This is a genomic window from Nonomuraea sp. NPDC049646 (assembly GCF_044465525.1).
Lineage (GTDB): Bacteria > Actinomycetota > Actinomycetes > Streptosporangiales > Streptosporangiaceae > Nonomuraea.
In genome coordinates this window covers 555321-610638 of sequence record NZ_JBITLU010000005.1, presented here as the reverse complement: position 1 = coordinate 610638, position 55318 = coordinate 555321, and the positions used below count along the sequence as shown (strand labels likewise).

At 72.0% G+C, this 55318-nt stretch carries 53 protein-coding genes and 1 riboswitch (2 of these 54 only partly in view); of the genes, 33 read left to right on the top strand and 20 right to left on the bottom strand.

From position 1 onward, the window contains the following. From ACIBQ8_RS18475 to ACIBQ8_RS18455, 5 genes are all read left to right on the top strand, one after another. A protein-coding gene (locus ACIBQ8_RS18475; RefSeq protein WP_397192507.1) for an ABC transporter substrate-binding protein crosses the window boundary here: on the top strand, positions 1-985 show its 3' portion. It extends 650 nt beyond the left edge of the window; 985 of the gene's 1635 nt are visible here — the last part of the coding sequence; the start codon falls outside the window, past its left edge; the stop codon is at positions 983-985. Between the two features lie 130 nt (positions 986-1115). Continuing rightward, entirely contained in the window at positions 1116-2060 is a 945-nt protein-coding gene (locus ACIBQ8_RS18470; protein WP_397179431.1) for an ABC transporter permease, read from the top strand. Further along, positions 2053-3033, top strand: coding sequence for an ABC transporter permease (locus tag ACIBQ8_RS18465; RefSeq protein WP_397179432.1), 981 nt, complete (start codon positions 2053-2055; stop codon positions 3031-3033). The genes ACIBQ8_RS18470 and ACIBQ8_RS18465 overlap by 8 nt, the downstream gene beginning before the upstream one ends. Positions 3034-3046: 13 nt before the next feature. Continuing rightward, positions 3047-4084, top strand: coding sequence for an ABC transporter ATP-binding protein (locus ACIBQ8_RS18460; protein ID WP_352361745.1), 1038 nt, complete (start codon positions 3047-3049; stop codon positions 4082-4084). Further along, positions 4068-5084 carry an ABC transporter ATP-binding protein gene (locus ACIBQ8_RS18455; RefSeq protein WP_397179433.1) on the top strand — a complete coding sequence of 339 codons (1017 nt, stop codon included), beginning with the start codon at positions 4068-4070 and terminating at the stop codon, positions 5082-5084. The genes ACIBQ8_RS18460 and ACIBQ8_RS18455 overlap by 17 nt, the downstream gene beginning before the upstream one ends. A gap of 91 nt (positions 5085-5175) precedes the next feature. On the opposite strand, the gene ACIBQ8_RS18450 is transcribed toward ACIBQ8_RS18455, so the two are convergent. From ACIBQ8_RS18450 to ACIBQ8_RS18430, 5 genes are all read right to left on the bottom strand, one after another. Then, positions 5176-6333: a lipid-transfer protein gene (locus ACIBQ8_RS18450; protein WP_397192520.1), complete on the bottom strand. Its 1158-nt coding sequence runs from the start codon at positions 6331-6333 to the stop codon at positions 5176-5178. A 26-nt stretch (positions 6334-6359) separates the two neighbouring features. After that, a complete protein-coding gene (locus tag ACIBQ8_RS18445; RefSeq protein ID WP_397192506.1) occupies positions 6360-6767 on the bottom strand; it encodes a Zn-ribbon domain-containing OB-fold protein in 408 nt (135 codons plus the stop codon). Positions 6768-6793: 26 nt separating this feature from the next. After that, complete coding sequence (locus ACIBQ8_RS18440; RefSeq protein ID WP_397179435.1) at positions 6794-7978, bottom strand: S8 family serine peptidase; 1185 nt, start codon at positions 7976-7978, stop codon at positions 6794-6796. Further along, positions 7975-8538, bottom strand: coding sequence for a hypothetical protein (locus ACIBQ8_RS18435; protein WP_397179436.1), 564 nt, complete (start codon positions 8536-8538; stop codon positions 7975-7977). Before ACIBQ8_RS18435 ends, ACIBQ8_RS18440 begins: the two co-directional genes overlap by 4 nt. A gap of 129 nt (positions 8539-8667) precedes the next feature. Then, positions 8668-9474, bottom strand: coding sequence for an S-adenosyl-l-methionine hydroxide adenosyltransferase family protein (locus tag ACIBQ8_RS18430; protein WP_397179437.1), 807 nt, complete (start codon positions 9472-9474; stop codon positions 8668-8670). 120 nt (positions 9475-9594) lie between these two features. Between ACIBQ8_RS18430 and ACIBQ8_RS18425 the strand changes: the two genes are divergently transcribed. The 3 genes from ACIBQ8_RS18425 (at position 9595) to ACIBQ8_RS18415 (ending at position 11481) form a co-directional block, all read left to right on the top strand. Next, entirely contained in the window at positions 9595-9894 is a 300-nt protein-coding gene (locus ACIBQ8_RS18425) for a DUF3263 domain-containing protein (RefSeq protein WP_364339926.1), read from the top strand. Positions 9895-9933: 39 nt separating this feature from the next. After that, the gene (gene otsB / locus ACIBQ8_RS18420) at positions 9934-10704 is read left to right on the top strand and encodes a trehalose-phosphatase (protein ID WP_397179438.1); all 771 of its coding nucleotides are present in this window, start codon (positions 9934-9936) and stop codon (positions 10702-10704) included. Between the two features lie 186 nt (positions 10705-10890). After that, positions 10891-11481: a hypothetical protein gene (locus ACIBQ8_RS18415; protein WP_397179439.1), complete on the top strand. Its 591-nt coding sequence runs from the start codon at positions 10891-10893 to the stop codon at positions 11479-11481. Here ACIBQ8_RS18415 and ACIBQ8_RS18410 read toward each other — a convergent pair. Both ACIBQ8_RS18410 and ACIBQ8_RS18405 read right to left on the bottom strand, forming a co-directional pair. Then, positions 11459-12643 carry an MFS transporter gene (locus ACIBQ8_RS18410; protein ID WP_397192505.1) on the bottom strand — a complete coding sequence of 395 codons (1185 nt, stop codon included), beginning with the start codon at positions 12641-12643 and terminating at the stop codon, positions 11459-11461. The two genes, ACIBQ8_RS18415 and ACIBQ8_RS18410, sit on opposite strands and share 23 nt — an antisense overlap. Positions 12644-12684: 41 nt before the next feature. Beyond that, entirely contained in the window at positions 12685-14109 is a 1425-nt protein-coding gene (locus ACIBQ8_RS18405) for a trehalose-6-phosphate synthase (protein WP_397192504.1), read from the bottom strand. Positions 14110-14140: 31 nt separating this feature from the next. Between ACIBQ8_RS18405 and ACIBQ8_RS18400 the strand changes: the two genes are divergently transcribed. The 6 genes from ACIBQ8_RS18400 to ACIBQ8_RS18375 all read left to right on the top strand — a co-directional run bounded on the left by ACIBQ8_RS18400 (position 14141) and on the right by ACIBQ8_RS18375 (position 19592). Further along, entirely contained in the window at positions 14141-14695 is a 555-nt protein-coding gene (locus ACIBQ8_RS18400) for an RNA polymerase sigma factor (protein ID WP_189654051.1), read from the top strand. A gap of 80 nt (positions 14696-14775) precedes the next feature. Continuing rightward, positions 14776-14916, top strand: a riboswitch (SAM riboswitch). 13 nt (positions 14917-14929) lie between these two features. After that, positions 14930-16162 (top strand): threonine synthase, encoded by a 1233-nt coding sequence (gene thrC / locus ACIBQ8_RS18395; RefSeq protein ID WP_397179442.1) that lies wholly within the window; start codon positions 14930-14932, stop codon positions 16160-16162. A 25-nt stretch (positions 16163-16187) separates the two neighbouring features. Further along, complete coding sequence (locus ACIBQ8_RS18390) at positions 16188-16463, top strand: MoaD/ThiS family protein (RefSeq protein WP_352361720.1); 276 nt, start codon at positions 16188-16190, stop codon at positions 16461-16463. Between the two features lie 243 nt (positions 16464-16706). After that, positions 16707-16907 (top strand): cold-shock protein, encoded by a 201-nt coding sequence (locus ACIBQ8_RS18385; protein WP_106250594.1) that lies wholly within the window; start codon positions 16707-16709, stop codon positions 16905-16907. 344 nt (positions 16908-17251) lie between these two features. Continuing rightward, the gene (groL, locus tag ACIBQ8_RS18380; protein WP_352320884.1) at positions 17252-18880 is read left to right on the top strand and encodes a chaperonin GroEL; all 1629 of its coding nucleotides are present in this window, start codon (positions 17252-17254) and stop codon (positions 18878-18880) included. 154 nt (positions 18881-19034) lie between these two features. Then, entirely contained in the window at positions 19035-19592 is a 558-nt protein-coding gene (locus ACIBQ8_RS18375) for a hypothetical protein (RefSeq protein ID WP_397192503.1), read from the top strand. A gap of 102 nt (positions 19593-19694) precedes the next feature. Here ACIBQ8_RS18375 and ACIBQ8_RS18370 read toward each other — a convergent pair whose 3' ends face one another. Then, on the bottom strand, positions 19695-20225 hold the full coding sequence (locus ACIBQ8_RS18370) for a YbhB/YbcL family Raf kinase inhibitor-like protein (protein ID WP_397179444.1): 531 nt from the start codon (positions 20223-20225) through the stop codon (positions 19695-19697). 62 nt (positions 20226-20287) lie between these two features. Beyond that, on the bottom strand, positions 20288-22288 hold the full coding sequence (locus ACIBQ8_RS18365; RefSeq protein WP_397192502.1) for a HelD family protein: 2001 nt from the start codon (positions 22286-22288) through the stop codon (positions 20288-20290). A 121-nt stretch (positions 22289-22409) separates the two neighbouring features. On the opposite strand from ACIBQ8_RS18365, the gene ACIBQ8_RS18360 reads away from it, so the two are divergent. After that, positions 22410-22745, top strand: coding sequence for a hypothetical protein (locus ACIBQ8_RS18360; RefSeq protein ID WP_397179446.1), 336 nt, complete (start codon positions 22410-22412; stop codon positions 22743-22745). 231 nt (positions 22746-22976) lie between these two features. Here ACIBQ8_RS18360 and ACIBQ8_RS18355 read toward each other — a convergent pair whose 3' ends face one another. The 3 genes from ACIBQ8_RS18355 to ACIBQ8_RS18345 form a co-directional block, all read right to left on the bottom strand. Continuing rightward, entirely contained in the window at positions 22977-24629 is a 1653-nt protein-coding gene (locus tag ACIBQ8_RS18355; protein ID WP_397179447.1) for a DNA repair helicase XPB, read from the bottom strand. A 67-nt stretch (positions 24630-24696) separates the two neighbouring features. Then, complete coding sequence (locus tag ACIBQ8_RS18350; protein ID WP_397179448.1) at positions 24697-25050, bottom strand: hypothetical protein; 354 nt, start codon at positions 25048-25050, stop codon at positions 24697-24699. 68 nt (positions 25051-25118) lie between these two features. After that, a complete protein-coding gene (locus ACIBQ8_RS18345; RefSeq protein ID WP_397179449.1) occupies positions 25119-26594 on the bottom strand; it encodes an AMP-binding protein in 1476 nt (491 codons plus the stop codon). 422 nt (positions 26595-27016) lie between these two features. On the opposite strand from ACIBQ8_RS18345, the gene ACIBQ8_RS18340 reads away from it, so the two are divergent. Next, positions 27017-28369 carry a hypothetical protein gene (locus ACIBQ8_RS18340; protein ID WP_397179450.1) on the top strand — a complete coding sequence of 451 codons (1353 nt, stop codon included), beginning with the start codon at positions 27017-27019 and terminating at the stop codon, positions 28367-28369. 17 nt (positions 28370-28386) lie between these two features. Here the strand turns inward: ACIBQ8_RS18340 and ACIBQ8_RS18335 are convergent, their stop codons facing one another. Next, a complete protein-coding gene (locus ACIBQ8_RS18335; RefSeq protein WP_397179451.1) occupies positions 28387-30717 on the bottom strand; it encodes a helicase-associated domain-containing protein in 2331 nt (776 codons plus the stop codon). A 66-nt stretch (positions 30718-30783) separates the two neighbouring features. On the opposite strand from ACIBQ8_RS18335, the gene ACIBQ8_RS18330 reads away from it, so the two are divergent. Beyond that, positions 30784-31515 (top strand): hypothetical protein, encoded by a 732-nt coding sequence (locus tag ACIBQ8_RS18330; protein ID WP_397192501.1) that lies wholly within the window; start codon positions 30784-30786, stop codon positions 31513-31515. Here ACIBQ8_RS18330 and ACIBQ8_RS18325 read toward each other — a convergent pair. Together ACIBQ8_RS18325 and ACIBQ8_RS18320 are read right to left on the bottom strand one after the other, a co-directional pair. Further along, positions 31508-32125: a TetR/AcrR family transcriptional regulator gene (locus tag ACIBQ8_RS18325; RefSeq protein WP_397179453.1), complete on the bottom strand. Its 618-nt coding sequence runs from the start codon at positions 32123-32125 to the stop codon at positions 31508-31510. The two genes, ACIBQ8_RS18330 and ACIBQ8_RS18325, sit on opposite strands and share 8 nt — an antisense overlap. A gap of 34 nt (positions 32126-32159) precedes the next feature. Next, positions 32160-32552, bottom strand: a complete 393-nt coding sequence (locus ACIBQ8_RS18320; protein ID WP_397179454.1) for a hypothetical protein — start codon at positions 32550-32552, stop codon at positions 32160-32162. Positions 32553-32664: 112 nt separating this feature from the next. Here ACIBQ8_RS18320 and ACIBQ8_RS18315 point away from each other — a divergent pair, with 112 nt between their 5' ends. Beyond that, a complete protein-coding gene (locus ACIBQ8_RS18315) occupies positions 32665-33273 on the top strand; it encodes an HAD family hydrolase (RefSeq protein WP_397161672.1) in 609 nt (202 codons plus the stop codon). A gap of 90 nt (positions 33274-33363) precedes the next feature. Further along, positions 33364-33759: a cold-shock protein gene (locus ACIBQ8_RS18310; RefSeq protein ID WP_352320910.1), complete on the top strand. Its 396-nt coding sequence runs from the start codon at positions 33364-33366 to the stop codon at positions 33757-33759. Here ACIBQ8_RS18310 and ACIBQ8_RS18305 read toward each other — a convergent pair. After that, on the bottom strand, positions 33756-35267 hold the full coding sequence (locus tag ACIBQ8_RS18305; protein ID WP_397179455.1) for an MFS transporter: 1512 nt from the start codon (positions 35265-35267) through the stop codon (positions 33756-33758). The two genes, ACIBQ8_RS18310 and ACIBQ8_RS18305, sit on opposite strands and share 4 nt — an antisense overlap. A gap of 125 nt (positions 35268-35392) precedes the next feature. Between ACIBQ8_RS18305 and ACIBQ8_RS18300 the strand changes: the two genes are divergently transcribed. Both ACIBQ8_RS18300 and ACIBQ8_RS18295 read left to right on the top strand, forming a co-directional pair. After that, the gene (locus ACIBQ8_RS18300; RefSeq protein ID WP_397179456.1) at positions 35393-36193 is read left to right on the top strand and encodes a DUF3027 domain-containing protein; all 801 of its coding nucleotides are present in this window, start codon (positions 35393-35395) and stop codon (positions 36191-36193) included. A 114-nt stretch (positions 36194-36307) separates the two neighbouring features. Further along, the gene (locus ACIBQ8_RS18295) at positions 36308-39340 is read left to right on the top strand and encodes a sacsin N-terminal ATP-binding-like domain-containing protein (RefSeq protein ID WP_397179457.1); all 3033 of its coding nucleotides are present in this window, start codon (positions 36308-36310) and stop codon (positions 39338-39340) included. An 85-nt stretch (positions 39341-39425) separates the two neighbouring features. On the opposite strand, the gene ACIBQ8_RS18290 is transcribed toward ACIBQ8_RS18295, so the two are convergent. Both ACIBQ8_RS18290 and ACIBQ8_RS18285 read right to left on the bottom strand, forming a co-directional pair. Then, positions 39426-40886 (bottom strand): alpha/beta hydrolase, encoded by a 1461-nt coding sequence (locus ACIBQ8_RS18290; RefSeq protein WP_397192500.1) that lies wholly within the window; start codon positions 40884-40886, stop codon positions 39426-39428. A 92-nt stretch (positions 40887-40978) separates the two neighbouring features. Beyond that, entirely contained in the window at positions 40979-41191 is a 213-nt protein-coding gene (locus ACIBQ8_RS18285; protein ID WP_357976197.1) for a DUF2530 domain-containing protein, read from the bottom strand. Between the two features lie 91 nt (positions 41192-41282). Between ACIBQ8_RS18285 and ACIBQ8_RS18280 the strand changes: the two genes are divergently transcribed. The 4 genes from ACIBQ8_RS18280 to thpR all read left to right on the top strand — a co-directional run bounded on the left by ACIBQ8_RS18280 (position 41283) and on the right by thpR (position 45143). Then, on the top strand, positions 41283-42719 hold the full coding sequence (locus ACIBQ8_RS18280; protein ID WP_397192499.1) for an NCS2 family permease: 1437 nt from the start codon (positions 41283-41285) through the stop codon (positions 42717-42719). Between the two features lie 124 nt (positions 42720-42843). Further along, a complete protein-coding gene (locus ACIBQ8_RS18275) occupies positions 42844-43290 on the top strand; it encodes a MarR family transcriptional regulator (RefSeq protein WP_352320922.1) in 447 nt (148 codons plus the stop codon). Between the two features lie 56 nt (positions 43291-43346). Beyond that, a complete protein-coding gene (locus ACIBQ8_RS18270) occupies positions 43347-44555 on the top strand; it encodes an MFS transporter (protein ID WP_397192498.1) in 1209 nt (402 codons plus the stop codon). 30 nt (positions 44556-44585) lie between these two features. Further along, entirely contained in the window at positions 44586-45143 is a 558-nt protein-coding gene (gene thpR, locus ACIBQ8_RS18265; RefSeq protein WP_397192497.1) for an RNA 2',3'-cyclic phosphodiesterase, read from the top strand. Positions 45144-45290: 147 nt separating this feature from the next. Here the strand turns inward: thpR and ACIBQ8_RS18260 are convergent, their stop codons facing one another. After that, a complete protein-coding gene (locus ACIBQ8_RS18260) occupies positions 45291-46259 on the bottom strand; it encodes an aldo/keto reductase (RefSeq protein WP_397161665.1) in 969 nt (322 codons plus the stop codon). A 70-nt stretch (positions 46260-46329) separates the two neighbouring features. Here ACIBQ8_RS18260 and ACIBQ8_RS18255 point away from each other — a divergent pair, with 70 nt between their 5' ends. Further along, entirely contained in the window at positions 46330-47601 is a 1272-nt protein-coding gene (locus tag ACIBQ8_RS18255) for an MATE family efflux transporter (RefSeq protein WP_397192496.1), read from the top strand. Positions 47602-47636: 35 nt separating this feature from the next. Further along, positions 47637-48635, top strand: a complete 999-nt coding sequence (locus ACIBQ8_RS18250; RefSeq protein WP_397192495.1) for a hypothetical protein — start codon at positions 47637-47639, stop codon at positions 48633-48635. 4 nt (positions 48636-48639) lie between these two features. On the opposite strand, the gene ACIBQ8_RS18245 is transcribed toward ACIBQ8_RS18250, so the two are convergent. Then, positions 48640-49011, bottom strand: coding sequence for a hypothetical protein (locus ACIBQ8_RS18245; protein ID WP_397179464.1), 372 nt, complete (start codon positions 49009-49011; stop codon positions 48640-48642). Positions 49012-49084: 73 nt separating this feature from the next. Between ACIBQ8_RS18245 and lhgO the strand changes: the two genes are divergently transcribed. From lhgO to ACIBQ8_RS18215, 6 genes are all read left to right on the top strand, one after another. Next, entirely contained in the window at positions 49085-50275 is a 1191-nt protein-coding gene (gene lhgO, locus ACIBQ8_RS18240; protein ID WP_397192494.1) for an L-2-hydroxyglutarate oxidase, read from the top strand. 17 nt (positions 50276-50292) lie between these two features. Beyond that, entirely contained in the window at positions 50293-50985 is a 693-nt protein-coding gene (locus tag ACIBQ8_RS18235) for a response regulator transcription factor (RefSeq protein WP_397179466.1), read from the top strand. After that, complete coding sequence (locus ACIBQ8_RS18230) at positions 50985-52397, top strand: HAMP domain-containing sensor histidine kinase (RefSeq protein WP_358298788.1); 1413 nt, start codon at positions 50985-50987, stop codon at positions 52395-52397. The genes ACIBQ8_RS18235 and ACIBQ8_RS18230 overlap by 1 nt, the downstream gene beginning before the upstream one ends. 83 nt (positions 52398-52480) lie before the next feature. Then, positions 52481-53140 (top strand): response regulator transcription factor, encoded by a 660-nt coding sequence (locus tag ACIBQ8_RS18225; RefSeq protein ID WP_352361783.1) that lies wholly within the window; start codon positions 52481-52483, stop codon positions 53138-53140. 109 nt (positions 53141-53249) lie between these two features. After that, complete coding sequence (locus tag ACIBQ8_RS18220) at positions 53250-55034, top strand: ABC transporter (RefSeq protein WP_397179467.1); 1785 nt, start codon at positions 53250-53252, stop codon at positions 55032-55034. Further along, positions 55031-55318, top strand: partial view of a GTPase family protein gene (locus tag ACIBQ8_RS18215; protein WP_397192493.1) — the beginning only. The gene runs 1320 nt beyond the window's last position; 288 of the gene's 1608 nt are visible here — the first part of the coding sequence; its start codon is at positions 55031-55033; its stop codon lies off the right edge, out of view. The genes ACIBQ8_RS18220 and ACIBQ8_RS18215 overlap by 4 nt, the downstream gene beginning before the upstream one ends.

The following is a 55318-nucleotide window of genomic DNA, read 5'->3' as shown; positions in this document are numbered from 1 at the left end:
GGGCCTGTTCAAGGTCGACAAGCCCTACAAGAAGGGCGGCGCGCAGACCATCGACATGACGGTCTACGACAAGTTCCCCGGCCCCAAGCCGAAGAACTGGACCAAGCTGCAGTTCAAGATCTACAGCTCGGCCGAGACCGCCTTCCAGGACCTCCAGGCCGAGAACCTGGACGTGGACGACTCGCTGCCCGCCTCGGCGATCGCGACCGCCAAGTCCGTCCTCGGCGACCGTTACTTCGACGAGCCCGACGCCTCTGTCGGTTACATCGGCGTCCCGCTGAAGTACAACCCCGAGTTCAAGAACCCGGACGTGCGCAAGGCCATCTCCATGGCCATCGACCGCAAGACCATCACCGAGACGGTCTTCGCGGGCACCCGCGCCCCGGCCGACGACTTCATCAACCCGGCCATCCCCGGTTACCGTCAGGGCGCCTGCACGGCCTGCACGTACAACCCGGCCGAGGCGAAGAAGCTCTACGCCGACGCCAAGGGCCCGACCAAGCTGGAGCTCGGCTACAACGGCGACGGCGGCCACAAGGAGTGGATCGAGGCCGTCGCCAACAACCTCCGCGCCAACCTGGGCATCGAGGTCACGCCGAAGCCGTTCGAGAACTTCAAGGCCATCCTGGACGACCTGGACGCCAAGAAGTACAAGGGCCTGTTCCGCATGGGCTGGTCGATCGACTACCCGTCGGCCGAGAACTACCTGACGCCGATCTTCGGCACCCAGGCCATCTCGACCGGCTCGAACTACGGCGGTTACGAGAACAAGGAGTTCGACGACATCGTCGCCAAGGGCGACCAGGCCGCCGACGCCGCCGAGGGCCTCAAGCTCTACCAGCAGGCCGACGACATCCTGATCAAGGACATGCCGTACATCCCGGTCTACTTCTACCGGAGCAACTTCGGACACTCCGCCAAGGTCAAGGGCGTCAAGCTGAACCTGCTCAACCAGGTTCAGTGGGCCGACATCGAGAAGGCCTGACGTCATTCGCCGGGCGGACGGCTCTTGCCGTCCGCCCATCGGAGGACTGAGCTTGGAGGCAGTCACTTTGGGGCCGGGCAAACCGCGGCTACGAGGGTGACTGCCTCCACGCATGTACCGGAGGGCTTGAATGGGCCGTTATGTCATCAGGCGACTGCTGCAGGCGATACCCGTCCTGCTCGGCGCCACGCTACTCATCTTCGCGATCGTCTTCGCCCTGCCCGGCGACCCCATCCAGGCACTGGCGGGCGAGAAGCGCCTGGACCCGGCTGTGGCCGAGGTCCTGCGCGACCAGTACCACCTGAATGATCCGCTGCTGCTGCAGTACTGGTACTACCTCAGCGGCGTGCTGTTCCACGGCGACTTCGGGACCACCTTCTCCAGGATCCCGGTCTCGCAGCTCATGGCCGGCAAGTTCCAGGTCACGCTGAACCTCGCGCTGACCGCGCTCGTCATGGAGGCCATCATCGGCGTCGGCCTCGGCCTGTGGGCGGCGCTGCGCCGCGGCAAGGCCTCCGACACCGCCATCCTCGCCTCGACGCTGCTGCTGATCTCCGTCCCCACGCTGGTGACGGGCTTCGTGCTGCAGCTCGTGCTCGGAGTCAAGCTCAAGCTGTGGACGGGAAGCGACATCTTCCCCGTGGCCGGCATCTCGGCCGGGTTCCGCAGCTACCTGCTGCCCGGTTTCGTGCTCGCCGGCACGTCGATCGCCTATCTCACCAGGTTGACGCGCACCAGCCTGGTGGAGACGCTGCGCGCGGACTACATCCGCACGGCCACCGCCAAGGGCCTGGCCAAACGCCGCGTCATCGGCAGGCACGGGCTACGCAACGCCCTGATCCCGCTGGTCACCTACCTCGGCGCCGACCTCGGGAACCTGATGGGCGGCGCGGTCATCACGGAGACGATCTTCAACCTGCCGGGCATCGGCAACCAGCTGTTCCAATCGATCCTGCTGCGAGAACAACCGGTCGTCGTGGGCATCGTGACGGTGCTGGTGCTGATCTACATCCTGGCCAACCTGGTCGTCGACATGTTGTACGCAGTGCTCGACCCGAGGATCCGCTATGAGTAACGAAGCAAACGTCGGGCCCATGCTGCCGGAAGCGAAGTCGCTGGTCACGGAGGCCCCGGCGCCACCGTCCCCCGACAAGCAGGGCAGGCGCGGCAAGCAGAAGCAGGAGAAGCCCGCCAGCCTGTGGACCGACGCCTGGTACGACCTGCGCCGCCGGCCGATGTTCATCGTCTCCGCGGTGCTGATCGCGATCCTGCTGGTCATGGCGTTCTGGCCGTCGTTGTTCACCTCGATCGACCCGACCAACGCCCAGACCTGCGACCTGTCCACCGCCCGGCAGCTCCCCAGCGTGGGGCACCCGTTCGGCAAGGACAGCCAGGGCTGTGACGTGTTCGCCAGGACGATCTACGGCGCCCGCAACTCGATCGTGATCGGCGTGACCACCACGATCATCACCATGATCGTGGGCGGCCTGCTGGGGCTGTTCGCCGGCTTCCGCAGCGGCCTGATCGACTCGGTCTCCTCCCGGGTCACCGAGATCTTCTTCGCGATCCCGCCGATCCTGGGCGCGCTGCTCATCGCCGCCACCTTCCGCGACAGCGGCATCAACAGCATCATGCTGGTCATCGCGGCTCTGGCGGTGCTCGGCTGGCCGATGGTGTTCCGCATCATGCGGGCCTCGGTGATCACGGCCAAGAGCCAGGACTTCGTGGTCGCCGCGCGCGCGGTGGGCGCGGGCCAGTGGCGCATCATGTTCAAGCACCTGCTGCCGAACTCGCTGGCGCCGGTGATCGTGGTCAGCACGATCAACCTCGGCGGCTACATCGCGGCGGAGGCGGCGCTGTCGTTCCTCGGGGTCGGCGTGCAGTCGCCGGACATCTCGTGGGGCCTCATGATCGCCGACGCCCGGCCGCGGTTCCTCGACGCGTCGCTGCCGCTGTTCTTCCCGGCCCTGTTCCTGAGCATCACGGTGCTCGCGTTCATCATGCTGGGCGACGCCGTGCGTGACGCTCTCGATCCGAAGCTCAGGTAGAAGGGGGGATCAAGTGAAGAAGACGTCGACAGACGTGTTGCCCGCCGAGGGAGGGCTGGGCGACGAACCGCTGCTCGCGGTGGACGATCTGCACGTGGAGTTCCGTACGCGTCAGGGCGTCGTGCGCGCGGTGAACGGCGTGAGCTACACGGTCAACCCCGGTGAGACGCTGGCGGTGCTCGGCGAGTCGGGTTCGGGCAAGTCCGTGACCGCTCAGGCGATCATGGGCATCCTGGACATGCCGCCGGCCGTCATCCCCAAGGGCGAGATCCGCTTCAAGGGCACCGACCTGCTCAAGCTCTCGGAGGACGCGCGCACCCAGGTGCGCGGCCAGCGCATCGCGATGGTCTTCCAGGACGCCCTCTCGGCGCTCAACCCGGTGTTCACCGTGGGCTGGCAGATCAGCGAGATGTTCCGGGTCCACCGCGGCATGTCCAAGCGCGACGGCATGAACAAGGCCGTCGAGCTGATGGACAAGGTCCGCATCCCGGCCGCCCGGCAGCGCGTCAACGACTATCCGCACCAGTTCTCGGGCGGCATGCGGCAGCGCATCATGATCGCGATGTCGATCGCGCTCGACCCCGAGGTGCTGATCGCCGACGAGCCGACCACCGCCCTGGACGTGACCGTCCAGGCGCAGATCATGGAACTGCTGGCCGAGCTGCAGCGCGAGAGCCAGATGGGCATGATCCTGATCACCCACGACCTGGGCGTCGTGGCGGACGTGGCCGACAAGATCTCGGTCATGTACGCCGGCCGGATCGTGGAGAACGCCCCGGTGCACGACATCTACCGGGCGCCGGCGCACCCGTACACGAAGGGCCTGCTGGAGTCCATCCCCCGGGTGGACCTCAAGGGCCAGGAGCTGTACGCGATCAAGGGTCTGCCGCCCAACCTGCTCGACCTGCCGAGCGGGTGCGCGTTCAATCCCCGGTGCCCGTACCGGCAGGACAACTGCGTGACCGCCGCCCCCCAGCTCTACGAGATCAGCGGCACGCGTGGCAGCGCCTGCCACTACTGGAGGGAGGTCCTCGATGGCGAACGGCAGTGAGCGCATCCTTGAGGTTCGCGACCTGGTCAAGCACTTCCCCCTGACCCAGGGCATCGTCTTCAAGAAGCAGATCGGCGCGATCAAGGCCGTGGACGGCGTCTCGTTCGACCTGAACAGGGGCGAGACGCTGGGCATCGTGGGCGAGTCCGGCTGTGGCAAGTCCACGCTGGCCAAGGTGCTGATGGCGCTGGAACGGCCGACCTCGGGCTCGGTGAAGATCAACGGCAAGGACATCGCCAAGGCCAGGGGCGGCGACCTCAAGCGCATGCGCCGCAACATCCAGATGGTGATGCAGGACCCGTACACCTCGCTGAACCCCCGGATGACCGTCGGCGACATCATCGGCGAGCCGTACGAGATCCACACGGAGGTGGCGCCCAAGGGCGACCGCCGCCGCAAGGTGCAGGAGCTGCTGGAGGTCGTCGGGCTCAACCCCGACCACATCAACCGCTACCCGCACCAGTTCTCCGGCGGCCAGCGGCAGCGCATCGGCATCGCCCGCGGCCTGGCGTTGCAGCCGGAGATCATCGTCTGCGACGAGCCCGTCTCGGCGCTGGACGTGTCGATCCAGGCCCAGGTGATCAACCTGCTGGAGCGGCTGCAGAACGAGTTCAACCTGGCCTACATCTTCATCGCCCACGACCTGTCGGTGGTCCGCCACATCTCCGACCGGGTCGGCGTGATGTACCTGGGCAAGTTCGTGGAGCTCGGCAAGGACGTCGAGATCTACGACAAGCCGGCTCATCCGTACACGCAGGCGCTGCTGTCGGCGGTGCCGGTTCCCGACCCCGAGGGCCGGGAGCAGCGCGAGCGGATCATCCTGCAGGGCGACCCGCCCTCGCCCGCCAACCCGCCGTCGGGCTGCCGCTTCCGCACCCGCTGCTGGAAGGCGCAGGAGATCTGCGCGGAGGAGGAGCCGTTGCTGCAGATCCGGACGGGGACCGGGCACGAGAGCGCCTGTCACTTCGCCGAGACGCACGACGTGGTGCACGCGGGCTGACCGCGCTGGACCGTGAGGCCCTCCGGGAGCACTTCCTTCCCGGAGGGCCTTGTCACGTGGTGGCCACGATCGCCGAGCCCTGGCCGAACAGTCACGTGGTGGCCACGATCGCCGAGCCGTGGCCGAAGAGCCCCTGGTTGACCGCCAGGCCGACGCGCGCGCCCGGCACCTGCCGCCCGCCCGCCGCGCCGCGCAGCTGGTACGTCAGCTCGCACAGCTGCGCGATCGCCTGGGCCGGGATCGCCTCGCCGAAGGAGGCCAGGCCGCCCGACGGGTTGACCGGCACCCGGCCGCCGAGCGCGGTCTCGCCCGCCCGCAGCAGCTTGTCCGCCTCGCCCGGCGGGCACAGGCCGACGTCCTCGACCCAGTCCAGCTCCAGAGCGGTGGACAGGTCGTACACCTCGGCGAAGGAGACGTCCTCGGGGCCGAGGCCGGCCTCCTCGTAGGCCGCGTGCGCGATCGCGGCCCTGAAGGGCCTCTCGGGCGCGGGAACGGCGGCGCAGGACTCGGTGGCGAAGTTCGGCAGCTCCAGGATCGTGTTGGGGAAGGTCGGGGTCACCGTGGAGACGGCGGCCAGGCGCACCGGGGCCGTCGCGCCGAGCCGCCTGGCGTACGCCTGCGAGGCCAGCACCACCGCGGCCCCGCCGTCGGAGGTGGCGCAGATGTCCATCAGGCGCAGCGGGTCGGCCACCATGGGTGAGGCGAGCACCTCCTCCGCCGTGACCGCGCGGCGGTAGCGGGCCATGGGGTTGAGCGAGCCGGCGCGCGCGTTCTTGACCTTGACGGCGGCGAAGTCGTCGCCGGTGGAGCCGTACAGGGCCATGCGCCGGCGGGCGTACAGGCCGAAATAGGCGGGGTTGGTCGCGCCGAGCAGGCGGAAGCGCAGCCAGTCGGGGTCGTCGGGCCGGTCGCCGCCGACCGGCTTGAAGAAGCCCTTGGGGGTGGAGTCCGCGCCCACCACGAGCGCGACGTCGCAGAGCCCGGCCAGGATCCTGGTCCGCGCGATGTCCACGGCCTGGGCCCCCGACGCGCAGGCCGCGTAGCAGGAGGCGATCCTGGCGCCCGTCCAGCCCAGGGCCTGGGCGTAGGTGGCGCCGGCGACGAAGCCGGGGTAGCCGTTCCTGATCGTGTCGGCGCCCACCACGTACTGGACGTCCGTCCAGGCCACGCCGGCGTCGCGGAGGGCGGCGCGGGCGGCGGCGACGCCGTACTCGGCGAAGGGACGTCCCCACTTGCCCCACGGGTGCATGCCCGCGCCGAGCACCACCACCGCGCTCACGAGGCCCGCCCCCACATCCACACCAGCGGCCCGTCGGCCAGCGGCCCGTGCACGAGCTCCAGCTCCATGCCCACCTCCAGATCGGCCGCCGTGAGGTCCTTGACCTGGCCGAGCACCACCAGCCCGGCGTCGTCGAGCTCGACGGCGGCCAGCGTGACCGGCCGGTACGGCCGCGCCGCCACGAACGGCTCCGGCGGCGGGTAGTCGGCTTCGGTGTAGGACCAGACCCGCCCGCGCCGCGGCAGCCGGACCTCGGCCGTCTCCTCGCCCGCGCAGCGCGGGTTGCGGCACAGGCCGGGCTGCGGCGGGAAGGCGACGGTCCCGCAGGTCAGGCAGGTGGTGCCGAGGAGGTGGGTGGCGCCGTCCTCGTCGATGGCGAACCAGCCGTCGATCGCTAAGGTCATAGCCAGGAGTATCACACAAGCGCTTGCTAGGGTGAATCCCCGCGCCGCCTCCGCCGGGTCGCGACCACCCGCGCCGACATGGCCGCCGCCAGCGCCACCATCCCGGCCACGACCGGCGCCCTGGAGGCGGGCGGCCGGGCCGGCCCCCGCCCGAAGTACGGGCCGGGCCGGGCGGCCGGTGAGGCCCTTCCGTGGGCCAGCCGCCGGGCCTCCCGCAGGGCGAGCGTCGCGTCGGCCACCCCGTGCCCGTAGGCGGGGCTGTGGCCGCGCGCGGGCCGCCTCCTGGTGCCGCGCTCGATGGCCGTGCGCACCTGGTACGGCGACAGGTCCGGATGGGCCGACCGCACCAGGGCGGCCACGCCCGCGACCATGGCCGCCGCCGAGCTGGTGCCGTCGCCGGCCACGTACCCGTCGCCGCCGTCGGCCGTGACGACGTCCGTGCCCGGCGCGACCACCGACAGGTAGTCCTGGCGGTTGGAGAAGGGGGCCACCCGGAGCCGCCGGTCCACCGCGCCCACGGCGATCACGCCCGGGTAGGCGGCGGGGAAGTTCTTCCTGTTGGCCGTGTCGCCGTCGTTGCCCGCCGAGGCCACCAGGACCGCGCCGCGGGCGAGCGCGTACTGCACGGCCTCCTCCTCGGCCGCCGAGCCCTCCCACGCGCCGCTGCCGCCGCCGAGGGACATGCTGATCACGTCCGCGCCGTGGTCGGCCGCGTACCTGATGCCGGCGGCCAGGGCGTCGCGGCGGCCGGCGCGCTGCTCGGCGCGCAGCGGGTCGGTGTTCTCCAGCGTGACCCTGATCGACAACACCCGCGCCGCGGGGGCCACGCCGACCACGCCCTCCGCGCGCCTCTCGCCGTGCCCGCGGCCGGCGATCAGGCCGGCCATGGCGGTGCCGTGGTGCCCCCACAGCCGCGGCGGCGCGCCGGTCAGGTCGGGGCCCTGGACGACGGCCCCCCGCAGGTCGGGGTGGCGGCCGTTCACGCCGGTGTCCAGGACGGCCACCAGCACGCCCGCGCCCCGGCTCTCCCGCCACGCCTTGGGCGCGCGCAGCGCCGCGAGCTGCCACTGCCGGGCCCGCGCGGCGGCGCCCACGCCGCCGGGGACGCTCGGCGAGGCCGCCGTCCGCACGTCGTCGGTGGCGCTGGACGCCACGCCCGCGACCCCGGCCGCCAGGATCAGAGCCGGCAGCAGGGACGCGAGCGCCCTCATCGGGTCAGCGCCCGGTACAACGTCTCGGCGAGCTGCCGGGCGACCCCGCGCAGCCGCGGCGCGGCCCGGTCGCCCGGCCGGTACGCCCGCCCGTCGGCGTACCCCGCGGCCGTCGCCACGAGGTAGGGGTCGCCCGACCCGGCCAGCGCCCCGGTGACGTACTGCCGCCGGCCGAACCGCTCGGCCGGCCCGCCGGGGAAGGCCACAGGACGCACGGTGGCCGGGCGCGCCCCCCGGTACGTCCCGGGGCCCGGCACGCCGAGCACGGCGATGCCGACGGTCGCCACGTACGTCTGGGTGCTGTCGGCGTACGTGGCCCGCAGGGCGGTCAGGCAGCCGGGCCGCACCGCGGCGGCCTGGAACGCCACCCGGCACGGCGCCTCCGGAGCCACGCCCGCCAGCACGTACGTCACCCTGGCCCCCGACGGGCTGAGGCCCGGCACGACCAGGGGGAAGATCCGCGTCACCGGCCAGGCGTGCCAGCGCTCCGGCACGGGCGCGTCGGCCTGCGGGCAGAACATGGACAGGATGGAGAGCAGCACGACGGACAGTTGGTACACGTCAACCTCGAACGGGAGGGGAGGGACGCCCGATCTGCCGTGCATTCTGGCACGCGGCCGATGATTCGTTCCGACGCTTCGGTAAACAGCCCGATACGCGGAGTAATTGATGTTATGCGGCTATTCGCCCTAGCGTGTAGGCGAAAGTCGGACATGCGCCCCAGGTGGGAGCCCCAGCCGCTGCGCCGCGTCGCCGTAGTTGACCGCGATGGCGATCAGCCCCGCCGAGTCCGTGAACGCCACCAGCTCGCCCGGCGGCACCGCCGCGAACGTCGCCCGGAAGGGCATCGCGAGCTGCCGCCGCCCCAGCCACACCCCCAGCGTGTCGCCCACCTGGACGCCCAGCGCCTGAAGGTCGCCGGCCGCGATCGACAACTGCGTGTTGCCGTAGCGGTCGACCGAGACGACCTCGCCCTCGACCGAGCCCTCCCGCAGCAGCGAGGTCGGCGCGGGCAGCGTGACCAGCCGCTCGACCGGCACCGGGGGGCCCAGCTCGGCCGGGTCCAGGCCGCCGGCCAGCCGCCCGGCGACCGGCGAGAAGACGTCCCGGCCGTGGAAGGTCGGCGACACCGGCCGCAGGAAGTGCTCCTCGTTGCTCAGCGCGTACGCGGCCCGCGCGCCGCCGCTGGCGCGCACCGCCCAGGACAGCAGCCCGTTGTCCGGGCCGACGAACATCCGGCCGCCCGCCTCGACCGCCACCGACCGCCGCGCGCCGCCCACGCCGGGATCGACCGCGCCGATGTGGACGCCTTCCGGGAGGTAGGGGATGGTCTGGGCGAGGATCGCCGCGCCCCGCCGTACGTCGCCGGACGGGACGAGGTGGCACACGTCGATCACCCGCGCCTCGGGCGCGATCCCGGCGATCACTCCGTGGCAGGCGGCCACATAGCCGTCTTCGAGCCCGTAGTCCGTGAGGAGCGTGATGACTGGGGTCACATTTCGTGACTGTACGTCCGGCAATCCGCCGTGAACAGCCGCAGATCGCACATTACGATTGGCCACGGGCCGCGAAGCGTGCGATGTGATCGTCGCACGCCCCTTCCCGAGGAGGACATCATGGGAGCACCGCTCAGCGGTGACAGTGCTGCCCAGGAACCGTCCCAGACATCCCTCAACGACCGTGATCTCGAACTCCTCGCCTTCGAACGCCAATGGTGGCGGCACGCGGGCGCCAAGGAGCAGGCCATCAAGGAGACCTTCGGGTTCTCGGCCACCCGCTACTACCAGTTGCTCGGCGAGTTGATCGACAGACCGGAGGCGCTGGAGCAGGACCCGATGCTGGTCAAACGGCTGCGAAGGTTGCGCTCCACCCGTCAGCGCGACCGTGCGGCGAGACGGCTCGGCATGCGCCCCTGACCGGCTGGGTACGGCAGCCGCGTGAGGAACATCCCTGGTATGGAAGCGATCCTTAAAGATCCGTCCGGCGCCGTGATCGGGCTCGACTTCGACGGAACCCTGTCGCCGATCGTGCCCGATCCCGCCTCCGCCAAGATCCACCCCGAGGCCCCCGCCGTGCTCGCCGAACTCGGCGCCCACGTCGGGGCCGTGGCCATCGTGACCGGCAGGCCGGCGGCCACCGCGCTCGAACTCGGGCCCGGCCTGGCCGACGTGCCCGGCCTCGTGGTGCTCGGCCACTACGGCTTCGAACGGTGGGAGCACGGACGCGTCTCGGCGCCGCCGCCGCCGCCCGGCGTGCCGCGCGTCCGGGCCGAGCTGCCCCTGCTGCTCGACGCGCTCGGCCTGCACGGCGTGGTGATCGAGGACAAGGGCCGGGCGGTGGCCGTGCACACCAGGCGCGCCCCCGACCCCGAGGGCGCGCTCGCCGTGCTGCGCGAGCCGCTGGCCGAGCTGGCCGGGAAGCACGGCCTGGTGATCGAGCCGGGACGCATGGTCCTGGAGCTGCGCCCGCCCGGCATGGACAAGGGCCACGCGCTCGGGCTGTTCCTGGCCGAGCGGGACGCCAGGTCCGTCATGTTCGTCGGCGACGACCTCGGCGACCTGGCCGCCTTCGACGCCGTACGCGCCTCCGGGCTGCCCGGCGTGACCGTGTGCAGCGGCTCGGCCGAGGTGACCGCGCTGGCCGAGCGGGCCGACATCGTGGTCGACGGGCCCGACGGCGTGGTGGCGCTGCTGCGGGAGCTGACGACGGCCTTCACCCGCCCCTGACGCCCCAGCCGTTCGTGAGCCGGCTCGCGGCCCTGCGCCGTTCGGGCCGGCTCGCGGCTTTCCGCCGTTCGTGATCGGGCCCGCTTCGGGGTGGTTCGCGGCTTTCAGCCGTTCGTGGTGGGGGTGGTTCGCGGCTTTCAGCCGTTCGTGATTGGGCTGCAAGTGGCGGGTCCTACGTTGGTGCGCATGTCACGACGATCTCTCGCTCTCGCCGCCGCCTCGGCCGCGACCCTGGCGACCCTGGCGGCCGCGCTCGCCGTCCCCGGCGCCGCCTCCGCCGCTCCCGCGCAGCAGCTCAAGCTGCGTGGCGGCCTGACGCTCTACATCCCGATCGAGTGGGTGGTCCACCGCACGGGCGGCGACGTCGTCCAGGTGGTCACCGGCCGGTGCGCCAAGCCGCAGGGCTGGGGCTCGCCCGAGTGCGACGCGTTCTACGTCCTCGGGCCCGGCGCGATCAAGCGGGGCGCCGAGGGGTTCGGGCCCTACACGGGCAAGAACCCGTACTATCCGGCCAGCGACGTGCAGCCCTGCCCGATCAACCGCAAGTGGGGCGAGGTCGTCGGCCCCAAGGTCACCAGGGGCTACCGGCAGGTGGGGGCGGGGCACAAGGCCGCCTACAACGCCTGGCAGGCCACCTGCGTCAGCTACTCGGGCGGCGGCGTCAAGGCCCGTTTCACCCAGCGCGAGTGGTACCTGCCGAAGAGCCGGATCCTCGTCGTCGACCAGTGGGACACCCCCGGCCTGGCCGACACGCTCAAGTACGCCGACTGGAGATGAGCACCCCGGCGACCGCCAGGCCGATGACCACGGGCACCAGCAGGAACGCGTTCCCGGTGCCGTAGCCGTCGGCCACCGCGCCGAGCAGCAGCGGGCCGATCGCCATGGCGGCGCCCGCCCACACGGGCGAGGCGGCCGCCGCCCGGTCCGCCCGGTCGCCGGAGGCGGCGATCAGCGTGCTCAGCGCGAGCGGGAACTGCAGCGACGCGCCCAGCCCGCTCAGCGCCAGCCCCACGTACGACAGGATCGGCGCGGTGCTCGCCCAGAACAGCGCCCAGCCGAAGGCCATCAGCCCCAGCGCGCCGGCCAGCAGCGGCGTGGCCGGCAGCCGCAGCGCGAGCTGCGCGCCGGCGAACCTGCCCGCCGCCATGCCGCTGACGAACGCCGTCAGCCCGGTCGCCGCGACGGCCGCCGGCACGCCCGTCCTGAGGGCGAACAGGTCGGCGGCCCACAGGTTGAACGAGAACTCCAGCGCCACGCAGCAGAACAGCACGCCCCCGGCCAGATGGAAGCGCCACCCGCCGCCCGCCCGCACCGGGACGGCCTCCCCGGCGAGCATGCCGCCCTGCCCGCCGGCGGCCCGCCGGGGCGCGGGCCAGGAGCGGCCCAGCGACAAGGCCAGCAGGACGCTGACGGCCGGGGTGACCAGCAGGGCGGCCCGCCAGCCGAGCGCGCTCTGCGCCACCTGGCTGAGCACGAACGTCGCCACCATCCCCACCAGCACGCCCACGGCGTTGGCCTCGCTGAGCGCGGCCGGCCCGGCGGCCCCGTGATGGTCGCTGAGCTCGGCCATCGCCGCGTAGAGCATGACCGAGCCGAAGCCGCCGGCCACGCCGTAGCCGAGCAGCGTCAGGGGCAGCGCGGAGGCGGCCATGACCAGCAGCACGCCGGCGTTCATCCCGGCCAGGCCGAGCCAGCACGTCGAGCGCCGGCCGAGCAGCCTGGTGAGCAGGGGGAGCGCGAGCCCGGCGGCGATCGTCCCGACCGCCATGGCGGTGCCGTGCAGCCCGGCGACGGTGGCCGTGGTGCGCTGGTCGGCGCGCAGGAGCGGGAGGGCGGCGCTCAGGCCGTACACGAACGTGGCGAACGTGCCGAGCAGGAAGTAGATGAGCCAGGTAGGACGGTCCCGGACGAGTCTGATGGGCACTGAGACCGTCGACACGCGGCAGCCTCCGTCATTGGCAGTGAACCCGACTTCTCATGTTAAAGCAGGGCGTCGAGTTGGGACTCCAGCCACTTGTGCGGCGGCAGCGCGGTGGCCGCCTCGTGCAGCCGGTCGCGGCGCCGCCGGCGTTCGTCCTCGGGCATCACCAGGGCCTGGTGCAGCGCGTCCGCCGTGCCGCTCACGTCGTAGGGGTTGACCACCAGCGCGTACGGCCCCAGCTCGGCCGCCGCCCCCGCCTCGCGCGAGAGCACCAGGGCGCAGCGCGGCGACAGGACCGGCCCCTCCTTGGCGACCAGGTTCATGCCGTCACGGATGGGGTTGACCAGCAGCACGTCCGCCAGCCGGTAGGCGGCCAGCGAGCGCGGGTAGTCGTCGTTGACGTTGAGGATGACCGGGTCCCAGTCCTCGGTGGCGTACTCGTCCTCGATCTCGCGCGCGCAGCGCTGCACCGACGCGGTGTACTCGCGGTATTCGGGCAGGTCGTGCCGGCTGGGATAGGCGAAGGCCAGGTGGACCACCTTGCCGTGCCACTCCGGATGGGCGGCCAGGAACTCCCGGTAGGCCAGCAGGCCGCGCACGATGTTCTTGGACAGCTCGGTGCGGTCGATGCGGACGATCAGCCGGCGTCCGACCACCTGTTCGGCCAGCGCTGCCATGTGCGACTCGACGTCGGGCTCGCAGGCCCGCGCCCACAGCGCCGCGCCGTCCACGCCCAGGCTGTGCACGCCGACGCGGGTCGTCCTGCCCTCGTGGGCGACCGTGCCGGCCGCGCGGTCCACCCGCGCGCCCAGCAGCGCCTCGCAGCAGTCCATGAACGCCGCCGCCCACCGGGCGGTGAGGAAGCCCGCGTGGTCGGCCCCAAGGATGCCGTCGAGCACCTCCCTGGTGACCGCGTCGGGCAGCAGGGAGAAGTACTCGGGAGGCGCCCACGGCGTGTGGCTGAAGTGGGCGATGCGCAGGTCGGGCCGCTCGGCGCGGAGCATCGCCGGGGTGAGCGTCAGGTGGTAGTCCTGGACCATCACCCGCGCGCCGTGCCCCGCCTCCTCGGCCAGCGCCAGCGCGAACGCGCCGTTGTAGTCGCGGTAGGACTCCCATTCGCGCCGGAACTTGGTGCCGAAACTGGGGGAGTTGGGGATGTCGTACAGCAGGTGGTTGACGAACCACAGGGTCGAGTTGGCCACGGCGTTGTAGGCGCGGTGGAAGGTGGCCGCGGGGATGTCGAGCATCCGCAGGGCGCCCGTGTCGTAGCCGCCGCGGTCGAGCCGGCCCCCCGGGGCCAGGCGCACGGCGCTGCGGTCGCCGTCGGACAGCGCGGCGCACACCCACAGCACGCCGTGCTCCTTGGCCACCCCCGACAGGCCCGACACGAGGCCGCCACCACCGCGTTTCATGGTCAGCTCACCGTCGTCGTCGACGGTGAAGGAGACCGGCCCGCGGTTGGACGCCACGAGAACGCTGTTCATTTGGGCTCCCTTCGCCCATAGGATCCCAGCTATGGCGCTAGATGAGCTAACCGAGGAACTCGCCCGCTCGGCCGCGGCCGGAGACCATCGCGCGCTCGGCGAGCTCCTGGCCAGGATCGAGCCTGACGTGATGCGCCACTGCGCCCGGATCCTGCCCTATCACCAGGACGCGGAAGAAGCCTCGCAGGACACTCTGCTGGCCGTGGCGCGCAACATCGGCCGGTTCGAGGGGCGGGCCAGGTTCAGCACCTGGCTGCACATCGTGACCGCCAACTGCGCGCGCACCACCTACCGCTCGCTGAAGCGCAGGGCCGCCGAGCAGACGTCGGAGGAGCTGCCGATGCAGAAGCCGGACGCGCGGCGGGTCAGCGTGATCGCCGGCTCGCGGCTCGACCTGCTCGACGCGATGGAGGCGCTGGAGGCCGACAAGCCCGACCTGGCCCAGGCGCTGGTGCTGCGCGACATCGTCCAGCTCGACTACAACGAGGTGGCCGAGCAGCTCAACATCCCGCTCGGCACCGCCAAGTCCCGCATCCACCAGGCCCGCAAGTACGTGCAGGGAGTCCTCGGGGAGGACTATCGGTGAGACGTGTCCTCTCGCATGCTGAGACGGGTGGTTGTTTCCACCACTTGAGAAGGTAGAGTCCTTTTCGAACAACTGAATATTGCTCATCCAGAGGGGTGGAGGGACCGGCCCTGCGAAGCCCCGGCAACCCTCCCGGCTTGTGCTCGCGACCTGGCGAGGCCGACCGGGACAAGGTGCCAATTCCGGTTCGCGGTCAAGGTGGCCGCGGGCGAAGATGAGGGAAGGCCTCGCTTCATGTCGCTCGACTTTGGTCCTGCCGTCGCTCTGTCCTGCCGCGAGTGCGGCACGCGCTACCCCCTGGGCCCCAGCTTCGCCTGCCTGGAGTGTTTCGGGCCGCTCGAAGCGGCCTACTCCTTCGGCCAGGTGACCCGCGCGGACATCGAGTCCGGCCCCGCCAACATCTGGCGCTACCGCTCCCTGCTCCCGGTCCCCGCCGACGTGGCGAGCAAGCCCAACATGAACCCGGGCTGGACGAAGCTGGTCAAGGCCGGCAACCTCGGCAAGGCGCTCGGCATCCGGTCCCTGCACGTCAAGGACGACTCGGGCAACCCCACCCACTCCTTCAAGGACCGGGTGGTCGCCATCGCCGTCGAGGCGGCCAGGAACTTCGGGTTCCACACGCTCTCCTGCTCCTCCACGGGCAACCTCGCCGGCGCGGTCACCGCCGCCGCCGCGCGGGCCGGCCTCGACGCGTGCGTGTTCATCCCGGCCGACCTCGAAGCAGCCAAGATCGCCATGGCCCGGGTGTTCGGCGGCCGGCTGATCGGCATCGACGGCACGTACGACGAGGTCAACAGGTTCTGCTCGGAGCTGATCGGCGACCCGCTGGGCGAGCGGTGGGGGTTCGTCAACGTCAACCTGCGGCCCTACTACGCCGAGGGGTCCAAGACGCTCGCGTACGAGATCGCCGAGCAGCTCGGCTGGCGGCTGCCGGAGCAGATCGTCATCCCCATCGCCTCCGGCTCCCAGCTCACGAAGATCGACAAGGGGTTCAAGGAGCTGATCGCGCTCGGGCTGGTCGAGGACACGCCGTACAAGGTGTTCGGGGCGCAGGCGGCCGGGTGCTCGCCGGTCTCGGCGGCGTACAAGGCGGGGCACGACGTCGTCCAGCCGGTCAAGCCGGACACGATCGCCAAGTCGCTGGCCATCGGCAACCCCGCCGACGGGCCGTACGTGCTGGACATCGCCCGGCGCACGGGCGGGGGCGTCGAGGACGTCACGGACACCGAGATCGTCGCCGCCATCAAGCTCCTGGCCTCCACCGAGGGCATCTTCGCCGAGACCGCGGGCGGCGTCACGGTGGGCGTGCTGAAGAAGCTCGTCGAGTCGGGCAGGCTCGACCCCGAGGCCGAGACGGTGGTCCTGAACACCGGCGACGGCCTGAAGACGCTCGACGCGATCAGCGACGACGCGCGGCCCACCGCCGTGATCCGGCCCTCTCTCGACGCGTTCCGCGCGACTGTCTGACAATCCAGGAAAGGCAACAAAAACCATGAGCGTTTCTGTGCGGATTCCCACCATTCTGCGCACTTACACCGGGGGTAACGCCGAAGTGAGTGGCGAAGGGGCGACTCTTCGTGACGTTCTCGCCAAGCTCGACTCCGACTACCCGGGGATCGGCGCGAGAATTCTGGATGAATCGGGCAAGATTCGTCGTTTTGTCAACGTTTACGTTGGTGATGAGGATGTCCGTTTCGCCGAGGGCCTGGACACTCCCGCCCCGGAAGGCACTCAGATCTCCATCATCCCCGCCGTCGCGGGCGGCTGACCGCCGGACCACCGACTCTTGAAGGCGCCCCTTGTGGGCGCCTTCTTGTTTTAGAACCAAATTCAACCTCGAACGACTCAGCCTTCGATGAAATTAGCGTTTTGTCGGTTGACTCTGTTGCCAAACCCCGTGCCACAGGTATGGTCGAGGGCGATCGTCTGGCTGATTTTCCCAAAAGTCATGCGATTACGGGTCTCGCGAAGGAATGGGCGAGATCTGCGAGCCCAGTAAGAGGAGTCGGAAGTGGCGCAGGGCACCGTCAAGTGGTTCAACGCGGACAAGGGCTACGGCTTCATCGCGGTAGACGGTGGTAAGGATGTATTCGTCCATTACTCAGCGATCATGATGGACGGGTACCGCTCTCTCGAACAGGGACAGCGCGTCGAGTTCGAGATCACGCAGGGCCAGAAGGGGCCGCAGGCGGAGTCCGTCCGCACGGTCTGATTCACCCTCGCTGGTATGCACCAGGCGGGACGTGCGGCAGCGCAGTCCGTACGGGCTCGCCACTGTTTCCTCCGTCGGCTTCGCACGGCGGGCCGCGCCTCAGGGGGCGGCTCGCCGTACGAACCGGCGCACCCGATGACCTGCCCGATGAGCTGGGGTGGGGTGCCCGTGGCTTGCACTCGGCAGGGTAGAGTGCTAAACAGTTCGTTGGCACTCTGTGTGGCAGAGTGCCAACAACTCGGATCGAGACGATGGGGTCTGCCGAACGGAGATGCAGGCCTATGCCGTCGCGGGCGTCGGCTCGGTCCAGGACACGCCACCCTGCATCTGGGAGGTCTAGCCTTATGGCAGCCAAGATGATCGCGTTTGACGAGGACGCCCGGCGCGGTCTCGAGCGCGGTATGAACCAGCTCGCCGACGCCGTCAAGGTGACCTTGGGCCCCAAGGGGCGCAACGTCGTGCTGGAGAAGAAGTGGGGCGCTCCCACGATCACCAACGACGGCGTCTCCATCGCCAAGGAGATCGAGCTCGAGGACCCGTGGGAGAAGATCGGCGCCGAGCTGGTCAAGGAAGTCGCCAAGAAGACTGACGACGTCGCCGGCGACGGCACCACCACGGCCACCGTGCTCGCCCAGGCTCTGGTGCGCGAAGGTCTGCGCAACGTGGCCGCCGGCGCCAACCCGATGGCCCTGAAGAAGGGCATCGAGGCCGCCGTCGAGCGGGTCAGCGAGGAGCTCTCCAAGCTGGCCAAGGACGTGGAGACCAAGGAGCAGATCGCCTCCACCGCCTCCATCTCCGCCGCCGACCCCGAGATCGGCTCGCTCATCGCCGAGGCGATGGACAAGGTCGGCAAGGAAGGCGTCATCACCGTCGAGGAGAGCAACACCTTCGGCCTGGAGCTCGAGCTCACCGAGGGCATGCGCTTCGACAAGGGCATGACGTCGATGTACTTCGTGACCGACTCCGACCGCATGGAGGCCGTTCTCGAAGACCCGTACATCCTGATCGTCAACAGCAAGGTCTCGGCCAACAAGGACCTGCTGCCGCTGCTCGACAAGGTCGTGCAGTCCGGCAAGCCGCTGCTGATCATCGCCGAGGACGTCGAGGGCGAGGCCCTGGCGACCCTGGTGGTCAACAAGATCCGTGGCCTGTTCCGCTCCGTGGCCGTCAAGGCCCCGGGCTTCGGCGACCGCCGCAAGGCCATGCTGGGCGACATCGCGATCCTGACCGGCGGTCAGGTCATCGCCGAGGAGGTCGGCCTCAAGCTCGAGACCGCCACCCTCGACCTGCTCGGCCGCGCCCGCAAGGTCGTGGTGACCAAGGACGAGACCACCATCGTCGACGGCGCCGGTGACGCCGAGGCGATCTCCGGCCGGGTCAACGAGATCCGCGCCGAGATCGAGCGCACCGACTCCGACTACGACCGCGAGAAGCTGCAGGAGCGCCTGGCCAAGCTGGCCGGTGGCGTGGCGGTCATCAAGGCCGGCGCGGCGACCGAGGTCGAGCTCAAGGAGCGCAAGCACCGCATCGAGGACGCCGTCCGCAACGCCAAGGCGGCCGTCGAGGAGGGCATCGTCCCCGGCGGTGGCGTGGCGCTGCTGCAGGCCGGCGCCAAGGCGTTCGACAAGCTCGAGCTCAACGGCGACGAGGCCACCGGCGCGGCGATCGTGAAGAAGGCTCTTGAGGAGCCCCTCAAGCAGATCGCGGTCAACGCGGGCCTCGAGGGCGGCGTCGTCGTGGAGAAGGTGCGCAACCTGACCCCGGGCGAGGGCCTCAACGCCGCTTCCGGCGAGTACGTCAACATGTTCGACTCCGGGATCATCGACCCGGCCAAGGTGACGCGCTCCGCGCTGCAGAACGCCGCCTCCATCGCGGCGCTCTTCCTCACCACCGAGGCCGTCATCGCCGAGAAGCCCGAGAAGACCCCTGCTGCTCCGGCCGGCATGCCCGGCGGCGGCGACATGGACTTCTAGGCCTCGCCTGGTCGCTGACACATCAGAAGGCGGTTCGGATCTCCAAGGATCCGGCCGCCTTTTGTTGTGTCCGATCCCGTCACGTTTAGTAGTTATTGACTACGGAAAGTAACGACACACGAAGTGACGATTCACCGCACAAAGGAGTAGTTACATGAATTCCCGCACCGCGCGCGTTCTCGGGCTCGGGGCCGTCATGATGGCCGCCGCGGCCGCCATGACGATGCCCGCCCAGGCAGACGACCACGGTTACCTGGACGAGTCCCTGGAGTACGTCGACGTGCCCTACTGCGCGGGCTACCTGGAGCTGTACGACCGCGACTACTGCGCCTCGCCGTCGAGGTGGACGTCGCAGGACGAGCGCGGGGAGATGTCGGAAGAGGGCGAGGAAGGGTCGTCCGAGGAGGGCGAGGACAGGTCGTCCGAGGAGGCCGACGAGAGGTCCGGCGAGCACGGGGACGCCTCCGACGAGGGCCAGGACATGTCGGGCGAGCGCGACGAGAACTCGGACGAGGGCGCGGACATGTCGGACGAGGGCGCGGAAATGTCCGGCGAGCGCGAGGACGTCTCTGACGAGGGCCAGGAGATGTCGGGCGAGCGCGAGGACGTCTCGGACGCCTTCGAGGGCCGGTCGGCCGTCGAGAACGAGGACCTGTCGTCCAACGCCCCCGGGGACTTCACGTTCGCCGACGAGCTGGTGCAGGGCGACTGAACCCCCGTCTGGTGGCGCCGGGCGTACCGAACCCGACGCGGCACCACGGCGAAGGCGCCCCGAACGCGAACGGGGCGCCTTCGCCGCGGTGTTGTGCCGGTCTCAGACGCCGAAGTGCGCGACGACGTGACCGCGGGCCAGCGTGTTGGCGGTGATGTTGAAGCCGACGACGGCCGGGCTCGCGTCGCTGCCGACGCCCAGCTCGTCGACCCCGAGCGCGTGCACCGTGAAGACGTAGCGGTGGGGGGCGCCGGGCGGGGGAGCGGCGCCGCCGTAGTCTTTGGTGCCGTAGTCGTTGCGGGCGTGGACCGCGCCGGCGGGCAGGCCCTTGAAGTCGGGGCCGGTGCCCGCCCCCCTCGGCAGCTCCGTGGTGTCGCCGGGCAGGTCGAACAGCACCCAGTGCCAGAAGCCGCTGCCGGTGGGGGCATCGGGGTCGTGGCAGGTGACGGCGTAGCCGCGGGTGCCCTCGGGCGCGCCCGACCAGCGCAGCTGGGGCGAGACGTTCCCGCCGGTCATCCCCCAGTCGTCGAAGACGTGGAGGTCGTTCAGCCGCTCGCCGTCGCGGATGTCGTCGCTCTCCACCACGAGTGCGGGGACCGGGGGCAGGTGTTCATGCGGAAGGGGTGCGGGCACGGCATCCTCCTAGGTTGACAGCTCCTTCAGGCCATCCTAGAAGCGGCCGTGCCCGCCCTCCGTCAGGTTCCGAGCTGCGCCGGGAGCGGCCTGTCGTGCAGCACCGTGAGCGAGGTGACCGCGCGGGTCAGGACCACGTACAGGCGGGCCAGGCCGCGGGGCTCGGCCTCGACGATGTCGGCCGGCTCCACGACGATCACGTGGTCGTACTCCAGGCCCTTGGCCAGCGTGGCGGGCACGATCAGCAGGCGGTGGTCCTGCGTCGCGTCGGGGTCGAGCACCGCGTGCGGCAGGCCGGACAGCGACTCGGAGACCGCCGCCACCCTCGCGTCGGGGACGATGACCCCGATCGACCCCTCCCTGGCCAGGACCTCCCGGGCGGCCTCGGCGACCGCGCCGCCCGGCCGGACCGTGAGCGAGCCCGCGCCCGGACGCAGCGACCGCGGGGCGGCCAGCGCGGGGGCGATCGAGGGCAGCAGGCGGGCCGCGTAGTCGAGCACCTCGCGCGGGACGCGGAAGCCGAGGGTCAGCTCGGTCACCTCGCCCTCGTCCTGGCCGAGGTGCTTCAGCACGGTCTCCCACGAGCTGGTGGACCACGGCGTGGTGCCCTGGGCCAGGTCGCCGAGCACGGTGGCCGAGCCGTTGCGGCAGCGCCGGCCGAGCGCCCGCAGCTGCATCTCGGACAGGTCTTGGGCCTCGTCCACGACGAGGTGGCCGAGGGACGGGGTGCGTTCCATGAGGTCGCGCAGCTCGTCGAGGAGCGCGGCGTCGGCGGCCGACCATTTGGCGGACTTCCAGCTCCGATAAGGCTTCCGCCAAAGCAGCATTTCCTGCTCGTCAGGCGACAAATCGGTTTTGGCGGCTTTTGTGAGGAATTCTGGGTCGGACAGCAGGCGGTGCAGGACCTGTTCCGGCGTCAGTTTCGGCCACACCGCGTCGACGAGCTGCTTGACCGGCCTCGACCTGGCCACCGCGTCCTGGACCCGGTCGTCGGGCGACTCGCCGCGCTGCTCCATCCGCACGAGCACCTGGTGGGCCAGGCGCTGGGCCAGCGCGGCCCGTCCCGGCGAGTAGCGGGTGGTGCCGCGCAGGGAGGCCACCATCTCGCGCACCTCGTGGTCGGCGACCCGGTAGCGGTAGGCGCCCTTGGTGAACACCAGGCCGTCCTCGGGCTTGACGATGTGCATCCACAGCGCCCGTTCGAGCACCGCGGCCATCCTGGCGTCGCCCTTGATCGCGGAGACCATCGGGTCCTCCTCGGCGGCGTGCTCGCCGAGCAGCCCGGCCACGGTGGTCTGGTCGACCTTGACCTCGCCCAGCGCGGGCAGGACGGAGGAGATGTAGGACAAAAACGCCCGGTTCGGGCCCACGATCATCACGCCCGACCTGGCCAGCCGCTCGCGGTGGGTGAACAGCAGGTACGCGGCCCGGTGGAGGCCCACGGCGGTCTTCCCGGTGCCGGGTGCGCCCTGGACGCACACGGTCTGGGCCAGCGTCGCGCGGACGATCTCGTCCTGGTCGGGCTGGATGGTGGCCACGATGTCGCGCATCGGGCCGGTGCGCGGGCGTTCGATCTCCTCGGTGAGGATCTTCGAGGGGCCGACCTCGCCGCCCTCGCCGAGCGGCTCGTCCTCGAACGCGGTCAGCGCGCCGCCGTGGTAGCCGAAGCGGCGGCGGCGGACGACGCCCATGGGGTCGGCCGGGCTGGCCTGGTAGAACGCGCGGGACACCGGCGCGCGCCAGTCGATGACCAGCGGCCGGCTGGTGCCGTCGTGCACGTGGCGGCGGCCGACGTAGATGGTGCCCGGCAGGTCGTCGCCGCCCTCGCGGTCGAGGCGGCCGAAGAACAGCGGGGTGTCCGGATGGTCGGCGAGGGCGGCCACGCGCTGGTCCAGCAGCGACTGGAGGATCTGCTGCGAGACCCAGTCGCCGGCCGCGTCGGCCGACAACGACTGGGCGTGGGCCCGCATCGCCTTGAGCGCGGCCCTGGACTCGGCCAGGTGGGCCTGCTCGGCGGCGAGCACGTCGGAGGGTATGTCGGGAGCCAGTTGGTGTGTGGGCATGCGAAAGCGCCTCCCAGGGTCGAAAAACGGAGGTGGTCAAGGCAGCGAATCGGCTAGTTTAACGGCGGCCGTCCGGTGCCTCCAAGGCATTTACCGGCGCGCGGCGGGGTAAGGAGGGAAGGTGGCGCGGCTTCGCCTGGTCCTCTCGCCGATGATCCCCACGGTCGCGAGCTTCCTGCTGGCGGCGCTCTGGGGGATGTCGGTCTTCGCCGGGTGGGGGCTGGAGGCGTTCTGCGCGGGCGGCGAGTCCGCGGCGGCGTGCTCCCGGCGTCTCGGCGCGGTCTCCACGGCGTCGGGGCTGTTCGCCGCGCTGGCCGCCTGCGCCACGCTGGCCGCGTGGCTGGTCCCGGCGTCCCGGCAGGACCCGCGCACGTTCGGCCGCTTCATGGGGACGGGGGTCGCCGCATGGCTCGTCGCCGGCGCGGTGCTGTTCCTCGGCGGCCTGCTGGCCAGGTAGCGAACCCCTGAACGAACCCGGCAAAGACCGTATCTCTGAGTGAACGTGGGAATACCGAAAAAGTCGGGCATTTCAGGTGCGTTTGTCGGATCATGGGGGTATGTCGCAGGCGGCGTGATAGTACGCAGGTGAGGGGGGTGGTTCGATGTCGACGACCCGTGGAGTCTCGTGGACGTGACGTAAACGCCGTGCCTGGCCGCTCAGGCAACGAGCGGCCGGGCATTCAACCGGTCACACCTCGCCGTGCACGTCGTCGGCGTCGATGATCTGGTAGGCGTATCCCTGCTCGGCCAGGAAGCGCTGCCGGTGGGCGGCGAACTCCTGGTCGACGGTGTCCCTGCTGACCACCGTGTAGAACCGGGCGCCACCGCCGTCGGCCTTGGGCCGCAGCACCCGTCCGAGCCGCTGGGCCTCCTCCTGCCGCGACCCGAACGTGCCCGACACCTGGATCGCGATGGCCGCCTCGGGCAGGTCGATGGAGAAGTTCGCCACCTTCGACACCACCAGGACCTGGATCTCCTTGTCGCGGAACGCCTGGTAGAGCCGCTCGCGCTCCTTGACCCTGGTCTCGCCCTTGATGACCGGGGCGTTGAGGTGCTCGCCGAGCTCGTCGAGCTGGTCGATGTACTGGCCGATGACCAGCACCTGCTCGCCCAGATGCCGCCGGACCAGCGCCTCGGTCACGTACGTCTTGGACGGCGTGGTGGCGCAGAACCGGTAACGCTCCTCGGCCTCGGCCATCGCGTACGCCAGCCGCTCCTCGTCGGTCAGCGTGACCCGCACCTCGACGCAGTCGGCCGGCGCGATCCAGCCCTGGTTCTCCATCTCCTTCCACGGCGCGTCGTAGCGCTTGGGGCCGATGAGGGAGAACACGTCGCCCTCGCGGCCGTCCTCGCGCACGAGCGTCGCGGTCAGGCCCACCCGCCGGCGGGCCTGGAGGTCGGCGGTCATCCGGAAGATGGGCGCGGGCAGCAGGTGGACCTCGTCGTAGACGATCAGGCCCCAGTCGCGCGCGTCGAACAGCTCCAGGTGGCTGTAGACGCCCTTCCGCCGGGTCGTCATCACCTGGTACGTGGCGATGGTGACCGGGCGGATCTCCTTCTTGTTGCCGGAGTACTCGCCGATCTCGTCCTCGGTCAGCGAGGTGCGCTTGAGCAGCTCGGTCTTCCACTGGTGGGCGCTGACCGTGTTGGTCACCATGATCAGCGTGGTGGCCTGGGCGTGGGCCATGGCCGCCGCGCCCACGATGGTCTTGCCCGCGCCGCAGGGCAGCACGACCACGCCGGAGCCGCCGTGCCAGAAGGCGTCGGCCGCCTCGCGCTGGTAGTTGCGCAGCTCCCAGCCGTCCTGGAGCAGCTTGATGGGGTGGTGCTCGCCGTCGACGTAGCCGGCCAGGTCTTCGGCGGGCCAGCCCAGCTTGAGCAGCGCCTGCTTGACGTTGCCGCGGTCGCTCGGGTGCACGATGACCGAGTCGGCGCCGAGGCGCTCGCCCAGCATCGGCTGGATCTTCTTCGAGCGCAGCACCTCTTCGAGCACCGCGCGGTCGGTCGAGGTCAGGACCAGGCCGTTGACCGGGTCCTTCTCCAGGCGCAGGCGGCCGTAGCGGGCCATGGTCTCGGCGATGTCGACGAGCAGCGCGTGCGGCACCGGGTAGCGGCTGAAGCCGATCAGCGCGTCGACGACCTGCTCGGCGTCGTGGCCGGCGGCACGCGCGTTCCACAGGGCGAGCGGCGTGACGCGGTAGGTGTGGACGTGTTCAGGCGCTCGTTCGAGCTCGGCGAACGGCGCGATCGCCTTGCGGCACGCGTCGGCCTTCTCGTGGTCGACCTCGAGCAGCAGCGTTTTGTCCGACTGGACGATGAGCGGGCCGTCGTTCACGGACATCCCTTCCTACGGTTGACCCTTATCCAACACGCGCGACGGCAGGAACAGTCCCGGAACGGGTAATCGATCAGTCGTCCAGGCGGCCGGTGAGGCCCAGGAAGAGGAACAGCCCGATGTTCAGCACCAAACCGGCGCCGAACAGCACCCAGCTCCAGACCAGCAGCGAACGGGCGCTTCCCGGCTGCTCGCGGGCCCGCGTCAGCGCCACGGCGGCCAGGATGCCGCCGGGCAGCCCGAGCACGTTGAGGCAGGAGGCGAGGGACAGGAAGTTGAGCACGACGGCGACGATCGCGGCGGCCTGCGGGCCCTCGTCGCGCCGCGGCGGCACGCCGTAGCCGTAGCCGTACTGCGGAGGCGGCTGCTCGCCGTAGGGCGCCCCGTAGGGCAGGTGCGGGTAGCCGGACGGGTCTTCTTGACTCACGTTCACCTCCAGACAGGTCAACGTTTATCACGGAATACCGACGCGCCCGACCCGGTGCGCGCGGACGGTCACAACCGGCCGCGCAGGGCCTTCCTGTCCAGCTTGAGCACGCTGGTGACCGGGATCGACTCGACGAAGCGCACCTCGCGCGGGTACTTCACCCGTCCGACCCGGTCGCGCGCCCAGTCGATCAGCTCCTCGGCGCTCTCCTCGGCCCCCGGCCTGAGCTGCACGAACGCCACGACCTCCTCGCCCAGCCGCGGGTCGGGACGGCCGACGACGCCCGACATGACCACGTCGGGGTGCTGGTTGAGCGCGTCCTCGACGTCGCGCGGGAAGACGTTGAAGCCGCCGCGGATGATCAGGTCCTTCTTGCGGTCGACGATGTAGAGGTAGCCGTCGTCGTCCACGCAGCCGACGTCGCCGGTGCGCAGCTCGCCGCCGACCAGCGCGGTGCCCTCGGGGTCGGGTTCGTGCTCGCCCCAGTAGCCGAGCATCAGCGAGTCGCCGCTGACGCAGATCTCGCCGACGTCGCCGCACTCCACCGCCTCGCCCGCGGAGTCGCGGATGGTGATCGTGTAGCCGGCCAGCGGCAGGCCGACGCTGCCGGGGCGGCGCCTGCCCGGCGGGTTGAAGGTGGTGACGGCGCTGGTCTCGGTCAGGCCGTAGCCCTCCAGGATCTGCGTGCCCGGCATCCGGCGTTCGAACTCCTGGAGCGCAGCCCGGCCCAGCGGCGCCGCCCCGCAGGTGAGGTAGGCCAGGTCGGGGAGCGGGTGCGACTCCAGCGGCTGGGCCAGGAGCATGTGGATCATGGCGGGCACCACGGTGCCGTACTGGACGTGCTGCTCGGCGGCCAGCCGCAGGAACGCCTCCGGCTCGAACCAGCGCATGAGCACGGCCTGCTGCGGCTCGGTCGCGTGCAGGCCGGCCACGGTGATGATCAACCCGTACGCGTGCGAGAGCGGCACCGGCACGATCGCACGATTTTTCCCCTCTTGGTGGGATATTTCGTACGCGTCCTTGGCCACCTGCCAGAGCCCGCGATGGCTCAGCATGACCCCCTTGGCGACGCCCGTGGTGCCGCCGGTGTACATGAGCGCGGCCAGGTCGCCGGGGTCCCGGCGCACCCGTCCGTGCTCGGTGGCGCTCTCCAGCTCGGCCGTGTCCACATGGATCGGGACGTCCACCGCGGCGGCCCGCACGGTCTCCACGAGCTCGGGCGAGGTGACGACGGCCGACGCGCCGCTGTCGAGCAGGATGTGCCGCAGCTCCTCGGCCCCCACCAGGAAGACCACGGGCGTGACCACCGCGCCCGCCGCCCACAATGCCTGGTAGACGATCGGGACCTCGGGGGAGGTCGCCATCATCACGACCACCCGGTCGCCCGGCCGGATCCCGGCCTCGACGAACCCGCCGCACATCCGGCGGGCGCGTCCGGCCAGCTCGTGGCTGCGGTGCCAGACCCCTTCGTAGAACACCGAGTCGTGGTCGTCGAAGCGGTTCCATGACTCCTCGGCCAGCTGGCCCAGCGTTTGCTCGGTCACATGCACAACCTGATCGGAGGCGCCGCGCGCAGTCAACCCTGAACGTTCTCACGTCCGCCCTTGACTGACGATTGTGGACGATGCTCTCATGCCCTGTAAATGTCCAATATCGGCCTAGAAGGTCATTCGAGTTTTCGGGTGGCGCTAGATCGTGTATTGGTGGGATAACTAGGGTTCCGTGCTACCAGATGGCCAGTCGCGGTTCTTGTCACCGGCCCGTCGCCCAGAGCAATGGAGGACATGATCGACATGCGCGCGCCGGCGGCCGTGGCCGCGAGCTTCGCGAGAAACGCCTGGTCGGAACGGTGGTCGCCGGGCGGCGCACGGTCAATCCATAAGCCGGGGAAACAAGTCGCCGGACAAAAGCGTTCGCGAAAGACATTTTCCATTGACAGCGTTCCCCTCAGGCCCGAGGTGACTTCGTGATCGACACGCCTGAAGCAGGCGAGAGCGACCTCGACGACAAAACGCTCACCGAGCGCGTCATCGCCATCAACGAGCAGCTCCGGCCTCTGGTCGTCCCGGTGGCCCGCGACCTCGACCGGCGCGCGGCCGACACCCTGCTGCGCTCGTACCTGGAGCCCGCCGGCTTCGCCGACGCGGTTCGCCGGCTGTCCATGCGGCATCTGCTCGTGCTGGTGGGGGAGGCGGACATGGGCAAGCGGCTCGGCGCCATCGCCCTGCTGTCGCGCATGTCGCTGGCCGAGAGCAGGATCACCGTGCTGTCTCCGGCCGGCAGCGCCGCCGACCTGCTCGCCGGGACCGAGTACGGGCCGGGGCGGGCGTACCTGCTGCACGACTGGATCGCCGGGAGCGCCGACCGCGGCGAGCTGCTCGACCTGGCCCGCAAGCTCGCCGAGCTGGGGTCGTACCTGGTGATCACCCGGAACGGCGTCCCGTCGCAGGCGGTCGAGGTGGAGCAGCCGTGGGGCGCGCCCGATCCGGGCGAGCTGTTCGACCTGTACCTGAGCGCGTTCGGCGGCCGGAGCGCCCCGGAGGGGGCGGCCACCGCACGGGTCCGCGCGCTGGCGCTGCGCACGCCGGCCGAGGTCGTCCGCCTGGCCACCCGCCTGGTGCGGGACGACGAGCCCGCGGGCGAGGAGGTGGCCGCCTGGTTCGACACCAAGCCGCCGATGCACGAGGTGCGGGCGGTGGCGGCGCTCGCGTTCGCGCACGGGCTGCCCGAGCCGGAGTTCGCCCGCCGGCTGGCCGCGTTCGAGCGGAGCCGGGAGGCCCACGAGGCGGGGCCGGGGCCGGCCGGCGCGCCGCACCCGCTGATCGCCGTGCGCGACGGTCTCGTCGTCTTCCGCGTCCCGCACCACCGCGCCCAGGTGCTCGGCGAGCTGGCCGCCCGGTACGGCTACTGGCTGTGGCAGCCGCTGCGCGAGTGGGCGCGCTCGCTGGCCCTCCAGGGGGACGACGTGCGCGCGCGGGCGGCCGAGGGCGTGGCGTTGCTGGCCTCCTGGTCGTTCAGGGAGGCGCGGCAGGAGTTCCTGGAGGTGTGGGCGCGGGGACGGGCGGGCGAACGGCTGGCGGCGGGCGGTGCGCTGTCGTACATGTGCGCCGACGACGCCCTCGCCCCCGAGGCCCTGCGCCTGGCGCTCGCCTGGGCCCGCGACCCGGCCGACCCGCGGGCGGTCGCGGCGGTCGCCGGGCTGTGCGGCGGTCTGTCCCTGCGCTACCCGGCCGACGCGGCGGCCCACCTGCGCCGCCTGGCCGCCGGGGACGGCCCCGCGGCCCGGCTCGCGGCCCACGCGCTCACCCACCACCCCTGAGACGGGGGGAAGGCGGGTCAGAGACCGGCGACGCCGGTGATGCGGTGGAGGGCGAAGCGGTGGACGGCGGCCCTGGTCTCGTCGTACGCCGTCAGGTAGCCGCCCTCCATCCGGGCCGGCTCCAGGATGCGCGAGGTGGCGTTGCCCTGCGAGTCGAGGTAACCGATCCACACCCGTACGCCCTGCTTGATGGCGTCCTGGAGGGCCGAGATCGTGGCGGTGGCGGGCCCCCGGGGCACGGCGCCGCCCGGGGCGTCGACCGGCTCGCGCCGCGCCAGGTGAGCCGCGTCGCCCGCGCGCAGCGCGCGTACGGCCGCCGAGGCCACCTCGGGGTCGAGCCCGCTGACCGAGGCCACGGCGCGGACGGGCGCCACCCCCTCGGTACGCCTGCTGTCGAGCTGCGAGATGATCACGTCGCCGTCGAGCGACTCGGCGACCGGCGCGTACCCCATGGCCCGCAGCGAGTCCACCAGCGCCGCCCTGGACGAGCGCGAGGCGATCACCGTGGGGGCCAGCCGGCGCAGGCGCAGCGCGGCGGCGCGGCGGTCGGCGGTGATCTGGTCGAGCAGCGCCGGATCGTCGCACCGGACGTAGGCGCTCGCCGTGCCCACCCGGATCCGCCCGTGCCGCCGGGCCACGTCCGTCACCAGGTACGACAGGGCCTGCGGCACCGGCGTGGCCGAATGGCGGGCCAGCATCGCCAGCAGCTCCTCGCCGCCGTGCCCGGCGTCGAGCGCCCGCCGGATCGAGCCCTCGCCGAACCGGTAGACGGTCGCCCCGCCCTTGGACTCGACGTCGGCGGTGAGCGTCATCCAGCGGTTGAGCTCGCTGGTCAGCGGCCCGGGGGCGACGGCGGTGAGGTCGGCCTGCAACAGCACGTGGTCGACCGGCTCGGGCAGCAGCGGCGCGAGCAGGCCGGCCGCGTCGCCGCCGTCGAGCAGCGCCCGCCCGTGGCCGGACAGCGCGCCGAGCCCGGTCACGCCGATCTGCTCGGCCTCGCGCAGCGCGAACTCGGTGAGCTGCTCGCGCAGCGGCCCGCGCCGGCGCGGCTGCTCCCAGGCCAGGCGTTCGAGCACCGAGTCGCGGTCGGGCGCCAGGCCCGGCGCGGCGGCCAGCACGCCGAGGGTCGCCGTGCGCACCCCCGGCGCGGAGGCCCGGCGCAGGTCGGTGTGCAGGGCGTTGAGCGGCCGGTCGCGGTCGTCGCGCTCGCCGACCAGGCCGGGCACGCGGTCCATGTGCAGCCAGGTCGCGGCGAGCGTCACCCAGCGGTCGGCGGTGGCCCTGACCCGCCACAGGTCGTAGCCGGAGGTCGGCAGCCACTCGCCGTCGACGCCGCCGCCCGCGGCGACCAGCCCCGCCGCGTGCGCCACCTCGACGACCAGCGCCGCCGCCCATTCGGGCAGGTCGAGGTCGGTCGCGGTGCGCTTCATGTCGCGTACGCCGAGCCCGCCGGTGCGCAGCACCCCCGGCGGATCGATGCTCCACCGCTCGCACAGCTCCTCCACGGACCTGACGAACGAGAACGCCTGGCCCGCCGCCGTACGGTCGGCCAGCTCGCGGTCGCGCGCGGCCCCGCCGAGCGCGGGCGGCACGGCGAGCAGGTCGCGGTGGACGCGCCCGCCGCGCAGGTGCAGGCCCACCTCGCGAGGCAGCGTCACGCTCTCCTCGCCGGTGGCCGCGAGCAGCCCGCGGGCCAGCAGCTCCTCGATGGGCGAACGGGCCGAGGCCACGCGCACCTCGCGCCTGGCGTTGGGCACCCGCCCGGTCGGCGGCCCCCACACGAGCTGGTCGAGCGCGCCCCTGGCCTCGGGCGAGACGGCCGCCACCAGGGCCTCGGGGGCGGACAGCGCGGCGGCCAGCCGCTCCTTGCCGGGCCCGTCGGTGCCGGGGGCGACGTCGTCGGCCATCTCGTCGAGCTGCTCGGGCGGGTGGTGCCGGAACACGTCGACGACCTTGGGGCCGAGCCCGGCGGGCTCCTCCAGGACCTTGCGCACGCCCGGCCCGAGGTCGAGCGCGTTGTCGGGGCCGAAGACCAGCGCGAGGTCACGCAGCCGGTCGAGGGCCGCGGTCAGCGCGGGCTCGGGCCTGCCCGCCGCCAGCGCCCGTCCGACCAGGCCGCGCAGCGCCGCCTTCGTCACCGGCCCGTCCTGTACGGCCAGCGTCTCGACGACGGCCAGCGTGAACCGGTCGAGCCGGTCGAGCACCCTGCCGATCGCCGAAGGGCTGGCGGCGCGCGCGGCCAGCCCTTCCAGATGCGCGGGCACCGGAGTGATCAACTCAGGCCGCGCGGAGACGAGCGCCCGAAGCTGTTCGTCGGTGCGCCCCCTGATCCACTCCGTGAACTCCATCGTTGCCATGGTATGTCCCCCCTGATCGGGGCAGCATTGCCAGACGTGATAGAGCGCGCGGACCAAATGGTCCTGAACTACGTCAGCAGGGCGGCCGACGCGGCGCACGGCGTGCTCAGGCCCGACCAGCGGCTCGACTTCGCGCGGCGGCTGCGGGCCAGGATCGAGGCGGAGCGGCGGGGCAGCCAGGACGCCCGGGACGTCGCGAAGGTGCTGACGCGCTTCGGCGACCCGGTGGCCCTGGTCCAACGCGAGGCCCGCCGCCTGGCCACCCCACCCGCGCCCCCCACCGCCGCCCTGCCCGCCACCCTGCCCGCCGCCCCGCCCGCAGCTCCACCCGCGCCCCGCACCGCCGACCTGCCCGTCACCTCACCCGCGCCCCCCACCGCCGACCTGTCCGCCACCCCACCCGCGGCCGGTCGCAGGAGGGCCGGGAGCGTGGTCAGGGGGCAGCCGCGCGACATCGCCGCCCTCGTGGTGCTGGCGCTGGCGGCGCTGCTGGTGCCGGTGGGGCTGCCGGCCGTGGCGATCTTCCAGGTGCCGGTGCTGGTGTGGGCGGCCGGGGCGGCGGTCGTGCTGTTCAGCGACACGTGGACGGCGGGCGACAAGCTGGCCGGGGCCGGGGCGCCGCTGTTCGGCTACACGGTCGGGGGCGTGCTCGTCGGGGGGCTCCAGGCGGCCGGGCCGGGGCTCGCGGCGTTCGTCGCCCGGTTCTTCGAGGTCAGCGGGGTCATGTTCATGATCGGTACGGCCCTTGGCGTCGCCTGGCTGGCCTACCGGCTGCTCGACCTCAGCTGACCGGCGCCGGGCTGGGAAGCAGGCCGACGGCCAGACGTACCCAGGCGGCGACGAACTGGTCCTTCTCCGCGTGGCCCGGCATCTCGCCCACGGTCTCCTGGAACAGCCGGTAGTGGACCACCGAGCCGCCGAGCACCGCGGCGATGCCCGCCCAGTCGACCTTGGCGGCGGCGTACTCGGGCTGGGCGCGGAACCAGGTGGTGATCGCGTCGAACATGGGCTGGAGCAGGCCCTCGCGGACCACCGCGACCAGCTCGGGGAACTGGCTCAGGTCCCGGAAGAACACCCGGGTGAGCTCCGACTCCTCCCGCACCTTGGCCAGGCCCGCCCGGCACAGCAGCGACAGGCGGTCCTCCAGGCCGGCGGCGGCCTCCATGGTGCTCAGCTCGGCCAGGCTCTCGGCGACCTGGCTCCTGGTGCGGGCGGCATGCTCGTTGATCGCGGCCGCGAGCACCTCGTACTTGGACTTGAAGTGCCTGTAGAGCCCGCCCGCGCCGGGGGAGAGCCCTGAGGCGGCCTCGATCTCGGCCACGGAGGTGGCGGCGTAGCCACGCTCGGCGAACAGCCGCAGGGCCTCGTCGATGATCCGCTCACGGGTCGATCTGGTCATGTCTGTGCAGATACCTCCGCAACGAGAGTAGTCGTTAGGCCGCAGCGCGCCTGACCAGGCCCGCCAGTGCCGAACCGGCGACGAGCCATGCCAGCGCGGCCAGCCCGTCGTTGACGAGCGTGGTCCAGCGCGGGTCGGCGAGCTGGAAGAGGTCCGCCAGGCCGAGCGAGAGCCCCGAGGCCAGCGACTCGACGAGCTGGTACCAGCCGTTGGCCGGGTTGGCCCGGAACACCGTGAAGACGGCGTGCAGCGCCAACGAGAGCGCCGCCAGCCTGGACGCCAGCCGCACCGCGTACGCCGCGAACGCCGCGACCCGCCGCCAGGCCGTCACCGGCGTGCCGCGCGGCCGGGCGGGCCGATGGGGACGGGGAGCGGCGGCGGCGGCGAGCCGGTCTCCCGTGCCGGGCGTGCGGGGGGTCTCTGACACGGTCACTCCTCTCCGATAAGTAATTCCTTTCTGCCCATTCCCAGAGTCCCACAACAAGGGTCGTTACCGACGTGGATGCGGCGTTTGGCATCCTGCACGGGTGACTACCTCAGTGGGTTTCGACCTGGACATGACATTGGCCGACACGCGATCAGGCATCGCGGCCGTTTACGACGAGCTGTCAAGCCGTTTGGGCGTGCACATCGACAGCGGTGAGATCGTCACCCGGCTGGGGCCGCCGCTGGAGTACGAGCTGGCCAACTGGATGCCGGCGGAGGCCATTCCCGCGGCCGCCGAGCTGTTCCGGGAGATCTATCCCGCGGTGGGCGTTCCGGTGCACACCGCGATGGCGGGCGCGTACGAGGCCATCGCCGCCGTACGGGCCCGCGGCGGCCGGGTGATCGTGGTGACGGGCAAGAACCCGCGCGACGCGGCCGGCACCGTCGAACTGCTCGGGCTGGCCGTGGACGAAGTGGTCGGATCGGTGTTCGGAGCCGCAAAGGGAACGGCACTCGCGCGCTTCGGCGCGGCGGCTTATGTTGGTGACCATGTCGCCGACATCGAGGCGGCGCGCGCGGGCGGCGCCATGAGCGTGACCGTCGCGACGGGCCCTTACACGGTGGGAGAGCTGCGTGAGCACGGAGCCGACGTGGCCCTCGCCGACCTGACCGAATTCGCCGACTGGTTCGCCGGATGGCGTGCGCGCGACGAACTACGGTAATTGCCCGGCATTTTCCCGGTCGCCTCCGCGCGCTTCGGGGCATAACCTACATCCATTCATCCTTTTCGACTGTTTGAACGAGGTCCTCCTGTGCCGAGTGGCAAGGTCAAGTGGTACGACGCCGACAAGGGTTTCGGCTTCCTCACCCGTGACGACGGCGGTGAGGTCTTCGTGCATTCCTCCGCGCTTCCCACAAACGCCGGCCCGCTCAAGCCAGGCCAGAAGGTGGAGTTCGGCGTGGCCGAGGGACGCCGGGGCCAGCAGGCGCTGTCGGTCCGGATCCTGGACCAGCCGCCGACCCTGGCCAAGACGAAGCCCAAGGGCAAGCGGAAGACGCCCGACGAGATGGTCGTCATCGTCGAAGACCTGATCAAGCTGCTCGACGGCGTCTCCACCTCCTACCAGCGGGGCAAGCACCCCGAGGCGGCGCACGCCAAGAAGATCGCCCAGGTGCTCAGGGCCGTCGCGGACGACCTCGACGCCTAACCGCCGCCCGGGTTCGTCAGGGGTTTGGTGCGGTCGAGGGTCTCGGTCCGTTGCGGATCGGGGCCCTCGGCCCGCTGCCCGGCCAGCTTGGCCTCGGCCTTTCGCACCCGCCCCCGCCTGGTGACCAGGAGCCAGCCGAGCGCGCCGGTCAGCGCGACCGCCGGCGCGACGAAGCCGGCCACGGAGCTGCGGGTCAGCGACAGCACCAGCCCGAGCAGGCCGCCGAACACCCAGGCGAACTGCAGCACCGCCTCCACCACCCCGAACGTGGACGAGCGCACCTCCTCGCCGATCTCCCGCTGGACGATCGCGTCGAGCGCCAGCTTGCCCAGCTCCTGGGCGAACGCGGTGACCAGCGAGACCGCCAGCGCGGTCCACAGGCCGAACAGGACGGCCGTGACGATCGTGGTCGCGGCCGTCACCGCCAGCGTGACCAGCACGATCACCTGGGGGGCGTGGTTGCGCGTCCAGTTGGCGACCGCGGCCCCGGCCAGGCCGCCCAGCCCGGCGGCCAGGGCGAGCAGCGCGATCGTCCTCGGGACGTCGAAGAACGAGGCGGCCGCCGCCGGCGCGGCCAGCCACGGCACCGCCTTGTCCTGGACCAGGAAGAGCAGGAAGAACACCAGGAAACCGGAGAAGATCCGCAGCGCCACGTTCGCCCAGACCGCCTCGGCCACGGCCGGGCCCACCTTGAGCAGGGTGCGCCAGCGCGGCGCCACGCCCTCCTCCTCCTGGTCGGGCGAGTCGACGTGCCGCGGCAGGCGTACGGCGGCGACGCCGAGCAGCAGGAAGGCCGGCATGGCCACGCGCAGCACCACGGCGCTGCCCAGCCACGCGGTCAGGCCCGCCCCGACCGGCACCGCCACCCCGGCCGCCACCAGCGTGAACAGCGCCACCCGCGCGTTGGCCGAGACCAGGGTGATGTCGGCGGGCAGCACGCTCGGCATGATCGCCGCCCTGGACACGTTGTACGCCTTCGACAACACCAGCACGCCCAGCGCGCCGATGAACAGCGTCGGCAGGTCACCCGCCCCCACGGCGGCGGCCATGGCGAAGCAGAGCAGCCCCCGGCCGAACAGCGTGCCGGCCATCACGTAGCGGCGCCCCGACCTGAACCGGTCGAGGATCGGCCCCACGAACGGCGCGAGCAGCCCGAACGGCAGCATCGTGATGACCAGGTAGAGCGCGACCGACCCGCGCGCCTCGCCGACCGGCACGCCGAAGAACACCGTGCTGGCCAGGGCCACCGTGACCAGCGCGTCGGCGGCGCTGTTGCCGGCCGACAGCTCGATCAGCCGGCCGAGCCCGGTACGGCCCGCGCCGCCCGCGTACGTCAGCTTCCTGGTCGCCCTGCCCGCCCTGCGCGCGCCCCTGGCCGTGGCCCGGCCGGCCCGGACGGTGCCGCTCGCGGTGGCCCGGCCCGCGCGCACGCCGGCGCGTCCCGCGCCGCCGATGGCATGGCCGATCCGCCGCGAGATGTCCCGAGCCTGCTCCCAGCCACCCCCCACGCCTACCAGTCTTACCCGATTCACCCCTGTTCTCAGCTTCGGATCGGCGGTTGTGGGTCTGCCAGGTCCGCCTATGGGTGAGAATGAAGTGTGAGCGAACAGCACCTTCAGGCGGAGGCGGCCCGATGAGCCGCACCCGTGCCCGCGTCCCCGCTCCCGACCAGGCCTGCGTCGCCGCAGTCGATCTGGCGCGCGCCGCGGCGCAGGAGCTGGCGCACCCGGGCGAGCCCGGCGAGCACCTCGGCTTCGAGAGCGAGGGCGACCGGATCGTCACCCACTACTTCGCCTGCCTCGACCGGGCCTATCGCGGCTGGCGGTGGGCCGTCACGGTCACCCGCGCCTCGCGCGCGAAGAAGGTCACGGTCAGCGAGGCCGTGCTGCTGCCCGGCTCCGGGGCGCTGCTCGCCCCCGAGTGGCTGCCGTGGAGCGAGCGGCTGCGGCCGGGCGACCTGGGCGTCGGCGACCTGCTGCCGACCCCCGACGACGACGACAGGCTGGCGCCCGGTTTCACCGAGCTCGACGAAGATGCCGACCGCCAGATGGTTTTCGAGTACGGCCTGGGCCGAGCCCGTGTGCTCTCGGCCATCGGCAGAGACCGGGCTGCCAGACGCTGGCACGCGGGCGAGCACGGGCCGCACACTCCGATCGCACACGCCGCGCCCGCGCAGTGTTCCACCTGCGGGTTCTACTGGCTGCTCTCCGGTGAGCTGCGGCTGTCGTTCGGCGTCTGCGCCAACGAGTACGCCCCCGACGACGGCAAGGTCGTCGCCGCCGACCACGGCTGCGGCGCCCACTCGGAGGCGGCCGTGCTGCCCCCGCCGGTCGAGCAGGCCATCCCGATCCTCGACGACCTGGGTTACGACCTGATCGAGGAGGAAGAGGGCTCGGTGGACGGATCCGCCACCGAGGAGCTCGGCCACTCCTGACCGCGCACGCGCACGGCACGGGCACGGGCATGGCGCGAGCACGGCACGGCGGTTTCGTCGGTCAGGGGGGCTAACCTACCCTGGCCCCTCTTCACTCGACCAGGATCGTGATCGATGACCGACACCTTTGGCACTGACCGGATGCGAGCCGCCGTCCTCTCCGCCTGGACGGCCTCGCCCGCCCGCTTCCGCGAGGACGCCAACGCCGAGGAGGACTTCGCGCTCGGCGGCTACCGCGACCGGCTGATCGTCGAGCTCGCCCAGAACGCCGCCGACGCGGCGCTGCGCGCGGGGGTGCCAGGGGTGTTGCGGCTGACGTTGCGCGGCGACGTGCTGACGGCCGCCAACACCGGCGCCCCGCTCGACGCGACCGGCGTGGAGGGCCTGTCCACGTTGCGCGTGTCGGGCAAGCGCGACGAGATCGGCGCGGCCGGCAGGTTCGGCGTGGGCTTCGCGGCCGTCGTCTCCGTCTGCGACGAGCCGGCCATCGGCTCGCGCGGCGGCGGCTCGGTGCGCTGGTCGCGGGCCGGCACGTCCGAGCTGGTCGCGGGCATCCCCGTGCTGGCGGGCGAGCTGGCCGACCGGGCGGGCCACGTGCCGCTGCTCAGGCTGCCGTTCGACGCGCCGCCGCTGGAGGTGCCCGACGGGTTCGACACGCTCGTCCGGCTGCCGCTGCGCGACGCCGCGGCGGTCGACGCCGTCCGCGTCATGCTGGCCGAGACCAGCCCGGCGCTGCTGCTCGGCCTGCCCGCGCTGGAGGCCATCGAGATCGACCTCGACGGCGCCACCCGCACGGTCGTGGCCGACGGCTGGCACGTCGTGTCGGAGTCCGGCGAGTTCACCCCCGAGGAGGTCGCCAGGCTGTTCGCCGACCGGCCCACCGAGGAGCGGGCGCGGCCCTTCTGGTCGCTGCGCTGGGCGGTGCCCGTCACCGGCACCGGCGAGCCAGGCCCGCTGCCCGCCGCCGTGCCGCCCGTCGTGCACGCCCCGACGCCGAGCGACGAGCCCATCGACCTGCCCGCGCTGCTGATCGCGTCCTTCCCGATGGCCACCGACCGGCGGCACGTCGCCAAGGGGCCGCTCACCGACTTCCTGGTCGAGCGGGTGGCCGACGCCTACGTCCGGCTGCTGGGCGAGCTGCCTCGCACGTCCAGGCTGCTCGACCTGGTGCCGTCCCTCATGGGCAAGGGCGAGCTCGACGCGCGCGTCCGGCGGGCCGTGCTCGAACGCCTGCCGTCCGCGCCGCTGCTGCCCGCGCTGTCGGCGCCCGCGCCGGCGGTCCAGACCCCGTCCTTCGCCGAGGCCGAGGTCTACGAGCCCGACGCCGAGTGGCGGGTCGAGCATCCGGCGCGCGAGCCCGAGGGCGACGGCTGGGTGGTCGCGGGCCGGGAGGCGGCCGTCGTGGCCGGGGCCACCGCCGAGCTGCTCGACACCGTGGCCGACTTCGTGCCGGGGCTGCTGCCCGCCGGCTGGCCGGCCAGGCATCCGGCCATGGTCGCCCTGGGCGTGCGCCGGGTTGAGCTGGCCGACGTGGTCGACCTGCTGTCCGGGGAGGCCGTGGAGGCGCGTGAGCCGTCCTGGTGGCGCTCTCTGTACGCGGTGCTGCCCGCCGACGACCCCGAGTCGCTGGGCGCGCTGCCGGTGCCGCTGACCGACGGCCGGGTGGTGCGCGGCCCGCGCGGCACGCTGATCCTCACCGACGGCGGCGCCGACCTCGACCTCACGCCGCTCGGGCTGCGCATCGTGCATCCGGAGGCGGCCCATCCGGCGCTGCTGCGGCTGGGCGCCGCCGAGGCCACGCCGCGCACGGTGCTCGAAGACCCGCTGACCAAGGCCGCCGTCGCGCAGTCGCTCGACAGCGCCGACCCCGAGCCGGTCGCGCGGGCCGTGCTGTCGCTGGTGGCGGCGTCCGGGCTGGTTCCCGGCGAGGCGCCGTGGCTGGCCGAGCTGGCGCTGCGCGGCGCCGACGGCGAGCTCTACGCGGCCGGTGAGCTGATGCTCGCCGACGGCGCCCTGGCAGGGCTGCTGGCCGCCGACACCCACCTCGGCGTGGCCGCGCCCGAGCTGGAGGAGACCTACGGGGCGCGGGTGCTGGCGGCGGCGGGCGTGCTCGACGGGTTCGCCGTCGCCCACGACTCCGACGTGCTGCTCGACCACGACGACTGCGACCACGACCTCGACGGCGAGGCCGACTGGCTCGACCACGTGCTCGACCTGCTGCCCGACCTCGCGGTGCCGCCGGTGGTGGCCGAGTTCGCGGCGGTGCGCGACCTTGAGCTGGTGGCCGACTGGGAGGCCGCGCTGCCGCTGCTGACCCGGCCGCCGCTGCGGGCCGCGCTGCACCCGCTGCGCGTCGAGGGCGTGGAGGTGCCGTCCTACACCGCGTGGTGGCTGGCCAACCATCCGGTGCTCGGCGGCCGCAAGCCGCTTGAGCTGCGGCTGCCCGGCGCCGACCCGCTCCTGCAGGGCCTCTACGCCGACGCGCCGGCCGGGCTCGACGCGGCGGCGCTGTCGATGCTCGGCGTGCGCACCACGCTCGCCGAGCTGCTGGCCGCCCACGGCGGCCCCGAGGAGCTGCTGGAGCTGATGGCCGACCCGGCGATCGAGGTCGACCGGGCGCAGCTTCGGGCGTTGTGGATCGCGCTGGCCGCCGTCGATCCGGCCCGGGTCGAGCCGCCCGCGCGGGTGCGCGCGGTGCTCGGCGGCGACATCGTGGTGGCCGCCGCCGAGGACGCCGTGGTGGTCGAGGCCCCCGACCTGCTGCAGCTCGTCACCGACCGGCCGCTGGTGCTGGCCTCCTACGACCTGGCCGAGGCGCTGTCGGAGCTGCTCGACCTGCCGCTGGCCGGTGAGCTGGCCAGCGGCGAGGTGACCTCGCAGGGCGAGGTGCGCGCGGTGCCGCCGCAGGTGCGCTCGCTGCTGCCGACGGCGCCCGAGACGTACGTCGAGCACGAGAAGCTGCTGGTCGACGGCGTCGCCTGCACGTGGCGGTTCTTCGAGGGCGCGGTCCACTGCACCGGCGTCGACGGGCTGGCCCGCGGGCTGGCCTGGGCCACGGGCCAGTGGAACGACCGGCTGGCCGTGGCCGCGCTGCTGCGCGACCCGGAGGCGGTGCCGCTGCTGCTGGCCGAGGCCGACCTGTCCTGACACCGGCGGGCCGCCTCCCGTCCGAGGGGGCGGCCCGCCGCGGTCAGGCCGCGCAGGCGGTGCCCGCCATCGGTCCCGTCTCCGGTCAGGCCGCGCAGGTGGTGCCCGCTGCCGGCACCTTTCCGGTCAGCAGGTACGCGTCCACCGTGCGCGTGACGCAACCGGCGCCGCTCAGGTAGGCGCCGTGGCCCTCGCCCTCGTACGTCATGAGCACGCCGGTCTTCAGCTTGGCGTTGAGCGCGGTGGCCCACTCGTACGGCGTGGCCGGGTCGCCCTTGCCGCCGATGACCACGATGGGCGCCGAGCCGGTGGCGTCGATGCGCTTGGCCGCGTCGTCGCCGGGGGTGGGCCAGTGGCCGCAGGCGGTGGCGGTGCCGTCCGCCGACAGGATGGGGAAGATCTTCTTGATCTTGTCGTCCACCCGGGCCATGTCGGCGGCGGTCGGGCGTTCGGTGGTGTCGGCGCAGGTGATGGCCTGGAGGCTGGTCATCATGGTGGAGTAGGTGCCGTCGGGCCGCCGTCCGGTGTAGGCGTCGGCCAGGGCGAGCAGGGTGGCGCCGTCGCCCTTGATCCCGGCCGCGGCGGCCTGCTCCAGCACCGGCCAGGCGGACTTGGCGTACAGCGGGGTGATGACGGCGAGCTGGGCCAGGCCGTAGGTGAGCTGCCGGTCGCCGACCTTGAGCGGCTTGCTCCTGAGCCCGTCGAGCAGCTTCTCGACGGCGCTCTTCACGGCAGCCGGGTCCTGGCCGAGGTCGCAGGTCCGGGCCACGCAGTCTTTCGCGAACGCCTCGAAGGCGTGGGCGAAGCCGGTGGCCTGGGTGACGGCGCGCTGCTCGAAGGTGACCGTGGGGTCGAAGGCGCCGTCGAGGACGAAACGGCCGACGTTCGCGGGGAAGCGGGTGGCGTAGACGGCGCCGAGATGGGTGCCGTAGGAGAAGCCGAAGTAGTTGAGCCGCCGGTCGCCGAGCGCGGCCCTGATGCGGTCGAGGTCCTGGGCGGCGTTCACGGTGCCCACGTGGGGCAGGATCTTGCCCGAGTCCTTCTCGCAGGCGGCGGCGAACTTCTTCGACATGGCCTCGCCGTCGGCCCCCGCGGGCGCGGCGAGGAGGGCGTCGAGCTCGCCGCCGCACCTGACGCCCGCGCTGCGATCGACGCCGCGGGGGTCGAAGCTGACCAGGTCGTAGCGGGTGCCCAGGCTGCCGAACGCCTTCGCGGCCTGGGCCAGCGTGTCGACGCCCGACCCGCCGGGCCCGCCGAAGTTGAAGACCAGCGAGCCGAGCGGGTCGCCGGTGGCCTTGATCCGGATCAGCGCCAGGTCGATCTTCTGGCCGCCGGGGTCGCCGTAGTCGAGCGGCACCTGTACGGACCCGCACTGGACGGCGTCGTCCTTGGGCAGCGGCTTGCCGTCGGGCCCGGTCAGCCCGGTGCACGGGCTCCAGGCGACGGCGCCCTTGCCGGGCCCGGCCTGCTTCGCGGGCTCACCCGTGGTGCCGCAACCGGCGAGGACGGCGGCGCCCAGGAGGATCGTCAACATCGCCTTCTTCATGCTGACCAGCCTGCGGGAACGGCGTCCGCCCAGGTAGTGGAGGGAGACATGGGTTCCTGATGACTTCGGAGATGTCCGGAAGATGATGAATGTCAACCCCGGCGCGGACGGCGGACGAACCACATGCCGAAGAGGCCGAAGCCGACCCCGGTGACGCAGGTCCAGATCCACCACGTGTTCTCGGGGGCCGGGCGGAAGATCAGCAGGACGATCAGGGCGACGGCCCACAGGGCGGTGCCGGCACCGACGGCGGCCGTGTCGTTGGTCTTGATCGGCTCGGGATCGGGGTGCCACTGCTGCTTCACGTGTCCAGCCTAGCTTCCAATCGGGTCTCGATCCGATTGCGGACACTTTTCCCAGCTCACCACTACTGTCACTCTTCGGCCCGTGAGTGACATGCGTAATGCAATAGACCGTTTCTTCGCAATCTCTGCACGAGACTCGACGATCTCCCGTGAGGTGCGCGGCGGCCTGGCCACGTTCTTCACGATGGCCTACATCGTGGTGCTGAACCCGATCATCCTCGCCTACGGCAAGGACATCGACGGCCAGGTCATCGGCGATGGCACGACCCCGCAGGTGGCGCTGGTCGCCGCGGGCACGGCGTTCGTGGCGGGCATCCTGACGATCATCATGGGCGTGGTCGGCCGGGTGCCGTTCGCGATGGCCGCCGGGCTCGGGCTCAACGCCTTCGTGACCTTCAACATCGCCACGGTGATGACCTGGGAGGAGGCCATGGGCCTGGTCTTCCTCGAAGGCGTCATCATCGCGATCCTGGTGCTGACCGGCCTGCGGACGGCGGTGTTCCACGCCATCCCGGCCCAGCTCAAGACCGCCATCAGCGTCGGCATCGGCCTGTTCATCGCGCTGATCGGCTTCGTGGACGCCGGTTTCGTGCGCAAGGCCGCGGGCACGCCGCTGGAGCTGGGCATCGGCGGCCAGCTCACCTCCTGGCCGGTGTTCGTGTTCATCGTGGGCCTGCTGGCCACCGCCGCCATGGTGGCGCGCAAGGTCAAGGGCGCGATCCTGATCGGCATCGTCGGATCGACCGTCCTGGCGATGGTCGTCCAGGCGGTCACCAAGGTGGGGGCGGCCTCGCCCGAGAACGCCGGCGGCTGGCAGCTCAACGTCCCCGCCATCCCCGCCGCTGACAAGATCTTCGGCTTCCACAACCCGCTGAGGCTGTTCACGGAGTTCGACCCGATCGGCGCCTTCAGCCGGATCTCCGTGCTGCTGGCCGTGCTGTTCGTGTTCACCCTGCTCATCACCGACTTCTTCGACACGATGGGCACGATCGTCGGCGTCGGCCGGCAGGCGGGCCTCGTCCAGGCCGACGGCACGCTGCCGCGGACCAAGGAGATCCTGCTCGTCGACTCGATCGCCGCGGCGGCGGGCGGCGCCGGGTCGGTCTCGTCGAACACCACCTACATCGAGTCGGCCGCCGGCGTCGGGGAGGGCGCGCGGACCGGTCTGGCCAGCGTGGTCACCGGGGTGCTGTTCCTGGTCGCCATCTTCTTCGCGCCGCTGGTCGCCGTCGTGCCCTACGAGGCCGCCACGCCCGCGCTGGTCGTCGTCGGCTTCCTGATGATGACCGCCATCCGCGACATCGACTGGGACGACTACGAGATCGCCATCCCGGCCTTCCTCACCATCGTCGTCATGCCGTTCACCTACTCCATCTCGAACGGCATCGGCGCCGGTTTCATCAGCTACGTGCTGGTCAAGGTCGTGCGGGGCAAGGCGCGCGAGATCCACCCGCTCATGTGGGGCGTCACCGCGCTGTTCGTCCTCTACTTCGCGATCGGTCCGATCCGGGCCGCCATCGGTCTCTGACCTCGACGTCCAGGAGCCGTCCCGCGCATGTGGGGCGGCTTCGGGGTATCAAGGAGTGAGACAACCTGACCTAGGGAAATATCTTGCCTTCGCATATAGTTAGCAAAGGTAATGAGACGTGCTAATGAACACCCAGCCCAAGATGGACCTGCGCAGCGACGCGGGCCTGGCCTCAGCCCTGCGCGTGTCGATGGCAAGGCTGACCAGGCGACTCCGGCGTCAGGCGGCGGCGCACTCGCTGACGCCCACCCAGTTCGCGACGCTCGCCGCCGTGGAACGGCATTCCGGGATAACCCCCGGCGAATTGGCCGAGCTAGAGAAGGTGCAACCGCCCTCGATGACGCGCGTGATCGCCGCGCTAGAGGAACGCGGCCTGGTCGCACGCACCCCGCACCCGACCGACCGGCGTCAGGTGACCGTGACCGTGACCGAGGCCGCCCAGACGTTGCTGAAGGAGGAACGCCGCCGCAAGGAGGCGTGGCTGACACAGCGGCTGAAGGAGCTCTCGCCGGAGGAGCGGTCGATCCTGCGGCAGGCGGCGCCGATCCTGGAGAAGCTCAGCAAGATATAGAGCCTGAGCAACCCAAGACCGGGATGTTCCGGTCGCTCAAGATTCGCAACTATCGCATGTTCGCGGCAGGTGGCGCCGTCTCCAACGTCGGCACCTGGCTGCAGCGCACCGCCCAGGACTGGCTGGTGCTCGACCTGACCAAGGGCCCGCACGGCGTGGGAGGCAGCGCGGCGGCCCTCGGCCTGGCGACCGCCCTGCAGTTCCTGCCGATGTTGCTGTTCGGGCTCTTCGGCGGCGTGCTCGCCGACAGGTACCCCAAGCGGCCCATCCTCATCGCCGCCCAGTCGATGATGGCGGTGCTCGCGCTCACCATCGGCGTGCTGACCATGACCGGCGCCGCGCAGGTCTGGCACGTGTTCGTGATGGCCTTCCTGCTCGGCCTGATCTCCTGCGTCGAGGTGCCGACCAGGCAGGCGTTCGTGGTCGAGATGGTCGGACGGCAGGACCTGCCCAACGCCATCGCCCTGAACAGCTCCATCTTCAACCTCGCCCGCGTGGTGGGCCCCGCGCTGGCCGGCATCCTGATCTCCCTGCTGGGCGGCACCGGACCGATCTTCCTGATCAACGCGCTCACCTTCGGCGCGGTGATCTCCAGCCTGGTCTTCATGCGGAAGTCCGAGCTCAACCTGTCCGAGCCGGTGCCCAGGGCCAAGGGCCAGCTCAGGGAGGGCCTGCGGTACGTGCTGCGGCGCGAGGAGCTCCTCATGCCGATCCTGCTGATCGCCTTCGTGTCGATGTTCTCGCAGTCGTTCTCGATGTCGATCGCGCTGATGGCCCGCGAGGTGTTCGGCGCCGGGGCGTCGTCGTTCGGGCTGGCCTCCAGCATGTTCGCGGTGGGCGCGCTGGGCGGCGCGCTGCTGGCGGCGCGGCGGGCCAGACTCTCGCGCAAGGTGCTCTTCTCCGGGGCGATCGGGTTCGGGCTGTTCCAGGTGCTGACCGGGCTGGCCCCCTTCTACCCGGTCTATCTGCTGCTACTCGTCCCGACCGGCGTCGCGTTGATCACCATCAACACGGCCGCGAACGCCAGCGTGCAGATCGCCACGTCCCCCGAGATGCGGGGCCGGGTCATGGGCATCTACATGCTGGTCTTCACCGGGGGAGCGCCCATCGGGGCGCCGCTGATCGGGTGGCTGTCGGAGCTGGGCGGGCCGCGTACGGGGGTGCTGCTGTCGGGCGTGCTCGTCCTGGTGGGCACCGGGCTCGCGGTCATGGTGACCAAGCTGATCGGCAACCGGATGGCCAGGCCGGCGCTGGCGATGGCGTGATCCGTCCCCGTCCGGGGACAATCGCATGACATGAGGCTCTTCGCGGCCGTGGTCCCGCCTGAGGAGGCGCTCGACGAGGTCGAGCGGGCCGTGGCGCCGTACGTCGGGCAGGTGCCGGGGCTGCGCTGGGCCGGCCGCCCCACCTGGCACGTCACGCTGGCCTTCTACGGCGAGGTGCCCGAACGGGCGCTGCCCGACCTCCAGGTGCGCCTGGAGCGGGCCGCCCACCGGCACACGGTGCTCGACGTGGCCCTCGCCGGGGCCGGGGCCTTCTCCTCGGCGCGGCGGGCCAGGGTGCTCTGGGCCGGGGTCGCGGGCGACCCCATGAACAGGCTGGCCGACTCGGCCCGCGCGGCCGGCCGCCGCGCGGGGGCCGTGCAGACCGACGAGAAACGGTTCCACGCCCACCTCACCCTGGCCAGGGCCCGGACGGACGTCGACCTCAGGGAGCTGGTGGAGTCGCTGGCCGCCTTCGCCGGGTCGCCGTGGCGGGCCGAGCGGCTGCACCTGTTCCGCAGCCACACCGGGCCCCAGGTGAGGTACGAGTCACTCGGCGATTGGGCGCTCGCACCGGTGAAGCGGGGCTAGGCTCCAGGGCGTGGACCGTCCTCGCCCCTGGCTGCTGCCGCTCGTGCTCGGCCTGCTGTTCCTGATCGTCATTCTCGGCGCCCTGCTGACCTGAGCCGCCCCGGGCGGCCGGGCCCGTGGTCGTGCCGGGCCCGGCCGGTCACGCCGTCACCAGGCGTAGTCCTCCGGGGCGGTGCGGTGGCCCGGGAAGATCTCGTCGAGGCGGGCCAGGGTGGCCTCGTCCAGCTCGATCTCCAGCGTGCGCATGCTGCCTTCGAGCTGCTCCAGCGTGCGCGGGCCGATGATCGGGGCGGTCACCGCGCGCTGCCGCAGCAGCCAGGCCAGCGCCACGTACGCCGGGTCCTCGCCCAGCTCGTCGCAGAGCTTCTCGTACGCCTCGATCTTGTCCCGGTGCTTGTCCAGCTCCCGCACCATGGTGTCGGAGGCGGACCGGCCCTTGTCGATCTTGCGCAGCACGCCGCCGAGCAGGCCGCCGGCCAGCGGGCTCCACGGGATCACGCCGATGCCGTAGTCCTCGCAGGCGGGCAGCACCTCCAGCTCCACCGCCCGGGTGAGCAGGTTGTAGTGGCTCTGCTCGCTGGTCAGCCCGAACGTGCCGCGCCGCGCCGCCGTCTCCTGGGCCTTGGCGATGTGCCAGCCCGCGAAGTTGGACGAGCCCACGTAGATGACCTTGCCCTGCTGCCGCAGGACCTCCATGGCCTCCCAGAACTCCTCGAAAGGCGTGTTCCGGTCGACGTGGTGGGCCTGGTAGATGTCGATGTAGTCGGTCTGCATGCGCTTCAGCGAGGCGTCGCAGGCCCGGCGGATGTTCAGCGCCGACAGGCGGCGCTCGTTGGGCCAGTCGCCCATGTCGCCGTAGAGCTTGGTCGCGATGACCGTGCGCTCGCGCCGGCCGCCGCCCTGGGCGAACCAGCGGCCCAGGATGTTCTCCGTGATGCCCTCGCCCTTCTTCCAGCCGTAGACGTTCGCGGTGTCGAAGAAGTTGATGCCCAGGTCGTGGGCCTTGTCCATGATCGCGAAGGAGTCTTCCTCCGAGGTCAGCGGGCCGAAGTTCATCGTGCCGAGGCAGAGCGGGCTCACCTGGAGGCCGCTGCGTCCGAGGTTGACATAGTCCATGGGGTCCACACTAAATACCTGGAGTGCGCTCCAGGCCATAGGGTGAGTTCATGATCTCCGCGGGGTCGTCGTGATCGTCCTGCTCCGCGCCGCGCTGCCGGTCTTCCTGGCGATGGTCACCGGCATGATGGGGACGCTGGTGGTCACGTCCGTGCTCGGCAACCACGAGACGGTCGCGCTGGCCGCCTTCGCGGTGATGTCCGCGGTGCTCAGCCCCGCCGGCGCCGCCGTGCAGGGCGCGCTGCGGGGGCTCGGGCCGTTCGTGGCGCCGTACCGGGACGATCCGGGCGCGGCGGTGCCCGTCGTACGGGACGCGCGCTGGCTCAGCCTGGCCACGGGCACGCTGGGGGCGCTCGCCGTCATCTGCGTGCCCGCGCTCGCGCGGGTGAGCGGGGTGCCCGATGAGGTGGTCGGCGAGCTGGGCCTGCTGCCCTGGTTCCTGGCCGCCTACCTGCTGGTCTTCGCCACGACCGGCGGCGCGAGCACGATCCTGGTGGCACTCGGCCGCAGCCGCGACGTGTTGTGGCCGAGCCTCACCTTCGGCCTGCTGCTGAGCGGGCTGACCGCGGTGCTGGCGCCGCGGCTCGGCCTCGACGGCGTGGGCGTGGCCTGGGTGGTCGCCGGGGTGGTGGCCGCGGTCGTGGCCAGCCTCTTGCTGCGCCGGGCGCTCGGGCGGCCGATCGGGCAGGGGCGGCCCAGGGTGGCCGAGATCGTCCGGCTGGCCCGGGTCAGCGTGCCGCTGGCGGCGACCGTGCTGATCAAGTTCGGGGTGCTCGGCGTGGTCACGTTCGCCGCGGGCGCGACCGGCGCCCGCGACACCGCGGCGCACGCGGTGCTGACCACGCTCACCGGCCTCATCATGCTGGTCTCGCTCTCCGTCGCGCAGGCGTCGGTGCCCGAGGTGGCCCGCGCCGGAGACCCGGCCGGGGCGCGGCGGGCCAACCGCACCGCCGCGCTGCTCGCCGTCGCCGGCACGCTGGCCGCGGCCCTGGCGTTGCTGCTGCTCGGCGACCGGGCGCTCGGGCTGTTCACCGGTGACGCCGCCGTACGCGAGCGGGCCCTCGCGCTGCTGCCGCTGATGCTGGTGTCGTCGCTGGCCGACGCCGCGCAGGCCGTGCAGGGCATGGGGCTGACCGCGCTCAAGAGGTCGGGCGCGAGCCTGGCCTACTTCGTCCTCGGCTACGGCCCGCTGCTGGCGGCCGCCGTGCCGGTGGCGCGTACGTGGGGCATCACCGGGCTCTGGGTGGCCATGGCGGCGGCCAACGGGCTGCTCCTGGTGCTTCAGGGGGCCGGGTTCCGCCGTCACAGCGCCCGCGTGGGCGTGGCGGAGGCGGTGGCCTGAGCGTCCCGGACGGAGTCGTGGGGCATGATGGCGAGGTGGGGGATGTCGTGTTCCGGGTCCTGGCCGCCGCGGCGGCGACGTTCGCGCTGTCGGCGGCTCCGGCGTGGGCCGACGACGACGGGCCGGAGAAGCTGTTCACGTTCAAGGACCGCGGCATCACCGAGTCGAGCGGCCTGGCCGTCTCGCCCACGCACGAGAACGTCTTCTACACCCACAACGACAGCTCCGCCGCGCCCGTGTTCTACGCGGTCGGCGCCGACGGGCGTACGAAGGCCACCTTCCACCTGCGCGGCGCCCAGGCCAGGGACTGGGAGGCCATGGCGGCGACCAGAGACCCGGCCACCGGGCAGGGCACGCTCTGGTTCGCCGACATCGGCGACAACCTCGACGGCGCCTGGCCCGACGTGTCGATCTACAAGGTCGCCGAGCCGCGCACGCTCCGGGACGCCACGCTGCCGGCCACCCGCTACCGCTTCCGCTACGCCGGCGGCGGCCGCAACGCCGAGGGCATCATGATCAACCCGCGCACCGGCCGGCTCTACGTCGTGTCCAAGGAGTTCTCCGGGTCCGTCTACGCCGCGCCGAAGAAGCTCCGCACCGACAGGGTCAACATCCTGCGCCGGGTCGCCGCGGCCCCGATCATGGCCACGGACGCCGCCTACGCCCCCGACGGCTCCTCCTACGTCATCCGCACGTACTTCTCGGCGACCCTCTACCGGCCCTCGGGGGAGACGCTGGCCCGGGTTCCCATGCCGGAGCTGCGGCAGGCCGAGTCGATCGCCTACACCGCCGACGGCAAGGCCCTGCTGACCGGCTCGGAGGGCCCGAACAGCCCGGTCTACCGGGTGCCGCTGCCCGAGCGCGCCCAGGCCACGAGCACCCCCACGCCGAAGCCCGTCGCCGTCCAGGAGAGCGCGCGGCCGTCCGACACCGCCGAGCCGAGCGGCCTGACCGCCAAGGACGTGCTGATCTGGCTGGCCGCGGCCGCGGGCGCGACCGGGGTGATCACCTTCATCGCGCGCCGCACCCGGTGAGCCGTCACGGGCGGCGCATGGTCGCGGTGAACATGTCGCCGCGCAGCGCGCGCTCGACCACCTCGATCGAGCGCGACAGGCGCACCAGCCGCGGCCCCTCCTGGCGGTAGGTGTCGAGCACGGCCTCGACGGCGTGCGGCGGCAGGTGGCCCTTGAGATCGACGGCCGCGCCGCGATAGCCCGCGCGGGCGGCCTCGACCGCCGACCGGACGTGATGCCTGGCCATGCTGGCCAGGGCCACCGGGTGCCGCCTCAGCACTTCGTAGGCCCGGTAGTCGGGCGGCACCGCGTCGAGCAGCCAGGCCACCGCCGAGGTCTCCCAGTCGGGGACGCTGGGCGGGCGGACCTCGGCGGGCCACTCTGGCGGGACGTACATGAAGGCCATCGTACTCATGTTCGATTCGCCCAGGTATGGCGGCAGGGCGGCCTTTACCAGGAAAATCAGGTATGTGACGGAAAAGATCGGTGTCGTCGGCGCCGGGATCGTCGGACTGGCCGTGGCCCGCGAGCTGGCCGCCACGCGCGGCGCCGAGGTGACCGTGCTGGACAAGGAGCCGCGCGTCGGCGCCCACCAGACCGGGCGCAACAGCGGCGTCGTGCACGCCGGGATCTACTACCCGCCGGGGTCGCTCAAGGCCAGGCTGTGCCGGGAGGGCGTGGCGCTGCTCAAGGCGTACTGCGCCGAGCACAAGCTGCCCTACCGGGAGGTCGGCAAGCTGGTCGTGGCGAGCACGCGGGCCGAGCGCGCGCCGCTGCGCGCGCTGGCCGAGCGGGCGCGCGCCAACGGCGTGCCGGGCGTCGCCGAGCTGGACGGCCTCGGCCTGCGCGAGATCGAGCCGCACGCGGTCGGCGTCGCCGCGATCCACTCGCCGCACACCGCCATCGCCGACTTCCCCGCCGTCGCCCGCGCGCTCGCCCTCGACGTGGCCAGGACGGGCGGCTCGGTCCGCCTGTCGCACCCCGTCCGGGCGATCCGCGAGACGTCGAAGGGCGTCGAGGTGCTGGCCGGGGGGCGGCGGTTCGCCTTCGACCGGCTGGTGGTCTGCGGCGGCCTCGGCACGGACGCGCTCGCCAGGGTGGCCGGGGCGGCGGGGGACGTGCGGATCGTGCCGTTCCGGGGCGAGTACTACGCGCTGGCCGGGGCGGCCAGGGAGCTGGTGCGCGGGCTGATCTACCCGGTGCCCGACCCGCGGTACCCGTTCCTGGGCGTGCATCTGACCAGGCACATCGACGACGAGGTCCTGGTGGGGCCGAACGCGGTGCTGGCCCTGGCCTACGAAGGCTACAGATGGCGAGACATACGAAATTTCGGGCAAATATTGCGTTGGCCGGGGACGCTTCGCATGGCTCGCACCCACTGGCGTACCGGGATCAAGGAGGTCTACGGCTCGCTCGTCAAGAGCGCCTTCGTCCGGGCCGCCCGGCGGTACGTGCCCGAGCTCACCGCCGCCGACCTCGTCAGGACCGGCGGCGGCGTCCGCGCCCAGGCCGTCGCCAGGGACGGCCGGCTGGTGGACGACTTCGTGGTGGACGTCCACGGAAGCGTGGTCCTGGTCCGCAACGCGCCCTCGCCCGCGGCGACGTCGAGCCTGGCAATTGCCCGGCATATTGCCGGAATTGTTCCAGCACTCTCCCGATGAGGGCATCCTTGAAGGTGATGGAATCACGCCTGCTGATCGTCGAGGACGACCCCAACATCCTCGAACTCCTCGCCGCGAGCCTGAGGTTCGCGGGCTTCGACGTGACCACGGCCAAGAGCGGCCTCGACGCCGTCAACGCCGTGCAACGGCACCGGCCCGACCTCGTCGTGCTCGACGTCATGCTGCCCGACGTGGACGGGTTCGAGATCGTCCGGCGCATGCGCAGCGGCGGGCTGCACACGCCCGTGGTGTTCCTGACCGCCCGCGACGAGACCGAGGACAAGATCCGCGGGCTCACGATCGGCGGCGACGACTACGTCACCAAGCCGTTCAGCCTGGAGGAGGTCGTGGCCAGGATCCACGCAGTGCTCCGGCGCACGAGCGGGGACGCGCAGGCCGCGCCGCCCAGGCTGACCTTCGCCGACATCGAGCTGGACGAGGAGAGCCACGAGGTCTGGCGCGGCGGCAACGCCGTCTCGCTCTCGCCGACCGAGTTCAAGCTGCTGCGCTACTTCATGACCAACGCCGGGCGCGTGCTGTCCAAGCCGCAGATCCTCGACCACGTCTGGGACTACGACTTCAGGGGCGAGGTGGGCATCGTGGAGTCGTACGTGTCCGTCCTGCGCAGGAAGATCGACAACCGTAGCCCCCGGCTCATCCACACCCTGCGGGGCGTCGGATACGTGCTGCGCCTGCCGCCGAGCCCCTGATGAGAGCCCTGCCGCTGCGGGTCAAGCTGATCGCTGCGATGCTGGCCCTGCTCGGCTGCGGCATGACCTTCGTCGGCCTGGTCAGCGTCTCGGTCCTGCACGGCTACCTCATGGACCGGGTGGACAGCCAGCTCAACCTGCTCAGCGTGCGCATGCACAAGAAGGTCGTCAGCGACTGGCGGCGGGACAGGGAGACCCCCGACCGCCCGATCCTCATCGAGTCCGACGCGATCGCGCTGGTCAAGGAGCCGGGTGAGGCGTTCGTCCCGATGCTGCGCGACCGCGACGTGGACGCCAAGCCCAAGCCCGTGCTGCGCGAGTCGCCCGGCGTGGACGCCTACACCGCGCCCGCCGCCGGCGGCGACGGCGAGTGGCGGGTGCTCCAGAGCGAGATCCAGCGGCGCACGCTGGTCGTCGCGGTGGACCTGGAGGAGGTGGACGCCATCACCCGGCGGCTCGTGCTGATCGAGCTGCTCGGCGGCGGCGGCATCCTGCTCATCCTGGCGGTCGCGGGCGTCACGATCGTGCGCCGCAGCATGCGTCCGCTCGGCCAGATCGAGCGCACGGCCGAGGCCATCGCGGGCGGCGAGCTCGGCCGCCGGGTGCCGGACGCCGACCCCCGGACCGAGGTGGGCCGCCTGGCCAGGTCGCTCAACGGCATGCTGGCGCAGATCGAGACCGCCTTCGCCGCGCGCTCGGCGTCCGAGGCGGCGGCCCGCCGCTCCGAGGACCGCATGCGCCAGTTCGTCGGCGACGCCTCCCACGAGCTGCGCACCCCGCTCACCTCCATCCGCGGCTTCGCCGAGTACGCCCGCCAGAACCCCGGCGCCGACCCCGCCGAGCTGATGCAGCGCGTGGAGAAGGCCGCCGGGCGCATGAGCCTGCTGGTGGACGACCTGCTGCTGCTGGCCAGGGTGGACCAGCAGCGCCCGCTCCAGATGCGCCCGGTGGACATGCTGGCCCTGGTCGCCGACGCCGTGCACGACGCCAGGATCCTCGCCCCCGACCGTACGGTGAAGCTGGACGTGGTCGGCGGCGCGGCGCTCATCGTCTCCGGCGACGAGGTGCGGCTGCGGCAGGTCATCAGCAACCTCATGACCAACGCCATCGTGCACACCGAGCCCGGCACGCCCATCGTCGTCCGGGCCGGGGCGACCGACGACACGGTCTTCACCGAGGTCGCCGACAGCGGCCCCGGCCTGCCGCCCGAGCAGGTCGAGCGGGTCTTCGAACGCTTCTACCGCGCCGACTCCGCGCGCAGCCGCCGCCGTTCCTCCGAGGACCGCGGCAGCGGGCTCGGCCTGGCCATCGTGCAGGCGCTCGTCCAGGCCCACGGCGGGACCGTGACGCTGACCAGCTCGCCCGAGGAGGGCTCCACCTTCCGGGTCGAACTCCCACTCGCCTTGGAGTGAGCCTTCAGCTAACCCTCAGGTGCCTGGGTCACCCTGGAATCGTGACAAAACCCGAGCTCCGCGAGGTCCGCGAGGCGTTGATCATGGTGGTGGACGACGAGCCCAGCATCAGGGACCTGCTCTCCGCCAGCCTGCGCTTCTCCGGATTCGAGGTGCTGACCGCGGCTGACGGGCAGGAGGCCGTCGAGGTCGCCGAACGCGCCGCGCCCGACCTGGTGGTGCTCGACGTCATGCTGCCCGACCTGGACGGGTTCGAGGTGGCCAGGCGGATCGACGCGCCCGTGCTGTTCCTCACCGCCCGGGACGCCACCGAGGACAAGATCGCCGGCCTGCGGGTGGGCGACGACTACGTCACCAAGCCGTTCAGCCTGGAGGAGGTGCAGGCCAGGATCCGCGCGGTGCTGCGCCGTACCAGGACGGAGGGGGCGCCGGCCAGCCGGCTGAAGGTGGCCGACCTGGAGCTGGACGAGGACGCCCGCGAGGTCTGGCGGGCCGGCCGCCAGGTGCGGCTGTCCCCGACGGAGTTCAAGCTGCTGCACTACTTCATGGTCAACGCCGGCCGCGTGTTGTCGAAGGCGCAGATCCTCGACCACGTGTGGAACTACGACTTCGGCGGCGACGCCGGCGTCGTCGAGTCGTACGTCTCCTACCTGCGGCGCAAGGTGGACGACGTCGAGCCCCGCCTGATCCACACGCTGCGCAGCGTCGGCTACGTGCTCAGGGAGCCGCCGCCCGCCGGCTGATCCCCGCCGCGCGGCCCCGGCCGGTGGACCGTCCCGGGCGCTCACCGTAGCGTGGACCTGCGGGCGCGAGGTGTCGAGCGGCGTACCGCGGGAAGCGGGGTTGGCACCTATGGATCTGCTGGGGGCGTTGGAGTCGTTGCGCCGCCCGCTCGATCGCGAGCTGTTCCCGCTGGCGATCGGCGAGGCCGCGGCGGACCGGCGTGCCCTGCGCGAGCTGGCCGGGCAGCTCGACGACTACCTGCTGCCGCGGCTGCGGGCGATCGACGCGCCGCTGCTCGCCGTCGTCGGCGGGTCCACCGGGGCGGGCAAGTCCACGCTGGTCAACTCGCTGGTGGGGGCCGACGTCGCCGAGCCCGGCGTGCTGCGGCCCACCACGCTGGTGCCCACGCTCGTCGTCAACCCGGCCGACCGCGACTGGTTCACCGGCCAGAACGTGCTGCCCGGCCTGTCCCGCGCCACCGGCGACTCCGGCGGCGGCGGCGCGGGCGCGCTGCGCGTGGTCGCCTCCGACGCGCTGGGCGCCGGGCTGGCGCTGCTCGACGCCCCCGACATCGACTCCGTGGTCACCTCCAACCGGGAGCTGGCCGCGCAGCTCCTCGCCGCCGCCGACCTGTGGCTGTTCGTCACCACCGCCGCCCGGTACGCCGACGAGGTGCCCTGGAGCTTCCTGCGCTCGGCCCGCGAACGCAGCACGGCCCTGGCCGTCGTCCTCGACCGGATCGCGCCCGAGGCCGTCGAGCCCGTATCGCGCGACCTCGACCGGCTCCTGGCGGAGAACGGCCTGCCGGGCACCCGGCTGTTCACCGTGCCCGAGGCCGCGCTGCCCGACGAGAAGGCGCGGCTGCCGGAGGAGTCGGTGCGGCCCATCGTCTCCTGGCTCACGGGGCTGGCCGCCGACGCCGCCGAGCGGTCCCGGGTCGTCCGCCAGACGTTGTCGGGCGCCCTGGACAGCCTCGACAGCCGCGTCCCCGCCCTGGCCACGGCCGTCGAACGCCAGCAGGCCGCCTTCGACGGGCTGCGGACGATCGTGACCGGCGCGTACGCGGGCGGCATGGCCGACTTCGACGAGGGCATGCGCGACGGGTCCCTGCTGCGCGGCGAGGTGCTGGCCCGCTGGCAGGACTTCATCGGCACCGGCGACCTCATGCGCTCCCTGGAGAGCCGGGTGGGGTGGCTGCGTGACCGGATCGTCGGCTTCTTCACCGGCCGCGCCCCCGCCGTCGAGCTCAAGGACGCCCTGGAGAGCGGCGTCGAGTCGCTGATCAGGGGCGCGGCCGACGGCGCCGCCGAACGCGCGCTCGAAGGGTGGTCGGCCGCGCCGGGCGGTGGCGGGCTGCTCGACCGGCTCGGCGCCATGGAGGCCGCGCGGCTCGGCCGGGCCTCTCCCGACCTGGCCGGACGGGCCGAGGCGGCGGTGCGCGGCTGGCAGGAGTTCGTCCTCGACCTGGTGCGCGAGGAGGGGGCGGAGAAACGCACCACCGCCCGGCTGGCCTCGTTCGGGGTCAACGGGGCCGGGCTGCTGCTCATGCTGGCCGTGTTCGCCTCGACCGGCGGGCTCACCGGGATCGAGGTCGGCATCGCGGGCGGCACGAGCGTGCTGTCGCAGAAGCTGCTGGAGGCCGTCTTCGGCGACCAGGCCGTGCGCTCGCTGACCACGCGGGCCCGCGAGGACCTGCGCGAGCGGGTTCAGGTGCTGCTGGCGGAGGAGGCCGCCCGCTTCACCGACCGGCTGGAGACCGTCGAACCGCCCAGGGGCACGGCCGACGCCCTGCGCGCGGCGGGCCGCGCCGTCCACGACCACCGCGCCGAACTCCCGGCCGCCTCCGCCCCCACGGCGGAACTCCCCGCGCCCACGGCCGAGTCGCCCGCTCGCGACCGCTCGGAGGGGCCGTGAAGCTGCTGCGCCGCAAGGAGGGGCCCTCGCTGGACTCCCGGCTGGCCGCCCTGCTGGAGGCCGCCGAGCTGGCCGAAGGACGCCTCCCCGAGCAGGACGTGTCCGCCGCGCGGTCCGTCGCCGAACGGGCCGGCGCCCGTCGCAGCCTCTCCGTCGACCACACCGTGGCCGCGCTCGCCGGCGCGACCGGCAGCGGCAAGTCCTCGCTCTACAACGCCCTGGCCGGCGAGGACCTGGCCGCCGTGGGCGTCACCAGGCCGACGACGTCCACCGCCCAGGCCGCC

Excerpts from the sequence above, each read along its gene's own strand:
- ACIBQ8_RS18225 (WP_352361783.1), top strand. The coding sequence starts at position 52,481 with ATGGTGGTGGACGACGAGCCCAGCATCAGGGACCTGCTCTCCGCCAGC.
- ACIBQ8_RS18235 (WP_397179466.1), top strand. The coding sequence starts at position 50,293 with ATGGAATCACGCCTGCTGATCGTCGAGGACGACCCCAACATCCTCGAA.
- ACIBQ8_RS18230 (WP_358298788.1), top strand. The coding sequence starts at position 50,985 with ATGAGAGCCCTGCCGCTGCGGGTCAAGCTGATCGCTGCGATGCTGGCC.
- thpR (WP_397192497.1), top strand. The coding sequence starts at position 44,586 with ATGAGGCTCTTCGCGGCCGTGGTCCCGCCTGAGGAGGCGCTCGACGAG.
- ACIBQ8_RS18375 (WP_397192503.1), top strand. The coding sequence starts at position 19,035 with ATGAATTCCCGCACCGCGCGCGTTCTCGGGCTCGGGGCCGTCATGATG.
- ACIBQ8_RS18260 (WP_397161665.1), bottom strand. The coding sequence starts at position 46,259 with ATGGACTATGTCAACCTCGGACGCAGCGGCCTCCAGGTGAGCCCGCTC.
- groL (WP_352320884.1), top strand. The coding sequence starts at position 17,252 with ATGGCAGCCAAGATGATCGCGTTTGACGAGGACGCCCGGCGCGGTCTC.
- ACIBQ8_RS18365 (WP_397192502.1), bottom strand. The coding sequence starts at position 22,288 with ATGCCCACACACCAACTGGCTCCCGACATACCCTCCGACGTGCTCGCC.
- ACIBQ8_RS18415 (WP_397179439.1), top strand. The coding sequence starts at position 10,891 with ATGTCACGACGATCTCTCGCTCTCGCCGCCGCCTCGGCCGCGACCCTG.
- ACIBQ8_RS18335 (WP_397179451.1), bottom strand. The coding sequence starts at position 30,717 with ATGGAGTTCACGGAGTGGATCAGGGGGCGCACCGACGAACAGCTTCGG.
- ACIBQ8_RS18330 (WP_397192501.1), top strand. The coding sequence starts at position 30,784 with ATGGTCCTGAACTACGTCAGCAGGGCGGCCGACGCGGCGCACGGCGTG.
- ACIBQ8_RS18280 (WP_397192499.1), top strand. The coding sequence starts at position 41,283 with ATGCGTAATGCAATAGACCGTTTCTTCGCAATCTCTGCACGAGACTCG.
- thrC (WP_397179442.1), top strand. The coding sequence starts at position 14,930 with ATGTCGCTCGACTTTGGTCCTGCCGTCGCTCTGTCCTGCCGCGAGTGC.
- ACIBQ8_RS18270 (WP_397192498.1), top strand. The coding sequence starts at position 43,347 with ATGTTCGCGGCAGGTGGCGCCGTCTCCAACGTCGGCACCTGGCTGCAG.
- ACIBQ8_RS18470 (WP_397179431.1), top strand. The coding sequence starts at position 1,116 with ATGGGCCGTTATGTCATCAGGCGACTGCTGCAGGCGATACCCGTCCTG.
- ACIBQ8_RS18400 (WP_189654051.1), top strand. The coding sequence starts at position 14,141 with ATGGCGCTAGATGAGCTAACCGAGGAACTCGCCCGCTCGGCCGCGGCC.
- ACIBQ8_RS18450 (WP_397192520.1), bottom strand. The coding sequence starts at position 6,333 with ATGCACCCGTGGGGCAAGTGGGGACGTCCCTTCGCCGAGTACGGCGTC.
- ACIBQ8_RS18465 (WP_397179432.1), top strand. The coding sequence starts at position 2,053 with ATGAGTAACGAAGCAAACGTCGGGCCCATGCTGCCGGAAGCGAAGTCG.
- ACIBQ8_RS18275 (WP_352320922.1), top strand. The coding sequence starts at position 42,844 with ATGAACACCCAGCCCAAGATGGACCTGCGCAGCGACGCGGGCCTGGCC.
- ACIBQ8_RS18405 (WP_397192504.1), bottom strand. The coding sequence starts at position 14,109 with ATGAACAGCGTTCTCGTGGCGTCCAACCGCGGGCCGGTCTCCTTCACC.
- ACIBQ8_RS18390 (WP_352361720.1), top strand. The coding sequence starts at position 16,188 with ATGAGCGTTTCTGTGCGGATTCCCACCATTCTGCGCACTTACACCGGG.
- ACIBQ8_RS18425 (WP_364339926.1), top strand. The coding sequence starts at position 9,595 with ATGGGAGCACCGCTCAGCGGTGACAGTGCTGCCCAGGAACCGTCCCAG.
- ACIBQ8_RS18300 (WP_397179456.1), top strand. The coding sequence starts at position 35,393 with ATGAGCCGCACCCGTGCCCGCGTCCCCGCTCCCGACCAGGCCTGCGTC.
- ACIBQ8_RS18325 (WP_397179453.1), bottom strand. The coding sequence starts at position 32,125 with ATGACCAGATCGACCCGTGAGCGGATCATCGACGAGGCCCTGCGGCTG.
- otsB (WP_397179438.1), top strand. The coding sequence starts at position 9,934 with ATGGAAGCGATCCTTAAAGATCCGTCCGGCGCCGTGATCGGGCTCGAC.
- ACIBQ8_RS18355 (WP_397179447.1), bottom strand. The coding sequence starts at position 24,629 with ATGTCCGTGAACGACGGCCCGCTCATCGTCCAGTCGGACAAAACGCTG.
- ACIBQ8_RS18290 (WP_397192500.1), bottom strand. The coding sequence starts at position 40,886 with ATGAAGAAGGCGATGTTGACGATCCTCCTGGGCGCCGCCGTCCTCGCC.
- ACIBQ8_RS18445 (WP_397192506.1), bottom strand. The coding sequence starts at position 6,767 with ATGACCTTAGCGATCGACGGCTGGTTCGCCATCGACGAGGACGGCGCC.
- ACIBQ8_RS18295 (WP_397179457.1), top strand. The coding sequence starts at position 36,308 with ATGACCGACACCTTTGGCACTGACCGGATGCGAGCCGCCGTCCTCTCC.
- ACIBQ8_RS18440 (WP_397179435.1), bottom strand. The coding sequence starts at position 7,978 with ATGAGGGCGCTCGCGTCCCTGCTGCCGGCTCTGATCCTGGCGGCCGGG.
- ACIBQ8_RS18455 (WP_397179433.1), top strand. The coding sequence starts at position 4,068 with ATGGCGAACGGCAGTGAGCGCATCCTTGAGGTTCGCGACCTGGTCAAG.
- ACIBQ8_RS18245 (WP_397179464.1), bottom strand. The coding sequence starts at position 49,011 with ATGTACGTCCCGCCAGAGTGGCCCGCCGAGGTCCGCCCGCCCAGCGTC.
- ACIBQ8_RS18220 (WP_397179467.1), top strand. The coding sequence starts at position 53,250 with ATGGATCTGCTGGGGGCGTTGGAGTCGTTGCGCCGCCCGCTCGATCGC.